General features: G+C 59.5%; 54 protein-coding genes and 4 pseudogenes (2 of these 58 cut by a window edge). 20 read left to right on the forward strand and 38 right to left on the reverse strand.

Annotation, left to right across the window (positions count from 1 at the left end; translation table 11 throughout):
* The 4 genes from OF122_RS13505 to OF122_RS13520 form a co-directional block, all read right to left on the reverse strand.
* Positions 1-1,065 carry the 5' portion of an ABC transporter ATP-binding protein gene (locus OF122_RS13505; protein ID WP_264224733.1) on the reverse strand. 21 nt of this gene lie to the left of the window's left edge, so the window shows 1,065 of its 1,086 coding nt (coding positions 1-1,065); it begins with the start codon at positions 1,063-1,065; its stop codon lies off the left edge, out of view.
* Between the two features lie 8 nt (positions 1,066-1,073).
* Entirely contained in the window at positions 1,074-1,910 is an 837-nt protein-coding gene (locus OF122_RS13510) for a carbohydrate ABC transporter permease (RefSeq protein ID WP_264224734.1), read from the reverse strand.
* Entirely contained in the window at positions 1,907-2,767 is an 861-nt protein-coding gene (locus tag OF122_RS13515) for a carbohydrate ABC transporter permease (RefSeq protein ID WP_264224735.1), read from the reverse strand. The genes OF122_RS13510 and OF122_RS13515 overlap by 4 nt, the downstream gene beginning before the upstream one ends.
* Before the next feature lie 70 nt (positions 2,768-2,837).
* Positions 2,838-4,112 carry an ABC transporter substrate-binding protein gene (locus OF122_RS13520; RefSeq protein WP_264224736.1) on the reverse strand — a complete coding sequence of 425 codons (1,275 nt, stop codon included), beginning with the start codon at positions 4,110-4,112 and terminating at the stop codon, positions 2,838-2,840.
* A gap of 94 nt (positions 4,113-4,206) precedes the next feature.
* Here OF122_RS13520 and OF122_RS13525 point away from each other — a divergent pair, with 94 nt between their 5' ends.
* Positions 4,207-5,103 (forward strand): helix-turn-helix domain-containing protein, encoded by an 897-nt coding sequence (locus OF122_RS13525; protein ID WP_264224737.1) that lies wholly within the window; start codon positions 4,207-4,209, stop codon positions 5,101-5,103.
* Between the two features lie 36 nt (positions 5,104-5,139).
* Here OF122_RS13525 and OF122_RS13530 read toward each other — a convergent pair whose 3' ends face one another.
* Together OF122_RS13530 and OF122_RS13535 are read right to left on the reverse strand one after the other, a co-directional pair.
* Positions 5,140-6,072, reverse strand: coding sequence for a homocysteine S-methyltransferase family protein (locus OF122_RS13530; RefSeq protein ID WP_264224738.1), 933 nt, complete (start codon positions 6,070-6,072; stop codon positions 5,140-5,142).
* 79 nt (positions 6,073-6,151) lie between these two features.
* Positions 6,152-6,933, reverse strand: a pseudogene (locus tag OF122_RS13535) (IS5 family transposase).
* 221 nt (positions 6,934-7,154) lie between these two features.
* Between OF122_RS13535 and OF122_RS13545 the strand changes: the two are divergent.
* A pseudogene (locus OF122_RS13545) lies at positions 7,155-7,808 on the forward strand (TetR/AcrR family transcriptional regulator).
* Positions 7,809-7,853: 45 nt separating this feature from the next.
* Here the strand turns inward: OF122_RS13545 and OF122_RS13550 are convergent.
* The 4 genes from OF122_RS13550 to OF122_RS13565 all read right to left on the reverse strand — a co-directional run bounded on the left by OF122_RS13550 (position 7,854) and on the right by OF122_RS13565 (position 11,130).
* Positions 7,854-8,129, reverse strand: coding sequence for a DUF2277 domain-containing protein (locus OF122_RS13550; RefSeq protein ID WP_264224739.1), 276 nt, complete (start codon positions 8,127-8,129; stop codon positions 7,854-7,856).
* Positions 8,130-8,191: 62 nt separating this feature from the next.
* Positions 8,192-8,959, reverse strand: a complete 768-nt coding sequence (locus OF122_RS13555; protein ID WP_264224740.1) for an ATP-binding cassette domain-containing protein — start codon at positions 8,957-8,959, stop codon at positions 8,192-8,194.
* Positions 8,956-10,029, reverse strand: coding sequence for an ABC transporter permease (locus tag OF122_RS13560; protein WP_264224741.1), 1,074 nt, complete (start codon positions 10,027-10,029; stop codon positions 8,956-8,958). Before OF122_RS13560 ends, OF122_RS13555 begins: the two co-directional genes overlap by 4 nt.
* Positions 10,030-10,101: 72 nt before the next feature.
* On the reverse strand, positions 10,102-11,130 hold the full coding sequence (locus OF122_RS13565) for a sugar ABC transporter substrate-binding protein (protein ID WP_264224742.1): 1,029 nt from the start codon (positions 11,128-11,130) through the stop codon (positions 10,102-10,104).
* 225 nt (positions 11,131-11,355) lie between these two features.
* Between OF122_RS13565 and OF122_RS13570 the strand changes: the two genes are divergently transcribed.
* Positions 11,356-12,594 (forward strand): ROK family transcriptional regulator, encoded by a 1,239-nt coding sequence (locus OF122_RS13570; protein ID WP_264224743.1) that lies wholly within the window; start codon positions 11,356-11,358, stop codon positions 12,592-12,594.
* Positions 12,595-12,604: 10 nt separating this feature from the next.
* Here OF122_RS13570 and OF122_RS13575 read toward each other — a convergent pair whose 3' ends face one another.
* From OF122_RS13575 to OF122_RS13615, 9 genes are all read right to left on the reverse strand, one after another.
* Positions 12,605-13,228 carry a nucleoside triphosphate hydrolase gene (locus tag OF122_RS13575; protein WP_264224744.1) on the reverse strand — a complete coding sequence of 208 codons (624 nt, stop codon included), beginning with the start codon at positions 13,226-13,228 and terminating at the stop codon, positions 12,605-12,607.
* Positions 13,229-13,327: 99 nt separating this feature from the next.
* Positions 13,328-14,869 carry a UxaA family hydrolase gene (locus tag OF122_RS13580; protein WP_264224745.1) on the reverse strand — a complete coding sequence of 514 codons (1,542 nt, stop codon included), beginning with the start codon at positions 14,867-14,869 and terminating at the stop codon, positions 13,328-13,330.
* On the reverse strand, positions 14,869-15,879 hold the full coding sequence (locus OF122_RS13585; protein ID WP_264224746.1) for an aldo/keto reductase: 1,011 nt from the start codon (positions 15,877-15,879) through the stop codon (positions 14,869-14,871). Before OF122_RS13585 ends, OF122_RS13580 begins: the two co-directional genes overlap by 1 nt.
* Positions 15,876-16,718: an amidohydrolase family protein gene (locus OF122_RS13590; RefSeq protein WP_264224747.1), complete on the reverse strand. Its 843-nt coding sequence runs from the start codon at positions 16,716-16,718 to the stop codon at positions 15,876-15,878. The genes OF122_RS13585 and OF122_RS13590 overlap by 4 nt, the downstream gene beginning before the upstream one ends.
* Before the next feature lie 4 nt (positions 16,719-16,722).
* Positions 16,723-17,835, reverse strand: a complete 1,113-nt coding sequence (locus OF122_RS13595; RefSeq protein WP_264224748.1) for a mannitol dehydrogenase family protein — start codon at positions 17,833-17,835, stop codon at positions 16,723-16,725.
* Positions 17,832-18,839: a zinc-binding alcohol dehydrogenase family protein gene (locus OF122_RS13600; RefSeq protein ID WP_264224749.1), complete on the reverse strand. Its 1,008-nt coding sequence runs from the start codon at positions 18,837-18,839 to the stop codon at positions 17,832-17,834. The genes OF122_RS13595 and OF122_RS13600 overlap by 4 nt, the downstream gene beginning before the upstream one ends.
* 22 nt (positions 18,840-18,861) lie before the next feature.
* Positions 18,862-19,647 (reverse strand): ATP-binding cassette domain-containing protein, encoded by a 786-nt coding sequence (locus OF122_RS13605; RefSeq protein ID WP_264224750.1) that lies wholly within the window; start codon positions 19,645-19,647, stop codon positions 18,862-18,864.
* Positions 19,648-19,716: 69 nt separating this feature from the next.
* The gene (locus OF122_RS13610) at positions 19,717-20,664 is read right to left on the reverse strand and encodes an ABC transporter substrate-binding protein (protein ID WP_264224751.1); all 948 of its coding nucleotides are present in this window, start codon (positions 20,662-20,664) and stop codon (positions 19,717-19,719) included.
* A gap of 40 nt (positions 20,665-20,704) precedes the next feature.
* Positions 20,705-21,706 (reverse strand): ABC transporter permease, encoded by a 1,002-nt coding sequence (locus OF122_RS13615; RefSeq protein ID WP_264227667.1) that lies wholly within the window; start codon positions 21,704-21,706, stop codon positions 20,705-20,707.
* Positions 21,707-21,957: 251 nt separating this feature from the next.
* Here OF122_RS13615 and OF122_RS13620 point away from each other — a divergent pair, with 251 nt between their 5' ends.
* Positions 21,958-22,866: a GntR family transcriptional regulator gene (locus OF122_RS13620; RefSeq protein ID WP_264224752.1), complete on the forward strand. Its 909-nt coding sequence runs from the start codon at positions 21,958-21,960 to the stop codon at positions 22,864-22,866.
* Between the two features lie 7 nt (positions 22,867-22,873).
* Here the strand turns inward: OF122_RS13620 and OF122_RS13625 are convergent, their stop codons facing one another.
* Together OF122_RS13625 and OF122_RS13630 are read right to left on the reverse strand one after the other, a co-directional pair.
* Positions 22,874-23,722, reverse strand: a complete 849-nt coding sequence (locus OF122_RS13625) for a fumarylacetoacetate hydrolase family protein (protein WP_264224753.1) — start codon at positions 23,720-23,722, stop codon at positions 22,874-22,876.
* A 30-nt stretch (positions 23,723-23,752) separates the two neighbouring features.
* On the reverse strand, positions 23,753-24,484 hold the full coding sequence (locus OF122_RS13630; RefSeq protein ID WP_408636243.1) for an SDR family oxidoreductase: 732 nt from the start codon (positions 24,482-24,484) through the stop codon (positions 23,753-23,755).
* Between the two features lie 129 nt (positions 24,485-24,613).
* On the opposite strand from OF122_RS13630, the gene OF122_RS13635 reads away from it, so the two are divergent.
* Positions 24,614-25,405: an IclR family transcriptional regulator gene (locus tag OF122_RS13635; protein WP_264224754.1), complete on the forward strand. Its 792-nt coding sequence runs from the start codon at positions 24,614-24,616 to the stop codon at positions 25,403-25,405.
* Positions 25,402-25,731 carry an L-rhamnose mutarotase gene (locus OF122_RS13640; protein ID WP_264224755.1) on the forward strand — a complete coding sequence of 110 codons (330 nt, stop codon included), beginning with the start codon at positions 25,402-25,404 and terminating at the stop codon, positions 25,729-25,731. The genes OF122_RS13635 and OF122_RS13640 overlap by 4 nt, the downstream gene beginning before the upstream one ends.
* 73 nt (positions 25,732-25,804) lie before the next feature.
* On the opposite strand, the gene OF122_RS13645 is transcribed toward OF122_RS13640, so the two are convergent.
* Positions 25,805-26,938, reverse strand: coding sequence for a helix-turn-helix domain-containing protein (locus OF122_RS13645; RefSeq protein ID WP_408636335.1), 1,134 nt, complete (start codon positions 26,936-26,938; stop codon positions 25,805-25,807).
* A 376-nt stretch (positions 26,939-27,314) separates the two neighbouring features.
* On the opposite strand from OF122_RS13645, the gene OF122_RS13650 reads away from it, so the two are divergent.
* The 5 genes from OF122_RS13650 to OF122_RS13670 are packed head-to-tail and all read left to right on the forward strand — an operon-like array spanning position 27,315 to position 33,574.
* Complete coding sequence (locus OF122_RS13650) at positions 27,315-28,298, forward strand: UDP-glucuronic acid decarboxylase family protein (RefSeq protein ID WP_264224757.1); 984 nt, start codon at positions 27,315-27,317, stop codon at positions 28,296-28,298.
* Positions 28,298-29,287, forward strand: a complete 990-nt coding sequence (galE, locus tag OF122_RS13655) for a UDP-glucose 4-epimerase GalE (RefSeq protein WP_264227669.1) — start codon at positions 28,298-28,300, stop codon at positions 29,285-29,287. Before OF122_RS13650 ends, galE begins: the two co-directional genes overlap by 1 nt.
* Positions 29,284-31,137: a glycosyltransferase family 2 protein gene (locus OF122_RS13660; RefSeq protein ID WP_264224758.1), complete on the forward strand. Its 1,854-nt coding sequence runs from the start codon at positions 29,284-29,286 to the stop codon at positions 31,135-31,137. Before galE ends, OF122_RS13660 begins: the two co-directional genes overlap by 4 nt.
* A 26-nt stretch (positions 31,138-31,163) precedes the next feature.
* Complete coding sequence (locus OF122_RS13665) at positions 31,164-32,624, forward strand: UDP-glucose dehydrogenase family protein (RefSeq protein ID WP_264224759.1); 1,461 nt, start codon at positions 31,164-31,166, stop codon at positions 32,622-32,624.
* Positions 32,621-33,574 carry a glycoside hydrolase family 26 protein gene (locus OF122_RS13670; RefSeq protein WP_264224760.1) on the forward strand — a complete coding sequence of 318 codons (954 nt, stop codon included), beginning with the start codon at positions 32,621-32,623 and terminating at the stop codon, positions 33,572-33,574. The genes OF122_RS13665 and OF122_RS13670 overlap by 4 nt, the downstream gene beginning before the upstream one ends.
* 103 nt (positions 33,575-33,677) lie before the next feature.
* Here OF122_RS13670 and OF122_RS13675 read toward each other — a convergent pair whose 3' ends face one another.
* The gene (locus tag OF122_RS13675; protein ID WP_264224761.1) at positions 33,678-33,947 is read right to left on the reverse strand and encodes a hypothetical protein; all 270 of its coding nucleotides are present in this window, start codon (positions 33,945-33,947) and stop codon (positions 33,678-33,680) included.
* 280 nt (positions 33,948-34,227) lie between these two features.
* On the opposite strand from OF122_RS13675, the gene OF122_RS13680 reads away from it, so the two are divergent.
* From OF122_RS13680 to OF122_RS13705, 6 genes are read left to right on the forward strand one after another with little or no spacing between them, the layout of a single operon-like run.
* The gene (locus OF122_RS13680; protein WP_264224762.1) at positions 34,228-35,949 is read left to right on the forward strand and encodes a putative bifunctional diguanylate cyclase/phosphodiesterase; all 1,722 of its coding nucleotides are present in this window, start codon (positions 34,228-34,230) and stop codon (positions 35,947-35,949) included.
* Positions 35,949-36,467: a ubiquinone biosynthesis methyltransferase UbiE gene (locus OF122_RS13685; protein WP_264227670.1), complete on the forward strand. Its 519-nt coding sequence runs from the start codon at positions 35,949-35,951 to the stop codon at positions 36,465-36,467. The genes OF122_RS13680 and OF122_RS13685 overlap by 1 nt, the downstream gene beginning before the upstream one ends.
* Entirely contained in the window at positions 36,464-37,642 is a 1,179-nt protein-coding gene (locus OF122_RS13690; protein WP_264224763.1) for a class I SAM-dependent methyltransferase, read from the forward strand. The genes OF122_RS13685 and OF122_RS13690 overlap by 4 nt, the downstream gene beginning before the upstream one ends.
* The gene (locus tag OF122_RS13695; RefSeq protein ID WP_264224764.1) at positions 37,639-40,002 is read left to right on the forward strand and encodes a SpoIIE family protein phosphatase; all 2,364 of its coding nucleotides are present in this window, start codon (positions 37,639-37,641) and stop codon (positions 40,000-40,002) included. The genes OF122_RS13690 and OF122_RS13695 overlap by 4 nt, the downstream gene beginning before the upstream one ends.
* A 4-nt stretch (positions 40,003-40,006) precedes the next feature.
* The gene (locus OF122_RS13700; RefSeq protein WP_264224765.1) at positions 40,007-40,567 is read left to right on the forward strand and encodes a slr1658 superfamily regulator; all 561 of its coding nucleotides are present in this window, start codon (positions 40,007-40,009) and stop codon (positions 40,565-40,567) included.
* 11 nt (positions 40,568-40,578) lie between these two features.
* Positions 40,579-40,917, forward strand: a complete 339-nt coding sequence (locus tag OF122_RS13705; RefSeq protein ID WP_264224766.1) for a slr1659 superfamily regulator — start codon at positions 40,579-40,581, stop codon at positions 40,915-40,917.
* Between the two features lie 50 nt (positions 40,918-40,967).
* On the opposite strand, the gene guaA is transcribed toward OF122_RS13705, so the two are convergent.
* Positions 40,968-42,530 carry a glutamine-hydrolyzing GMP synthase gene (gene guaA, locus OF122_RS13710; protein ID WP_264224767.1) on the reverse strand — a complete coding sequence of 521 codons (1,563 nt, stop codon included), beginning with the start codon at positions 42,528-42,530 and terminating at the stop codon, positions 40,968-40,970.
* Positions 42,531-43,013: 483 nt separating this feature from the next.
* Between guaA and OF122_RS13715 the strand changes: the two are divergent.
* Positions 43,014-43,795 (forward strand): annotated as a pseudogene (locus OF122_RS13715) (IS5 family transposase).
* Here the strand turns inward: OF122_RS13715 and OF122_RS13720 are convergent.
* Positions 43,792-44,073 carry a hypothetical protein gene (locus OF122_RS13720; protein ID WP_264224768.1) on the reverse strand — a complete coding sequence of 94 codons (282 nt, stop codon included), beginning with the start codon at positions 44,071-44,073 and terminating at the stop codon, positions 43,792-43,794. The pseudogene OF122_RS13715 and the gene OF122_RS13720 overlap by 4 nt on opposite strands.
* A 24-nt stretch (positions 44,074-44,097) precedes the next feature.
* On the opposite strand from OF122_RS13720, the gene OF122_RS13725 reads away from it, so the two are divergent.
* Entirely contained in the window at positions 44,098-44,547 is a 450-nt protein-coding gene (locus OF122_RS13725) for a hypothetical protein (protein WP_264224769.1), read from the forward strand.
* 25 nt (positions 44,548-44,572) lie between these two features.
* On the opposite strand, the pseudogene OF122_RS13730 reads toward OF122_RS13725, so the two are convergent.
* The 9 genes and pseudogenes from OF122_RS13730 to guaB form a co-directional block, all read right to left on the reverse strand.
* Positions 44,573-45,345: pseudogene (locus OF122_RS13730) on the reverse strand (IS5 family transposase).
* 213 nt (positions 45,346-45,558) lie between these two features.
* A complete protein-coding gene (locus OF122_RS13735) occupies positions 45,559-46,398 on the reverse strand; it encodes a helix-turn-helix domain-containing protein (RefSeq protein ID WP_264224770.1) in 840 nt (279 codons plus the stop codon).
* A gap of 87 nt (positions 46,399-46,485) precedes the next feature.
* Positions 46,486-47,325, reverse strand: a complete 840-nt coding sequence (locus tag OF122_RS13740) for a helix-turn-helix domain-containing protein (RefSeq protein WP_264224771.1) — start codon at positions 47,323-47,325, stop codon at positions 46,486-46,488.
* Between the two features lie 112 nt (positions 47,326-47,437).
* The gene (locus OF122_RS13745) at positions 47,438-48,010 is read right to left on the reverse strand and encodes a TspO/MBR family protein (protein WP_319019366.1); all 573 of its coding nucleotides are present in this window, start codon (positions 48,008-48,010) and stop codon (positions 47,438-47,440) included.
* The gene (locus tag OF122_RS13750; protein ID WP_264224772.1) at positions 47,988-48,380 is read right to left on the reverse strand and encodes a hypothetical protein; all 393 of its coding nucleotides are present in this window, start codon (positions 48,378-48,380) and stop codon (positions 47,988-47,990) included. Before OF122_RS13750 ends, OF122_RS13745 begins: the two co-directional genes overlap by 23 nt.
* Before the next feature lie 4 nt (positions 48,381-48,384).
* Positions 48,385-49,674: an RsmB/NOP family class I SAM-dependent RNA methyltransferase gene (locus tag OF122_RS13755; protein ID WP_264224773.1), complete on the reverse strand. Its 1,290-nt coding sequence runs from the start codon at positions 49,672-49,674 to the stop codon at positions 48,385-48,387.
* A complete protein-coding gene (locus OF122_RS13760) occupies positions 49,674-50,039 on the reverse strand; it encodes a hypothetical protein (RefSeq protein ID WP_264224774.1) in 366 nt (121 codons plus the stop codon). The genes OF122_RS13755 and OF122_RS13760 overlap by 1 nt, the downstream gene beginning before the upstream one ends.
* 3 nt (positions 50,040-50,042) lie before the next feature.
* Positions 50,043-50,477, reverse strand: a complete 435-nt coding sequence (locus tag OF122_RS13765) for an MAPEG family protein (RefSeq protein WP_264224775.1) — start codon at positions 50,475-50,477, stop codon at positions 50,043-50,045.
* A gap of 4 nt (positions 50,478-50,481) precedes the next feature.
* Positions 50,482-51,981: an IMP dehydrogenase gene (gene guaB, locus OF122_RS13770; RefSeq protein WP_264224776.1), complete on the reverse strand. Its 1,500-nt coding sequence runs from the start codon at positions 51,979-51,981 to the stop codon at positions 50,482-50,484.
* A gap of 294 nt (positions 51,982-52,275) precedes the next feature.
* Between guaB and OF122_RS13775 the strand changes: the two genes are divergently transcribed.
* Positions 52,276-53,649: an FAD-containing oxidoreductase gene (locus OF122_RS13775; RefSeq protein WP_264224777.1), complete on the forward strand. Its 1,374-nt coding sequence runs from the start codon at positions 52,276-52,278 to the stop codon at positions 53,647-53,649.
* Positions 53,650-53,685: 36 nt separating this feature from the next.
* Here the strand turns inward: OF122_RS13775 and OF122_RS13780 are convergent, their stop codons facing one another.
* The 4 genes from OF122_RS13780 to OF122_RS13795 form a co-directional block, all read right to left on the reverse strand.
* Entirely contained in the window at positions 53,686-54,240 is a 555-nt protein-coding gene (locus OF122_RS13780; RefSeq protein ID WP_264224778.1) for a GFA family protein, read from the reverse strand.
* Between the two features lie 12 nt (positions 54,241-54,252).
* A complete protein-coding gene (locus OF122_RS13785; RefSeq protein WP_264224779.1) occupies positions 54,253-54,666 on the reverse strand; it encodes a VOC family protein in 414 nt (137 codons plus the stop codon).
* Positions 54,667-54,772: 106 nt separating this feature from the next.
* Positions 54,773-55,513 carry a glycosyltransferase family 2 protein gene (locus OF122_RS13790; protein WP_264224780.1) on the reverse strand — a complete coding sequence of 247 codons (741 nt, stop codon included), beginning with the start codon at positions 55,511-55,513 and terminating at the stop codon, positions 54,773-54,775.
* Between the two features lie 187 nt (positions 55,514-55,700).
* Positions 55,701-56,249: the 3' portion of a metallophosphoesterase family protein gene (locus OF122_RS13795; RefSeq protein ID WP_264224781.1), read on the reverse strand. The gene runs 282 nt beyond the window's last position; 549 of the gene's 831 nt are visible here — the last part of the coding sequence; the start codon falls outside the window, past its right edge; its stop codon occupies positions 55,701-55,703.

A 56,249-nucleotide genomic window follows, 5' to 3' on the forward strand; every position in this document is an offset into this window, starting at 1 on the left:
GCTATCGAAAAGATAGGCCCTGGCGGGAGGGATGGTGACGGTCAACTCGGTGCGGCCCATTTCAGATCGCGATTGTTCGCGCTCGATGATCAGCTGCTCACCGGTCTGCATATTGGCGTAAACGAAACTGGTTGCGCCCAGATGTTCGGCGACATCGACCTTGACAGTCAATGGGGTGCCCTCCCCGTCGCTACCACCGAAATGCTCGGGGCGGATACCGAGGGTGACAGCATCACCACTCGCGAGCGCCTGATTGACCGGCAAGGTGAGCCTAGGCGAGCCGTGCTTTACGGTTTCGATGGTTACGCTGCCCGCGGTGGTTTCGACCACTTTGGCGGCCATGAAATTCATGCGCGGGGATCCGACAAATCCCGCTACGAAGCGGTTGGCCGGATCGTCATAGAGATCGAGCGGCGCTCCGACCTGTTCGACACGGCCATCGCGCAGGACAACGATCTTGTCGGCCAGGGTCATGGCCTCTGTCTGGTCGTGGGTGACGTAGATCATCGTCGTGCCCAACTCCTTGTGCAGACGGGCGATCTCCACCCGCATCTGGACGCGCAGTTCGGCGTCGAGATTGGAGAGCGGTTCGTCAAACAAGAAGACATCGGGTTCACGCACAATGGCCCGTCCGATCGCAACGCGCTGGCGCTGGCCGCCCGAGAGTTGCCTGGGGCGCCGGGCAAGGAGCGGTTCGATCTGGAGAATAGAGGCAGCGTTGGAGACGCGGCGGGCGATGTCATCCCTGGGGCGGCCATTCATGCGCAGGCCGAAGGAGAGGTTCTGTTCGACGGTCATGTGAGGATAAAGCGCATAGGACTGGAACACCATGGCGATGCCCCGATCGGCGGGCTCGACGTCGTTGACGGTGGTCCCGCCGATGGCAATTTCCCCGTCGGATATATCCTCAAGCCCGGCGATCATGCGCAAAAGCGTTGACTTCCCACAGCCCGAAGGACCGACGAAGACGACGAACTCGCCATCGTCGACGGTGAGGTCGACGCCATGGATGACTTCGACGGCGCCGAAGCGCTTCTTGACGGAATTGAGTGTCACACCAGCCATGGCTTTTCCTACTTAATTGCGCCGGCGGCAATGCCGGCGACGAAATGGCGTTGAAGCACGACGAAGACGACGAGCATGGGGATGGTCAAAACAACGGCGCCGGTCATGATGCCGCCCCAGGAGACGCGGGTGAGCCCGATCAGCGATCCCAATGCCACCGGCGCGGTCATCATGTCGGGGCGGTTGTTGATGAGCAGCGGCCAGAGGTAGTTGTTCCAACTCGCAAGGAACAGGATGATGCACAGCGCAGCAATGGTCGGGCGGGCCATCGGCAGGGCCACGCGCAGGAAGATCTGCCATTCCTTGACGCCTTCCACGCGGGCGGCATCGAAAAGCTCGGCCGGCATCATGGAAAACGATTGGCGCATGAAGAGAACGCCAAGCGAATTGAACAGCGGCGGCACGATCAGCGCGAACCAGGTGTTGGCCAGACCGAAATCGCGGGCCACCATGATGAACTGGGGGATGACGACGACGAAATATGGCAGGGTCAACGTGCCGAGAATAATGGCCAGAACCAGCCCCTTGCCGGCAAAATTGTAGCGCGCCAGCGCCCAGCCTGCCATGGAGGTCAACATGACCGACAGGACCGTATAGACCAGCGCCACCACAACCGAGACGAAGACCGTGCGCAGGAAGCCGGTATCGGCTTGAAGGCGGGAGAAGTTCTCGGCGAACTGATCTGACGGCAGCATGACGAGATTGGCCGAAAAGATCGCGTTTTCCGGTTGGGTCGAAAACACAACCATCATCCAGATGGGAAACAGCCAGACGAGAGCCAGGGGAACCAGAACGGCGTGAAGCCCCACGGTTCGCAGCAACGTGGTTTGCGATTTCGATCTCATTTGGGGTCCCTCCCCAGCCAGAAATTGAGCGCCGAGATAACAATGGCGATGGCCGCGATGGTGTAGGCTATTGCCGAGGCGTAGCCGAAATTGAGAACCGTAAAGCCCTGCCGATAGAGGAACAGGCCGAGCGTTTCGGTGGCTCCGCCGGGGCCGCCGCGATTGGTGATGAGGAAGGGTTCGGCGAACAGTTGCATGGTGCCGATGACCGAAAGGACCACGCAAACCAGAATGATGGGGCGCAGCAACGGCAGGGTGATGAAGAAGAACTGTTTTGTCTTTGAGACCTTGTCGAGCGTTGCAGCCTCATAGACGTCCTCGGGGATCGATTGCAGGCCCGAGAGGATGATGATGGCGTTGTAGCCGACCCAGCGCCAGGTGACGGCCATGATGATGAGCGCCATGGCGGCAGTGGGGTTCGAGCTCCACGAGATCGGGGCGATGCCGACAAGGCCGAGCAATTTGTTGATGACGCCGAAATCGGCCTGGAACATCAGGCGGAAGACGGCGGCGTAGGCAACCTCGCCAACCACAACTGGCGCGAAAAAGGCAAACCGCATTATGCCGCGCGCCTTGAGCAGTTGGGAATTGAGCAGCACAGAAAGCAGCGTCGCCAGCGCAATCATCACTGGAACCTGGATGACGAGGATAAGCAGAGTGTTCTTGAGCGCGTTGGCGAAAGCGGGGTCGATGATCAACCGTCCCCAGTTGAAGGTGGGGTTGAAGGTCCAGGGCTGAACGCGTGTGGACATGAAGGAGAGGTAGAACGAATAGATGATCGGCCAGACCCAGAAGGCGGCAAAGATCAACAGATAGGGCGTCAGAAATCCGTACGCCGTTCGCGTCGTTGCGCGCATGGCCTTGCTCCTCCTCCTTGATTGGCGCGCGGGCCAAAAGGTCCACGCGCCGATTTGTCCCTTGGGGAGATTATTCCGCGATCGGAAGGCCGGTGACCAGCGCGATCTGGCTGGCCGCATCATCGAGCGCGGCCTGAGCGTTTTCGTAACCGCCGTTGAGGTATTGGGTCTGGACCGCCTGGACGACGCCCTGTGCATCGCCGAAGAAGGGTGTGCCACGGCTGGGAACGACGCGATCGAGCGTTCCGAGAATATCGACCCAGATGGCCTGATCACCCCAGAAGGGCTGGCCCTCCTCGACATAGGGATCGTCGAGTGCTGAAAGCAGCGAGGGCACGAGGCCGTATTCGCGCAGCATGGTCACCTGGCCCTCGTTTGTGCCGAGGGTGTAGTTGACATATGCCCAGGCGGCTTCCTTGTTGTCCGAGGCGTTGGTGATCGCGAGAGCCGAACCGCCAAGATTGGCGGCACGCGGCCCGTCTTCGGTCACCGATGGCATTTCGTAAACGCCCCAGAGGCCTTCCTGTTCGGGCGCGTTGGAGCGGATGGTGCCTTCATACCAACCACCGAAGAGCTGGCTGGCGACGGTTTCGGCGCGGATGGCCTGAATGCGTTCGTCCCAGTTGCCAGCGACGAGGATGCCGGCGTCAGCCATGTCTTTTACAGCTTCGAGGGCGGCGACGCAGCCGGGCTGGTTGACCGCGATGGCATCGCCTTCGCCGGTAAAGAAGCCGCAGCCTTGCTCATTGGCGAGCATGCGGAACCATTCGGTATCGCCGTTGAAATCGGCCTGGCCCATGACCACGCCCGGGTTGGCTTCGGCAACGGCCTGTCCGGCTTCGATGAAATCAGCCCATGTGGTGATCGAGGCAGGATCAACGCCGGCGTTCTCATAAAAATCGCGGCGATAGAACATCGCCACGGGACCGGAATCCCAAGGCATGGCGTAAGCGACGTCGCCGACTTCAAGCTCAGTGCGTTTGAAGTCCGGGAAACCGGCGGCCACTTCCTCGGTGTAGCCCAGGTCGCGCAAATTGGCGAAGCAATCGGGGAACTGGTTCCAGAAGATTTCCGCTTCGCCGTTCTCGATGGAAATGACGTCGGGCAAGCCCGATCCGCCGGCGGCGCAGCCGGCCAGCGTGCGGTCGAACACCTGTTGGTTGCCAAGGTCTTCGACAGTGACCGTCACATCAGGATATTGGGCATTGAAACCCTCGATTGTCGATTGCAGCGACGCGGCCGCAACATCCCAGCTCCAGACGGTAATTTCGCCCGATTGAGCCAGGGCGCCGCCGGTCATGCCGAGGACAAGCGCAAGGGTTGCGCATCCTGTGGTAAGACGCATTGATATTCCTCCCATTTGTGTTGCCCGATGCACGGGCTGGTTTTACACTATCGTGTTCAGAGCCGGCGTCTCACGAAAAGGGAAGAGGGAGTCGTTGGAAAGTAAGATCGGTCAAAAACGCTACTGGAACCCGCTCAAGAGCACCGTCGAGAGCGTGCCCAACCAGCTTGTGATCAGCCATGAGCAGCCCGGCATCATGCCCACTGCCCATTGGCATGCTCAGGTCGAAATTAATTACGTCTTTGCCGGATCGGTCGATTACCAGATGCAAGGCCATAGCGTGCACCTCGAAGCCGGCGATCTGTGCCTGTTCTGGGGCGGCCTGCCCCATCAGGTGTTCGATACGAGCGAGGACGCGATGTTCATCGCCATCCATTTGCCGCTGGTGCACTTTTTCAGGCTCCGGCTGCCGGCCGATATCCAGCAAAGGCTGATGCGCGGGGCGACCTTGCTTGCCGCCGAGCATGACGAGGGCGACGACCGGTCCTTTGCGCGCTGGTCCGATTATCTGCGCTCGGACGACCCGGTGAAGGTCAACCACGCCATCGACGAATTGCTGCTGAGGATCGAGCGCATTCAGTTTGATAGCTATAAGCTGCTCGATGCGGCAACGACCGATACGGCGCCGTCCGAGGCGCCCGACCGGCAGAGTTTCCAGAATATCGGTGAGATCTGCTTTTATATTGCCGAGAATTTCCGGCACGATATCGACTCGAGCGCAATTGCGTCCTCGGTCGATATCCACCCCAAATATGCCATGAGCGTTTTCAAGAAATCGACCGGCATGACACTCAATGAGTATGTGAGCCTTTTGCGTCTCTCCTATGCGCAGGCCCTGTTGTTGCGCGGCGATGTCAACGTGCTCCAGGTCGCCATGGATTCAGGCTTCGGATCGCTCTCGGCCTTCAATACGAGCTTCCGCAAACTCGCAGGCATGAGCCCATCGGACTATCGTCGTTCCATACGGGATCGGCAGGGTACACAATGCTGAGGCCCGTCTCGGACGGGCCCCAGGGCAATCGGCACCTCAGATCGGCACGACGGCTTCGCTGATCGCAGCAAGATGCCGGTGATCGGTTCCGCAACATCCTCCAAGAACGCGCATCGACGGGAAATTGCGCGTCAGCGACTTGTAGTGCCCGCTGAGCCCCGCGATATCGCCGATATCGAGCGTATCGGAATCATCGAGTTCGGCGTGGCTCTTTGCGGACGCGTTGGCGCGGACCCCGCGTATGCGTTTGACCCAATCCTCGTCTCGGGCGAGGGCTTGTTCGAAATGGGTCGGGTGGGCGCAATTGACCATGTAGTAGGCCGGTGAGGCGCCAGTTGCCTCCTCTGTCGCTTCAATGGCCGCGCGAAGCGAGGTGCCGTCGACAAGCTTGCCGTCGGTCTCGACGGTAAAGGACACCACACACGGCATGTCTGCCGCCCTGGCGGCCAAGGCGATGCCAACTGCCTCATTCACCGTGTTCATGGTGATGGCCGAGATCATATCGGCTTGTGTGCCGGCGAATATTTCGACCTGGAAGTCCTGTGCCTCGGCAACATCCATGCGACCGGCTTTGTAGCCGTCGCCGCGCGGGCCGATGGCACCATTGAGCACGATCGGCGTCTCGGGCGTCTCCCACCGGTCGCGCAGTCCGGCGACGAGGTCGATCGCAGCAACGTTGACCGCAGTCAGCCGGTCGGCATCGAACCCAAGTACTTCTCCCCAGTCGAGGCTCGCCCGCCATGTGGCGGTGTCGAGCACGAACCCGACATTCTTGCTGCGCGCGATTGGCAGGAACTTCTCGTAGTATTTGACCAGCTCGGCGCGCCCGCTCTCACTTTCGAGCAGAACAAACGAGGCAAACTGGGGCAAGTCGACCCCCTGCAGGAATATCAGCGCGGTTTCCATTCCACCGTCACTCAGGAAGAGCCGGCCATCGGCTTGTGGCAATGCTTGGCGGTATTTCGACATGGTAATTTCTCCTCGATCAACAATGGGCGGCAACACCGTCCCTCTGAGGGTGGCTTGTCCCAGATCGCATGCGGAAAAACTAGGTCCTGTTGACAAAGTCTTTTAGCCACCTGCGGATGGCTGCAAGGTTGAGGAAGCTTGCGAATGACAGAGCCGTTTTCTCATACCGGGTGCCGATGCGACGCATGTGCTTGAGATACCCGAACATGCGCTCGATGCGGTTGCGGTCTCTGTAACGGGAGAAGTCGCAGGGAATATGAACCTTGCGATTGGCCTTTGGCGGGATGACTGGCAAGATGCCCTGTAGCAGCAGGGCTTCTCGAACAGCATCGCCGTCGTAGCCCTTATCGGCCAGAAGTGCCTTTGGCTTGTTGACCGGCAGGGCCATGAGTTCGCCGACCGCGCCATAGTCCGAGGCTTGCCCGCCTGTCAGGACAAAGCCAAGAGGGCGTCCCTGATTGTCACAGCGGGCGTGGATTTTGCACGTAAAGCCGCCGCGTGATCGACCAAAAGCCTCCTTGTGAGTCCCCCTTTTGCGCCGGCTGCCGATACATGGCCCCGAACTGTGGTGCTGTCGATCATATGCTGCCAGTCATCGGTCAGCCCCATCTGGACCAGCGTTTCAAGGATGGCATCCCAGACGCCCTGTTCGGCCCAGCGCCGGAACCGGACATAGACAGAGTTCCACTTGCCGTAGCGCTCATGCATGTCGCGCCAGGGGCAGCCAACCCGCAGCACATGCAGCATGCCGTTGAGAAAACGCCGATTATCATGAGCAGGGCGGGATTTCCGTCCGCGCTCTGTGGGCAAGAACCCTTCGATTACTGCCCACTCTTCATCGGTCAGATCGCCGCGTGCCATCATCGCTCCCCATAAAGAGGAGTGTTGAATCAGACTTCACCTGATTTGGGAATCCACTTTGTCAACACGACCTAGAAAACGCGTGGTACTGCGCACGACAGGCGCGATATTTCCCCACAACTCCAAGGGGTTACTTATTGTCTGGTGAAGTGCGAGCGAATTCGCCTATAATATTGTCTTCACGTTTCCGTACCGCAAGTACAGTTTTCGGGAGGCCGACCATGCGCAAGGGTGAGGCAACACGCGAACGCATTCTGGAAGTGGCGGAGGCATCGGTGCTGGCCAAGGGGTTCGGCGCGACGTCAATCGAGGAAGTGATTGCCGAAGCCGGCATTACCAAGAGTGGGTTCTTTTATCATTTCAGGGACAAGAACGAACTCGCCCACCACTTGCTGCGTCGCTATGTGGCCGAAGACCAGCGCATCCTCGATGAGGTTTTCGGTCGCGCTGCCTAACTATCCGAAGATCCGCTGCAATCGTTCCTGATCGGTCTCAAGCTGCTGGCTGAGGTGATGTCTGATCTTCCGGGCGGTCATCCCGGCTGCATGATCGCCTCGATCTGCTATCAGGAGCGTCTGTTTGACCGCCGGGTCGTGGCACTCAACCGCGAAGCAATCGAAAGCGTCAATGAGCGTATCCGCGGTCATCTCGAGGCAATTGCCGCCATTTACCAGCCGCGCGAACCCGTCGCCATCGGTGTCATGGCGGAGATGCTTTCGTGCATCATCGATGGGGGTATCATCATGGCAAAGGTTACAGGAGATTCGCAGCGTCTGGTCCAGCAGATCCTGGCCTACAGGGCCTTTAACAAGATGCAGTTCTCAGACTTGAACGGCGCCGTCTCGTCGGGTCAGCATTCAACTGAAGCCGCGTAAGCCATCGGTGACCCGATGGGTAGAGCGGGAATATGTCGTCAGCCTTCAGGAGGCACCCTGATAGCGTTGCTTGGCGCGCTCGCGGGCCCTGGCCGCCACGACCTCCCGGTCCTTGGGCGGAGCCTTGGTTTCCAGAGCATGCAGGAGCTTTCGGACAGATCGCTCGATCTCCTCCACCGCCTCATGAAACGCGGCCTGGTTGGCTTGAGAAGGCCGGGTGGTTCCCGAAATCTTGCGCACAAACTGAAGCGCCGCGTCGTGCATCTCGTTTTTGCTGGCGGGCGGCTCGAAGTTGAACAGCGGTTTGATGTTGCGGCACATGGCATCCTCGCTTGCTGATGGTGCAGGGTTGCATCGCGCCAAGGGGCGATGCAACCCTACATTCAAGCTGCGGCGTCCATGGCTCCCGTCATGATGGCCACGGCATCCGACATCGAATAGTCTGAGGGGTTGATGAGCGCCGCCCGTCTGCCGAGCCGGTGGATATGGATGCGGTCGGCAACCTCGAAGACGTGCGGCATGTTGTGGCTAATCAGAACCACCGGAAGACCGCGTTCGCGCAGCCCGAGGATCAGATCGAGCACCTTGCGCGACTCCTTGACGCCCAGCGCGGCGGTTGGCTCATCGAGTATGACGACGCGCGACCCGAATGCCGCGGCCCGCGCCACGGCAACGCCCTGCCGCTGGCCACCCGATAGCGTTTCGACCGGCTGGCGGATGTTCTGGATCGTCATGAGGCCGAGCTCGCTCAGCTTGTCGCGCGCCCGGGCATCCATCGCCTTTTTGTCGAGCGATCGGAACACCCGGCCCATGAAGCCGGGCTTGCGCACTTCACGGCCCATGAACATGTTGTCGGCGATGGAAAGCGCCGGCGACAACGCGAGGTTCTGATAGACGGTTTCGATACCGGCCGCGCGCGCCGCCATGGGGGATGAAAAGTGGATCCGCTCGCCTTCGAGCAGGATTTCGCCTTCGTCGGGGATCATCGCGCCGGAGAGCGACTTGATGAGGGTCGATTTGCCCGCACCATTGTCCCCGATGACCGCAAGGATTTCCCCGGCCCTCAGTTCGAAATCGGCGTGGTCCAAAGCCACCACGCGGCCAAACCGTTTGACCAACCCCTTGGCCTCGAGAATGATGTCACCACTCATGTGGAAATCCTCCTGATCCACTGGTCAAGCGCTACAGCTGCGATGATGAGGACACCGATCAACAGGTAGGTCCATTGGGGATCTGTCCCCATAAGTCTCAGCCCCAGACCAAATACACCAACGATCAGCGCGCCAAACAGCGTGCCCAGAATAGAGCCCCGCCCGCCAAAAAGCGAAATGCCGCCGATCACAACAGCGGTGATCGATTCAATGTTTGTGAACTGTCCGGCCGTCGGTGATACCGAACCGATCCGCCCGATCAGGACCCAGCCGGCCAGCGCGCAGATCAGGCCGCTGAGCACGTAAACCGAAATCAGGGTTTTCTTGACGCGCACGCCAGCAAGCTGCGCTGCATCGGCGTCATCGCCTACGGCATAAACGTGCCGGCCCCAGGCCGTATTGTTGAGCACGTAGTTGAGCACAAAAACGAGAACCACCATGGCGATAACGCCAAAGGTGAGGACCGCTCCGCCAAACCGGAGGCTTTGGCCGAAAAATTGCAGCAGTGGCGCGGCTGCCTCGATGTCCTGGGAACGAATGGTCTCATTGCGCGAATACAGGAAGTTCGACGCAAGAACGATCTGCCACATCCCCAGAGTGACGATAAAGGGTGGCAATTTGACCAGGGCCACGAGGATGCCATTCATGAGACCGCACAACGCACCGACGGCAAATCCGCACAAAATGGCCAGTTCGACGGGAAAGCCGTAGCGGAAGGTAAACTGGCCCATCACGACCGAGCTGAGCACCATGATCGCCCCGACCGAGAGGTCGATGCCCTTGGTCAGGATGACCAATGTCTGCGCCGTCGCCACCACACCCACAATCGCAACCTGCTGCAGGATAAGCGTCAGCGAGAAGGGCGAGAAAAAGCGGTCGCCCAGGATTATTCCAAATCCCGCTACCGACAGCACCAGAATAAAAAGCGGAATGAGCGCCGGATTGACGTGAAGCGCGTGCTGCACAGACTTCAGAAACGACCGGTGCTCATTAGAAAACGTCGCGACCTCGGCACTACTGCCCTGAAGGCCGCTTTCATAGCTGGTAGATGTATTGTCGGTCTTGCTCATCACAGGATCCTCGACCAGAACCTAAGGTTGGGCCGGGAACCCACGTTCCCGGCCCATTTTGCTAAAGGCGCTTTAGCCCCAGCAAAACTCCAAGCCCTCTTCCGTCCCGATGGAGGGAACGCCGGAGACAGGCGCATCGGTGACCAGCTGCACGCCGGTGTCGAAGAAATCCTTGCCGGGGGTCGGTTCGGGAAGTGTGCCATTTTCCGCGTATTCGGCAATGGCTTCGATGCCAAGCGCGGCCATTTGCAGAGGATATTGCTGCGATGTCGCTCCGATAACGCCGTCGATGACGTTCTGGACACCCGGGCACCCGCCATCGACCGAAACGACAAGCACGTCGTTTTCCCGGCCGAGCGCCCTGAGGGCTTCATAGGCACCAGCGGCCGCCGGCTCGTTGATGGTGTGAACAACGTTGATGGTAGGATCCTGCTGAAGCAGGTTCTCCATCGCCGTGCGTCCGCCTTCCTCATTGCCGTTGGTGATGTCGTGACCAACGATGCGCGGATCGGATTCATCGCCGATGACGTTGGGGTCGGCAAGGTCGATCCCGAACCCGCTCATGAAGCCCTGATTGCGCAAGACGTCGACGGTCGGCTGCGCTGGCGTGAGATTGAGGAAGGCTATACGGGCATCTCCCGCCTCTTCACCCAGAGTTGCCAGGGCCCACTGGCCGATCAACTCGCCCGCCCGGAAGTTATCGGTCGCGAAGGTGGCGTCGGCTGCATCGACGGGATCGAGCGGCGTATCGAGGGCGATGACCAGAATTCCGGCGTCCCGCGCCTGCTGAACCGAGGAAACGATGCTGGACGTGTCCGATGCGGTGATCAGGATACCATCGGCATTGTCGGCGATGCACGATTCTATGGCTTGCACCTGGCTTTCGTGGTCTCCATCAATGCGCCCGGCATAGGAGCGAAGCTCAACGCCAAGTTCCTGGGCCTTGGCTTCGGCGCCTTCTTTCATCTTTACGAAGAACGGGTTCGTATCGGTCTTGGTAATCAGGCAGGCAAGAACGTTTTCCTGGGCCTGAACGCCTTCCACAGAAAGCATGCCGACAAGTGCCGCGCCGCAAGCGGACGCCATAAGTTTGGTCTTCATATCAATTCCTCCCAAGGCGCTCCGATGGCGCCCCTCTCCAGATGTTCGGGCCGCTCTCTCCCGATAGGCCCTGCCCCAAATCAAACACCAAGCTCGGCGGCTGTCAATAAATTAATCCAATGGATTTATTTATTGACGACAGACCGGAAATTCGTTCAGTTGATGAACGGCGCAACCTGGGATAGGAGCGCCGGGCCGGATCAAATCCGGCAAGGGAGCGAGACAATGAGCGACGCCGAAACACGGCCGGACCGAACTGGCCGGACCGCAGGCGAATTCACCGACCTCAGCCGCGGCACCAATCAGGCTGGCCTGCGCCTATATAATGAGCGACTTGTACTGTCGCTCATCCGGCGCAACGTGTCGCTGTCCAAAGCAGCCATAGCAAGGCAGACGGGCCTGTCCCCGCAAACCATTTCAACAATCACCAATGGCCTTGAACGCGATGGACTGCTCGTACGGCAGGCGCCATTGCGCGGCCGGGTCGGGCAACCCTCAGTGCCCTATTCCCTGGCGCCCGACGGCGCTCTCGCCTTTGGCCTCAAGATCGGCCGCCGCAGTGTGGATCTGCTCGTCATGGATTTGCTGGGCACCGTGCGCGGCAAGCTTCACCACCCCTACCCTTATCCCGATCCCGCGCAATTGTTCACTTTTCTCGAGGACGGCATCGGCAAGCTTTCGCGCGAGCTCACGCCCGAGCAGCGCCAGCGAATTGTCGGGATCGGTATTGCCTCCCCGTTTGAACTCTGGAACTGGGAACATCAGGTCGGCGCACCCAAGGAGGTGCTGGCCGCATGGGAGACTTTGGATATTCGCGCCGAGGTTGAAAATATCAGCCCCTGGCCCGTCTATTTTTACAATGATGCCACCGCCGCCTGCGCAGCCGAGCTGTTGCTTGGCAATCCCCGCCAGCATCTCGATTTCCTTTACATCTTTATCGGGTCGTTCATCGGCGGTGGCGTGGTGCTCAACGGATCGCTTTTCCCCGGACGTAGCGGTTATGCCGGTGCCATCGCCCCGCTTCCCGTCCGGCGAGAAGATGGCCAGGGATATGAGCAGGTACTTAGGCGCACGTCCCTTTATGCTTTGGCGGAAAAAATGCGCGAGGCGGGACTGGATCCCGAAATGCTCTGGCGTGAGGACGGCGACTGGAAAACGATAGGCCCGATCCTGGACGATTGGCTCGAGGTTCTGTGCGAAAGCCTCGCGGTGATCATCCTTTCGGCGACCGCCATAATCGATTTCGAGGCCATTGTCATCGACGGCGGCTTCCCCCCCGAGATGCGGGAGGTCGTCGTTGCGCGAGTCATGGAAGATCTCGAAAAATTCGACCGGCAGGGCCTCACCGCACCCGCCATCGTTCAGGGCCAGTTCGGCGCCGATGCGCGCGCGATGGGTGGGGCGTGCCTGCCCCTGATCTCCAACTTCACGCTCGATCGCGAAGTTCTGTTCAAAGACGCCTAAAGCGTTTGCGCTAGTCTTCGATGGTCAAATCGGCCGCCAGGCTGCGGGTGACCACAAGCTCGGCATTGAGAAGATCGTTGCCGGCGACCTTTTCCTGGGCCTCATCGGCACTATAGTCGTGGTTGAGCCACCTCTGGACCAGCCGGCGCTGGAGTTCCGCCAAAGGCGCCGTCACCATTATCGTGTGGTCGAACAGAGCGGCGATGTCGCGCCAGACCGGCTCGTCCAGCAGCAGGTAATTGCCTTCAACGATTACCACGCGATGCTCAGGGCCAACCTTATCGGCGGCCGCACGCGAACTCTCCGTCGCGCGGTCGAAAACCGGATAGAACACATCCGAGGCGGTTTCAGAGCGGAGCCGTTCGAGCAGAACCTTCAAGCCCGCGACATCATAGGTTTTCGGAGCGCCCTTGCGGGGCCGCAAGCCACGCTCGACAAGTATTGCATCGTCGAGATGGAAACCGTCCATCGGAACGACCTGGGTCTGTATATTCTCGGCGCTCAATGCCTTTTTCAGCGAATCGGCCAATGTCGACTTGCCGGCCCCCGGCGGACCGGCAAGGGCTACCAGTATCCGCCGCTCACGCGCATGATGTTTAATGAGTTCGGACAATCTCTGGATTGAGGCGTCCATCTCCCCGGTCCCCCGATATGTACTGGCATCGCTCATGCCCCTGTTTGGCATGTTCGGCGCGTGGCGCACAGTCCTGTTTTTTCCGACATAGGCTGCCGGCTACATAACCGCGCCAACTTGCCAGGGGGCAAACTCGTTGTCGCCGTAACCCAGATCTTCAGATTTTGTGGTCCTGCCCGACGCGACATCGAGAATGTGCTGGAAAATCTCGGCGCCCTTTTGTTCGAGCGTCACGCCTTCGAGAATGTCCCCGCAATTGATGTCCATATCCTCGGTCATCCGGGCGTAGAGATCGGAGTTGGTCGCCAGCTTGATTGATGGGACGGGCTTGCAGCCGAACGCCGAGCCCCGGCCGGTGGTGAAACACAAGACATTTGCGCCGCCGGCGACCTGGCCGGTGGCTGATACCGGGTCGAAGCCTGGCGTATCCATGAAGACAAAGCCGCGCTCGGTTACCGGTTCGGCATATTCATAAACCGCCATGAGCGGGGTGGTGCCCCCCTTGGCCGCAGCACCCAGGGATTTCTCAAGGATCGTGGTCAGTCCACCCGCCTTGTTGCCCGGCGAGGGATTGTTGTTCATCTCGCCGCCATTGCGATCGCAGTAGTCTTCCCACCAATGGATGCGCTCGATGAGCTTTTCGCCTATTGCACGATCGGCGGCGCGGCGGGTGAGCAGATGCTCGGCGCCATAGATTTCCGAGGTTTCCGAAAGTATGGCCGTTCCGCCCTGCCGCACCAGCATATCGACGGCCACGCCGAGGGCCGGGTTGGCTGTGATGCCCGAATAGCCATCCGACCCGCCGCATTGGAGGGCCAGGATCAATTCGGAGGCCGGGATCGTTTCGCGCTCTGCGCGGGCGGCAATCGGGAGCATGGCGCGCACGCGCTCGACCCCCTGCTCTATCGCCTTGCGGGTACCCCCCTCCCCCTGGATCGTCAGCGTCTGGAAGGTCTCGTCCTCGGCGATGCCGTACTTCTGCTTCATGCGCCCGATCTGGAAGACTTCGCAACCCAGGCCAACCATCAGGGCAGCGCCGAGGTTGGGATTGGCTGCATAACCCCATTGGGTGCGCGAAAGAATATCGAAACCCTCGCCCTTGCCCGACATGCCGCAGCCTGTGGAGTGCACGAAGGAGACGATGCCGTCGATGGTGGGATAGTCGTCGAGCATGCCCGAACGCTCCACCGCTTCGGCTATGTAGCGGGCGACGGTCGCCGAGCAGTTCACCGAGGTGAGGATGCCGATATAGTTGCGGGTGCCGACCTTGCCGTTCGAGCGACGGAAACCCTGGAAGGTCGCGCGCTCGGGTTCGGGCACGAATTCGACCGGCTCGACACCGGCGCCGAATTGGTAGTCGCGGGCGAACGCTCCCCCTTCCGCTCCCATTCCACAATTGTGCTCGTGCACCCATTCGCCGCCCGAAATCGGCTTGCTTGCAAAGCCGATGATCTGGCCGAATTTGCGAACCGGTTCGCCCTCGGCCATTGGCGCAATTGCGATCTTGTGCCCGCGCGAGATTCGCTGGGTGGAAAAGAGGCCCGGTTGCACCTCGGCCCTGGCCGGCACGTTCTCGAGCAGCACCGCGACGTTGTCGGTGGGGTTGAGGACAAGGGCGGGAAATGTGTTGGAGCTGTTCATTATCGATCGCGATCGGTTGCGGATGCCGCGGGCACGGGAACATCCGCGCCGATGATACCTTCATCGGCCAGGGCCTGCCAGAACGCTGCGGGAATGGGTTCTTTGAGATAGGCCAGCGTCTGCTCGACATTCTGCGGACGAGTCATGCCAAACACCACCGAAGCGATGGCCGGATGGCCGAGTGAAAACTGAGCTGCGGCGGCCGGCATGGTGATGCCGAATGAGCCGCAGACCCGTTCGACCGACCTGACCTTTTCGATCACCGCTTGCGGTACGGCGCCATAATCATAGGTAGCGCTCGATACGCCCTTGGCAAGAACGCCGGAATTGAAAACCCCGACATTAACGATCCCGACGCCCTTTTTCTCTGCCATCGGCAGGCAATCCGCCAGCGCGGGCTGTTCGATCAGCGTGTAGCGGCCAGCCAGCATGACCAGATCGAGATCGGTTTCGGCCATGAAGTCCGCGGCCACATCGGATTCATTGATCCCGATGCCGATCGCCTTGACGAAACCCTGGCTGCGAAGCTCGTCGAGCGCACGATAAGCACCCTCGATCGCGGCGCGGTAATGGCGGTCGAAATCGGCTCCGAGATTGCGGCGGTCGACGTCGTGGATATAGACGATATCGATGTCGGCCAGACCGAGCCGGGCGTGGGACTGTTCGAGCGAGCGCATGGTCGCATCGTAGGAATAATCGTGAACCGGCATCAGATCGAGAGGGGCCGTCCACATGCCGCGGTCATAGGAACGTCCGCGCGGCGGGACCATGTACCGTCCCACTTTCGTGGAAAGCACGTACTCGGCACGCGGTTGGCGACGCAGAAAACTGCCGACGCGCAATTCGCTCAGGCCAAAGCCATAGAGCGGGGAGGTATCGAAATAGCGCAGGCCGCCGTCCCATGCCGCCTGGAGCGTCCGATGAGCTTCGTCGTCGCTGACCTCCCGCGAAAGATTGCCCAGACCGGCACCACCGAATCCGAAGCGCGGGATATCGATTGGCTTATTCATGGATGATCGATCCTATAGAAACTCTGGCAGGTGCGCCCGAGTATGAAGTCTGCTTCCTGGGGCGAAAGCGTATTGGCCCATTCGATGACGATACCCATGGCGGCGGTATAGTCGGTAGCGCAGAGCGCTACCGGCCAGTCCGAGCCGATCATCAGGCGCCTGGCGCCAAAGTGTTCAAGAACGAAATCGAGATAGCGGGTATAGGGAGCATCCCGCCAATGCGTCCAATCGGCCTCGGTGACCATGCCCGAGAGTTTGCACCAGACGTTCTGGCGCTGGGCGATGGCCGCCATGCCTTGGGCCCATTCCTCGTCCCAGCCGTCAGCAAGCCGCGGCTTGGCGATGTGATCGATGACAAAGCGCGTTTCGGGCAACGCATCGACCAGTGCCGTCGCCGAAGGCAGATGCGGCGGCTTGAGCAAAAGGTCATAGCTCAGCCCGTATTTCTCGAGGAGCGCGACGCCGCGCCGATGAGGATCGGAATTGGCGAAATCGGGGTCGGTGTGATCGTGGATGAGCATGCGCACGCCCTTGAAAACGTCCCGGCCGGCATAGTGCGCGATGCGTGTTTCGACGGCCGGATCGCAAAGATCGAGCCACCCGACCACGGCCTTGACGAGATCGCTCCGATCCGCGTGAGCCAAAAGAGCGTCGTTTTCGGCCTCGCTTTCACGAGCCTGAACAGCCACCGAGCCTGAAAAGCCGATCTCGGCGAGCAGTGGCGCGAGTTCTGCGGGCCCGAAATCGCGATGCAGGACATCCATCTCCTGGCCCATCCAGCCGTAATCGGCAGCATCCTTCGAATAGGTCCAGAAGTGCTGATGGGCATCAATCCGCATAGCGCTACTCCATTCCGGCATTTATGGCCGAGCCAAACGCCGCCCGCAGGTGGGGGCAGCTAGCGCGGCCATTACTTACTCCGACCCAGTCGAGGAAGCCCTTCGCCCGCCGCTCGATCTTTGCGCCGTGGTTGCTGGCAATATCGGCTAGTCGGTGATTGAGAAAGGGATTATCGAACCGGTCCCGGCACTGGGCCCAATAGCCGGGTGCGTCGTCACCGCTCGGAAAGGTGGGGAGAATATCGGCGGTGACTATGGTGTCCAGCCACGTTCGCGTTTCCTGATCGGCCATCGCCTCGCGGACCGTAAGGCCGTCCGGAGCGCCATTGTCGAGCCAGTGTTGTGCCAGCAAGGTGTGGCTGAGATTGAGAATAAAAAGCTTCTTGCGCTCGACGGGTCCGAGATCGGGCACTACCACCATTTGCTCATGGGTGCATGGCGGCTCGAATCCGGGCTGGGCCTCAAGCGCCCAGAGCGCATAGGGCTCGGCAACGGCGCCAATGGGGTCCAGCGGCTCGGATACGATACGATCGACAAGAGCATTGACGAAAATGCATCTCTCTTCGATCCAGCGCACGAAGGCTTCGCTCCCCTGCCCTTCTCGCGCCAGTTCGATAACGATGGCACGCAAGGTGTCGCCGTTGCGCGAGATGAGTTCACACGGCAAGAGCGTCAAGGCAGCGCCGGTCGCTTCGAAGCGCTCCCGCAGCAGCGCCGTCAGCAGTTCGGGAAAACCGGTCCAATCGTCGAGCGTCGGCATGGGGCGTTCGGGCACGGCGTAGCCGCTATCACCGGTATTGCTCAACACATAGCGCGCCTTGATGACAGCATCGCGCAGCGCCTCGGCGTTTTCGCGCGCCGACAATCCACCAGCAATCCCGCTCACTTCATGGCGCTCATCGCGCATCTGCCCGTTGTGCAGGCCGCGGATGTGGACCGGAAACGACTTTGCTTGCGCAAAAGCGGCCACGCGCGCGCGGCTGGCGGGGGAGCCCGTCGTTTCGACCACCGTGATGGGGCCGACACTCTGGCCTGCGTCACGCGCCTGGGACAGCATCAGGTCGGCGTGGGCCTGAAGGAAACGGCTGGTCCCGAACTGGACGATTTCGCCCGTCATAGAACCTCCACGATGGCCTTGATTACCGTATCGCGGTTTTTAAGCAGGTCGTTGAACTGATCGGGCAAGGTTTCGAGCCGCGCGCTGTGGGTGCGGATGGCGCGGGTATCGATATCGCCCTTCTTGATGGCCGCGACCACTGTTTCAAAATCCTCGCGCGTCGCATTGCGGCTGCCGACCAGCTTCATCTCACGTTTGTGGAATTCGGGATCGGCAAAGGAGATGGTGTCGGTTACGACGCTGACGAGAACGTAAGTGCCGCCATGGGCGACATAGGCAAAACCAGCTCCTATGGCGCCTGCATTGCCGGTAGCGTCGAACACGGCGTCGTAGCCTTCTCCGTCCGTGGGCGCCATGATCGCGTCGGCACCGCCTTCGATATCAATGGTGCTTTCAAAGCCGAACTTGTTGGCGATCATTTCCAGCCGCCTGGGGCTGGCGTCGAGCAAGTGCACCTCGGCACCACGCAAGCGCGCAAAAAGCGCAACGCCCAGCCCGATGGGACCAACACCAACGACCAGCACCCTGTCATTGGCTGCAAGCTCGGAGCGCCGGACGGCATGCGCGCCTATGGCGAGAAACTCGACCATCGCCGCCTCGAACGGCTCGAGCCCTTCGGCGGGGTAGAGATTTTCGGCCGGGACATAGATGCGTTCGCACATTCCACCGTCGCGATGCACTCCCAGGACACCGATATTGTAGCAGCAGTTGGGCTTGCCCTTGCGGCAGGCCCGGCATGTTCCGCAGGCGATGTAGGGATTGACGATAACCAGGTCGCCTTTGACGAAGGAATCGCCGGTTTCGGCCACGCGCCCTGACAGCTCATGGCCCATGACCCGAGGATATTGAAGGTAGGGATGTTTGCCTTCGAAGATGTGGTAATCGGTGCCGCAGATGCCGACATGGCCGATATCGATGGGCACCCAGCCTGCTCCGGGGTTTTGGGGCAAGTCACGGTCTTCGATGCGCAATGTTCCGGGCTGCTCGCAGACGAGAGCTTTCATAACGTATTCCTAGGTGTCCGGTTCAGGCCGTGGCGCCGCGCGGACGCCAGCCTTCGGGAAGCGATCCCTTGATGATGAGACTGAGGATGTCGTCCTGGGTGACATCGGAAACAGAGTAAGAGCCGACGTTGCGGCCATTGTTCATGACCATCACCCGGTCGCAGAGCCGGAAGACGTCGTGCATGTCATGGCTGACGAGAAAGATGCCGATTCCTTCATCGCGCAACTTCTGAACCAGTTCAGCCACCATCTCGGTCTCGGAAGGGCCAAGCGCGGCAGTGGGTTCGTCCATGATCAGTGCGCGGACGTTGAAGTGAATGGCGCGCGCGATGGCGATCACCTGGCGCTGTCCACCCGACATCTGCACCACCGGGTCGCTCAGATTCTTAAAATTGGGGTTGAGCCGCTGAAGCACGTCCTTGGCTTCGCGGTACATGCGCTTGTCATCGAGATTGCCAAAGCGCGTCTTGATCTCGCGGCCGAGGAAGAGATTGGCCGGCGCATCGAGATGATTGGCGAGAGCGAGGTTCTGATAGATGGTTTCAATGCCGTGCTCGCGCGCCGCAGTCGGGGTCGCGATCTGGATCTTTTCGCCATCGAGAAAAATCTCGCCCGAGCTGGGCGTCATGGCTCCCGACAGCATGCGCATCAGGCACGATTTGCCCGCGCCGTTGTGTCCCAGAATGCCCACGACTTCGCCTGGAAACAGATTGATGGAGACATCGCGAACAGCCTCTATCCCTCCGAAGTGCTTGCAGATGTTGCGCATCTCGACGAGAGGTGTTGCGCCGGAGGTGGGGTCTTTCATCTCATGCCTTCCCGATCAGATGGCGAGACAGGGGGCAGGCTATTTGCCCACCCCCTGAACTCCGATTTGCTAGTAGAGAACGTTCTGGGCTTCGTCGGAGTCGATGTTATCGGCGGTAACGACCACAACACCTGTGTTGATGAACTCCTCGACCTCTTCGCCGGCCAAAAGGTCGACAACGGTCTGGACGCCCATTTCACCCATCTGGAACGAGCCCTGGACGGCGATCGCTTCAAGGACACCGTCGCGGACGAACTGCTGGAGGTCCTCGTTGCCATCAAAGCCCAACGCGGTCAGCGAGCCTTGGCGCCCCGCCTGAACGATGGCGCGCCCCATACCGACGGCAGTCGGCTCGTTAGCACCGAAGATGCCGTCGAGCTCGGGATACGCGGACAGCATATCGGTGGTCTGGTTGAGGGCCGTTGCCATCTGCGATTGCGAATAGAGCGTGTTGACGATCTCGATATCGGAATTGGCTTCGATATAGTCGGTGAACCCGCCGACACGACCGATTTCCGAGCCCACGCCGGGCACATAGGACATGATGGCAATCTGGCCTTCGGTGCCGATGGCGTCGATCATGGTTTGAGCCATCAACTCGCCGGCGGCCTGATTATCGGTCGAAAGGAATGCCTGATAATACTCTTCGGCGCCTTCAGCGAGCATCGAGTCGATGATCACCACGGGAATGCCGCTTTCGTAAGCGCGCTGGACCGAAGGCACCAGGGCCTCGGGATCGGACGGAGCGAGGACGATGCCGGCGACGCCCCGGTTGATGGCGTTGTCGACCATGTTGACCTGAGCGGCGATGTCGGATTCGGATGCCGGACCGTCAAAGCTCATGGTGTATCCATCGAGCCCCTCCATGCCAGCCTGGGCACCGCGATTGACGTTCTGCCAGAAATTGGAGCTGGTCGTCTTAACTATAACCGCAATCTCCTGGGCCACGACCGCGGCAGGCATTGCAGCCAACGTTACAGCGCCGACGAGCGCCATTGAGCGAAATAGGGACTTCATTGTTTCCTCCTGATTAAAGTCCAAGGCGAAGTGGCGCGCCTCAGCGCCTGTTGCGCAACTGATCGATATAGACGGCGCCGATCACCACGCAGCCGATAACGATCTGCTGGATGAAGGCCGACACGCCCGCCATGTTGAGTCCGTTGCGCAAAATTCCGATAATGAAGGCGCCGATCATGGTGCCTGAAATCGAGCCCACTCCACCCATGAGCGAAGCGCCGCCAATGACCGCCGCTGCGATGGCGTCAAGCTCGTACATCACGCCTTCATTGGGCTGGGCAGTGACGAGGCGGGACATCAACACGATGCCGGCAAGCCCCGCCAGAAAGCCTGACACAGCATAGGCAGCCATTTTGGTGTGCTCGACATTGACGCCCGAAAGACGTGCCGCCTCCTCGTTGGAGCCAACGGCATAGACGTGACGCCCGAACTGGCGCCGCTTGAGCACATAGGCGGCAATGAGGGCGACAACCAGCAGCAGGATTGCCGGGAACGGGATGCCCGGAAACACCATGCGCGGCAATCCATTGGTCTGGGTTTCAACGATCCTGAACAGGGCACCGTTGCCCAGAACGCCGAACGCTTGTCCCAGTTGAGAGACGGGCGAGGCACCGGTCAGTTGAAGAGCGACGCCGCGCGCAATCATCATCATGCCAAGCGTGGCGATAAAGGGCGCAATCCGCAGCCGGGTAATCACGAACCCGTTGAACATGCCGCACAGCGTACCGACCAACAGCCCGCCGCCCATGCCGATCGGCACAGGGAGCCCCGCCTTGACCAACAGGCCCGCCACCGTGCCCGACAACGCTAGAACAGAACCAACGCTGAGGTCGATGCCGCCGGTGAGAATAACGACAGTCAAACCGATCCCGAGAAGGCCGATAACCGCTGTCTGGAGAAGCACCGTCATGGCGTTGTTGACGCTCAGAAAGGCACCGTTGAGAAACGCAAAGGCGATGATGAGGCCAAAGAGCGTGATCAGAGCGGAAATGCGGTGCAGCATGTCTGCCCGGATCGGCAAGCCAAAGCCGCCGCCAAGCATTGCTCCAGTCGCGTCGTTGCCCGCACCAAATACTCGCATCAAGTGTGTCCTCTCCATCCTCCGAGCGGATCGACAGCAATTTGCATGCCGTCCCCACCCACCTGGCCCGGCGCGGTTCTCCGCGCTCGTCCTTGGTTGGCGTGATCAAGCCATGTGCAAACACGTCCGGTCAACTGTTTTTAATTTTTTATGTACATAACTTCGATTTTCTGTTTATGTACATATACTTGTGACAAGAACGGTATCTTAAGATGGCCCGCACCAACGACCGCTACAAGTCTGCATACAATCAGATGCTTGCGCGTCTTAAGACCTTGGAAGCCAATTTCGAGTTGCCGTCGGAAACCGTTCTCGCGTCCGAACTCGGTGTCAGCCGGACGATAATCCGCTCGATACTCGGACAATTGCATGCGGCGCGCATCATCTCCTGGCGCGGTCGCCGGAAGCGCTTGCTGCGGCAGCCAGTAGCCGCCGACCGCTTCCCCGATAGCGAGGCCGAAAGCATAGCCGAGCGGCTTGAAGACAAGTTCCTGGAGTGGATTTTGCGTACCGACGTCGCCCCTGAGACACGGCTCAATATCTCGCTGTTGTCTCGGCAATTCGGCACGACCACTCACGCGCTGCAGGAGTTTCTCGTGCGCTTCTCGCGGTTTGGCATCGTGGAACGATTACAGACCGGGGGGTGGGTGTTGCGCGGATTTACAGCGCAATATGCGATCGAGTTGTCAGAGTTTCGCGAAATGATCGAACTGGCGTCGGTGCGAAAACTGGTCGCGCTGGATCCCGGTCATCCCATCTGGGGCCAACTCGATGAGTTGGAGCGCGACCATCGCGCCCTGCTGGAACAGGTCGAGACCCGCTACCGCGACTTCTCGGCGCTCGACGACAGGCTGCACACCACGATCAACAGCGTTCAGAACAACCGTTTCGCGCGTGAGTTCCAGGCGCTGATCTCGATGATCTTCCACTACCATTATCAGTGGAACAAGCGCTGGGAAAAGCAGCGCAATACCGTCGCGATCAGCGAGCACCTGGCCTATATCGGCGCGCTGCGCAAGCGAGACTGGAACCAGGCTCGCGCAGCGGCACTCGCGCATTTGGCGACTGCGCGCCAGACGCTTCTGGCCTCGACGGGGGACAATGACGCCCCCATCGAATGACCGGCACTCAGGCCCAGGCTTTGGCCTTTTGCGTTTGCTCGCCCAGCCCTTCGATGCCGAGCCGCATGGTCTGGCCGGGTTTGAGATAAACGGGCTCTGGCTTGATCCCCATGCCAACGCCCGGCGGGGTGCCGGTGGAGATGATGTCGCCCGGCTGCAGGCTCATGAACTGGGAGATATAGCTCACCACATGCGCTACGCCGAACACCATCGTTTTGGTTGACCCGTTCTGGTAGCGGTGCCCGTCGACCTCGAGCCACATGGCAAGATCCTGGGGATCGTCCACCTCGTCGCGGGTCACCAGCCACGGCCCGATGGGGCCGAAGGTATCGGCCGACTTGCCCTTGACCCACTGTCCCGAGCGCTCGATCTGGAATTCGCGTTCAGAGAGATCGTTGGCCACGCAATAGCCGGCGACATGATCGAGGGCGTCGGCCTCGTCCACATAGCGCGCCTCTTTTCCGATCACCACGCCCAGTTCAACCTCCCAGTCGGTTTTCTTCGAATTGCGCGGAATGATGACATCGTCATTGGGTCCGCAAATGGCGCTGGTCGCCTTCATGAAGATGACCGGCTCCTTGGGCACGTTCAGCCCGCTTTCGGCAGCATGGTCGGCATAGTTGAGCCCCACGCAGATGAACTTGCCGACCCGTCCGACACACGGCCCGATGCGCTGGCTTTTGTCCAGCTGAGGCAATTCTGCCAGGTCGGCCTTGCCGATCGCCGCCAGCCCGTCGGGGGTCAGAACCTCGCCGGCGATATCGTCAACGACCCCACTGAGATCACGTATCGTTCCGTCCGAATGCAGAACAGCGGGCTTTTCGGCGCCCTTGTTGCCAATGCGCATGAGTTTCATGGGTAAAATCCTCGACCTAGAAAAGAGAAATCAGGTGGTCCAGCCGCCATCTATCGTGTGAATCTGACCCGTCGTATAGGTCGCGCCGGCCAGATAAACGGCAAGGTCAGCCACCTCCTGGGGCGTACCGATCCGCCCGATGGGCTGACGGGCGATGAAGGCTGCCCGCGCAGCCTCATAGTCGCCGGTAGCGCGCAGCCGGTCCTGCAGCGAGGGGCTGTCGACGGTGCCGGGGCAAATGGCGTTGCAGCGAATACCCTTTGCAACATAATCGGCGGCAACCGATTTGGTCAGACCGATCACAGCGGCCTTGCTGGCCGAATAGGCGAAGCGATTGGGCACGCCGGTTACCGAAGAGGCCACGGAAGACATGTTGATGATCGTGCCATCGCCGCGATCGAGCATGCCCGGCAACACAGCCTTGATGGTTCGGACCTGCGCCTTGAAATTGAGATTGAGCGCCAAATCGATATCTTCGTCGCTGGCTTCGAGAATGGTGCCGTTGTGAACGATGCCGGCGCAGTTGAACAGAATGTCGATCGGCCCGGCTTCGGCAACCACGGCACCTACGGCGGAGTCGGAAAGGACATCGAGCACGCGCGTTTCGATCCCCTTTATTCCTTTGAGCGCTTCGAGCTTTTCGCCATTTATGTCTGTCGCGATCACCCTTGCTCCGGCAAGGGCAAAGGCCAGCGCCGAAGCATGGCCAATCCCCTGAGCCGCAGCCGTCAGGAGGCAGGTCTTCCCGCTGATGTCGGCCATAATTTTTTCTCTCCCCGATGCCGTTGATCACGGCTTGAATGCGTATATAAATAGATTATTCTTATGTAAACACAAGTGGCGCGCGCGGATCAACGTTTCGTTCGCGCGCCCGACAGGCAGGTTCAGCTCATGGCAGAGGAAATCGATCGCTATCGCGCCCCTGCGCTTGACAAGGGCCTCGACATACTCGAAGTGCTTGCCGCCGCCGAGGACAGTCTGAGCCAGGCCGAAATCTGCCGGGCACTCGGGCGGAGTCCCAATGAGATCTACCGCATGCTCGATCGTCTGGTTCGGCGCAACTATGTGCGTCGCACCCCCGAGGATAGGTACGCGCTGACCCTCAAGCTGTTCGAGTTGGCGCATGCACGCGAGCCGCTCAAGCGGCTCATCAATCAGGCCCTGCCCCTTATGCGTCAGTTCGCCATGACGTCCGAGCAGGCCTGCCACATCGTTGTTTACGATCGGAACGCCCTGGTGGTCGTGGCTCAGGTGGATTCTCCGAGTTACTGGAATGTGTCGCTGCGGGTCGGATCGCGCATGGACTTGGTCAATACCGGATCAGGCCACGTTTTTCTTGCTTATGCCGAACCCGGTGAGCGCGCGTTGATGCTCGCCAAACGAGACTCTGTATCCGAAAGTGACGTTCCTGCAGATTTCGATGCGCGGCTTGATCGCGTACGCAAGCAAGGATTTGAGAACATGGAGAGCGCCCAGGTGGTCGCGGTCTCCAATCTCTCCGCGCCAATTTTCGGGCCGCTCGGCAGCGTAATCGCCGTGATGACCTGCCCCTACGCCGCAAGGCTCGATCGGCCTGACGCCCCCTCTCCCGATCAGACGCTTGAGTTGCTTCTTGAAACCGCGCGTACGTTGTCGGCCAACTTGTCCGCCTCGCCAACGTCCCCAAGAAAGGATTCCGAATGAAACGCTATGGTTCGGTTCTCGGGCTCAAGCCCGACCAGATCGCCCAGTACAAGCGCATCCATGCCGATGTTTGGCCCGAGGTGCTCGAACAGATCAAGAAGAGCAACATCACCAATTACTCGATCTTCCTCAAAGAGCCCGAAAACCTTCTGTTTTCCTACTACGAGTATGTCGGGGACGATCATGAGGCAGATATGGCGGCCATGGCCGCCGACCCGCGCACGCAAGACTGGTGGGCCATTTGCGAGCCCATGCAGGCGCCCCTGGATACCCGCAGGGAGGGCGAGTGGTGGGCAGGGATGGAAGAGGTCTTTCACACGCCCTGAAAGATTTTCCGGCGCCAAAAGCAACAGGACCTGCCCACCGGCCGCTCGAAGTCGGACTGAGGGTTCAACGTCCTCAGCGCCCGAGCGCGGCGAGCCAGTCGCTGAAATTCTTCGTGTCTTCTGAAGTGTTCGTGCCAAGATAGGCGGCGTGTTCAGCGGCGGCGTGCTCGCGTGCTTCGCGTGGGCTGTAGCCGAATTCCAGCTTGAATGCGCGGCTGAAGTTGGCCGGGGAATCAAAGCCGGTCGCTTCTGCGATTTCCGAAATAAGCTTCTGGTTGGCCGGATCGCAGAGTGCGGCATGGGAGGCCAATAGCCGCTTTCGCCTAATATAGTGCAGGACACCACCGCTGGACTCAAACAGTTGGTATAGCCGCGTACGGGAGGTGGCGAGCTCCTGGCACAGGCTCTCGGGCGTGAGATCGGGTGAGTCCAGGTTCTGTCTGATATAGCGGCGCGCCCGCTCCATCAGACCCACGCCATGGTGCTCCGCAGTATGCTTGTGCTCGACCGAGGACAGGCTTGTGATCACCATGTCGCGCAGCATGCCGACAATTCCGGGGAGATCTTCCGCAACAAGGCTGGGCAATGAGGCTTCCAGGCTGCTGACATAGTCGATCAACAGACGGGACAGATTGTCTGACAGGACTACATTATTGGCATCGTCGAGAACCGTTGCCGAGTCCCCGAAGAGATCGCGGGGAAGATAAATCAAAACAGCTTCCGCATCGGTCATGCGCCCCCGGGACGGATGCCCCAGTGTCCTGAACTCCACCTTTCCGGGTTCGTTCTGCGCAACATGTCCATCGACCTCGGTCCAACTCCGTCCGCTACGCAGTATGGCCATGCGCCAATGGTCTATCGGACTGGCCCGCAGTTTCGCTGTCGACCGCCAGTAGCTGTGCGCGGCGACGCGGAGTTGCACAATGAGCGCCCCGCCCAAATTCCATGCGACGTGTTCGGCTGGAAATCCGTCCGCTGGTGCCTTGCCGTCCGGCAGCCGGTATTCGGCGACCGCCTCCATATAGGATTGCCATGCGCCGAATTGCTGCTCGTTGGGCATGTCCCGCGTGGAAAACTCGAGCGGCTTGAGAACCGGGGGGCCGCGCATCGCGACTGCGTCGCCGTCGGAGTTTTCTTTTCGTTCCCAGCGCCGCCGCTCCAGCCTCGGCTTTGCCGTGGCCGATCCGCCTTCATCGGTTTTCGACATGAGGCCTGGATGGTTCGGCCGGCCGTTCATCTGCTGTCTCCCTCCCCCTCTTGGCTGTCGTCTCGGGATACCGAATATAGCTTACCACAGTGATCGACGGTGGAGTTGTTCCAGATCAAAGGACGTCCGAACGAGACATCGAACGCCATTCTCAGCTGCGAGAAAAAATGTACGGCGAGATAAGTTCGTGGATTCTGTGGTAATGACAGACCTCCCCAAAAGACCCTATCTTGCATGAACGGCATAACTGCGTACGGGTCCAATAGACATTAGACCCAGAATTGTTACCGCCGAGATAACTTCAAACACGACCAGTATCTTCATTCTGGATGGCGCCATTGTTACGCTGTTCACGGGACTTTTATTGGGTAAAGACATGACCGTAAAAACAGTACCGCAGCGAATTCTTGTTACTGGCGGCGCGGGTTTCCTCGGCTCACATTTGTGTGAAGCACTACTGCGCTCCGGCCATCACGTGACCTGCCTCGACAATTTTTCCACTGGCCTGCGCCGGAACGTGCGGCATCTGGAACATACCGATCGCTTCAACCTCATCGAGCACGACATCGTCACGCCGCTCAACCTGGAAGTCGATCAGATCTTCAACCTTGCCTGCCCGGCCTCACCTCCGCACTACCAGGCAGACCCGGTGCATACGACGTTAACCTGCGTTCTGGGTTCGATGAATCTTCTTGAACTCGCGCAGCGCCACGGCGCCCGCATTTTCCAGGCCTCCACCTCCGAAGTCTATGGCGACCCTTCGGTGCATCCCCAGGTCGAGAGCTATTGGGGCAATGTCAATTCGTTCGGCCCCCGGGCCTGTTATGATGAAGGCAAGCGGTGCGCCGAGACATTGTTCTTTGATTATCACAAGAGCCATGGCGTCTCGATAAAGATCGCGCGCATTTTCAACACTTATGGGCCGCGCATGCGGCCCGACGACGGTCGTGTCGTTTCCAACTTCATCGTTCAGGCGCTCAAGGGCGACGACATCACCATCTACGGCGACGGCAGCCAGACGCGCTCCTTCTGTTTCGTGGACGACCTGATTGACGGCTTCCTGCGCCTCATGGCCTCTCCGGACACGCTTACCGGACCGGTCAACCTCGGCAATCCTTGCGAATTCACCGTTGGCGAGTTGGCCAGACACGTGATCGAGCTCACCGGATCATCCTCGAAGATGGTGCATTGCCCACTGCCAACCGACGATCCCAGGCAGCGCCGCCCGAACATATCGCTCGCAATGCGCGAACTCGATTGGCAGCCGCGCACGACGCTCCTGGCCGGCCTCAAGAGAACCATCCGCCATTTCGATCGCCTTCTGGCGAACCCTGACCACGAATTCGCCGAGGTCGCATGATGTCGCCTGAGCGGATCCTTGTTACCGGCGGCGCCGGCTTCATCGGAAGCCATACCGCAAAGCTGCTGAATGCCAGCGGTATCGAGCCCATTGTCTTCGACAACCTGTCGACCGGCAACCGCTCGTCGGTGCGCTGGGGTCCGTTCGTCCAGGGCGACATCCTGGACACCCCCCTGCTCGCCCACACAATCGCGCGCTACAAGCCAGCGGCCGTCATCCATTTCGCCGCCAGTGCCTATGTCGGCGAATCCGTCACGGATCCGGCGAAATACTACCGCAACAACCTTTCTGGCACGTACTCGCTGCTCGACGCCTGCCTCCAGAACCGGCTCACCAACATCATCTTCTCTTCAAGCTGTGCGACCTACGGCGTGCCGACGCAGCTTCCGATCGGCGAAGACACGCCGCAGATGCCGATCAACCCCTATGGGCGCACAAAGCTGATTGCCGAGTACATGCTGCGCGATTATGCGGCCGCCTACGGCCTGCGATACGTAGCGCTGCGCTATTTCAACGCCTGCGGCGCCGACCCCGAAGGCGAAATCGGGGAATGGCACACGCCTGAAACACACCTGATCCCCCGCGCGCTGATGGCCACGGCCGGTATCATCCCGTTCCTTGAGGTCTTTGGAGACGACTACGAAACCGCTGACGGAACCTGCGTTCGCGACTATGTCCATGTCGCGGACCTAGCACGAGCCCACGTCCTTGCCTACAAACACCTGGCGGCAGGAGGCGCCGATCTGGCGATCAATGTGGGCACCGGTCGCGGCACCTCGATTCGCGAGATTCTTACAGCAATCCATAGCGTTACCGGGATCGAAGTGCCGGTTCGCATGCATCCGAGGCGTGCCGGCGATCCGCCTGCGCTCTATGCCGACCCCAGTCTGGCGCGCGAAACAATCGGCTTTTCAGCCAAACATTCCGACCTGGGAACCATCCTGCGCACGGCCGCTCCCTTCTTTGGGCTGGAGGTGTCGCCACAATGAAAACCGTCGTCAAAAAGCACATCGAGCCGGCAAAAACAGGCAGCGAGCCGCTCCTGGTTTCCGTTTTCACCGAGTCCCAGAAGATCGAATATGTGGTCGGCAGCGCAATATGGTTTGCGGCCCTCGTCTATTTCTGGTCATGGTGGCTGAAGCCCGAGCACCACATCAGCGTGACCGGCTCGATCCTGGTTACCGCGACGCTTGCCTGGGTAACGCTTCTACCAGCCTATTTTCTGGTGGTCTTTTATCGCGGCCGGAAGCCGAACGGCCCGTTGCGGCTCCCTGAGGGCAGCCGGATCGCTATGGTCGTCACCAAGGCTCCGGCCGAACCATTCCCTGTGGTAGCCGAGACCCTCAAGGCGATGCTCGCCCAGGATCTGCCGCACGACACATGGCTGGCGGATGAAGATCCCTCCCCCGAGACGCTCGCCTGGTGCCGCGCGCATGGCGTATTCGTGAGCACCCGCAAGGGACGCGCCGATTACCATCGCACCACCTGGCCGCGGCGCACGCGCTGCAAGGAGGGCAATCTCGCCTTCTTTTACGATCATTACGGCTACGAGCGCTACGACTTCGTTGCGCAGCTCGACGCCGACCATGTTCCAGAACCCGGCTATCTCTTCGAAATGCTGCGGCCCTTTGCCGACCCCGCCATAGGCTATGTCTCGGCGCCCAGCATATGCGACCGCAATGCACATGAAAGCTGGTCGGCGCGCGGCAGGCTCTATGCGGAAGCAAGCATGCATGGCTCGCTCCAGGCCGGGTACAATGGCGGGCTCGCACCACTGTGTATCGGCTCACACTATGCCGTGCGCACCGAGGCGCTGAAGCAGATCGGCGGGCTGGGCCCCGAGCTTGCCGAAGATCATTCGACGACCCTGATGATGAACGCCCATGGCTGGCGCGGTGTGCACGCGCTGGACGCGATCGCCCATGGCGACGGGCCGCGCACCTTTGCCGACCTCGTGACCCAGGAATTCCAATGGTCGCGCAGCCTTGTCACGCTGTTGCTGCAGTATTCGCCTTCGCTGATCGGCAAGCTGCCGCCGCGCCTGAAGTTTCAGTTCCTGTTTTCACAGCTCTGGTATCCGCTGTTCGCTCTTTTTGCGGCGCTGATGTTCGCGATGCCGATCATCGCTCTGCTGCGCGGCGAAAATTTTGTCGCTGTCACTTATCCCGTTTTCCTCGCCCATTCCGCGCCTTTGTCCATCATCCTGATTGTGCTGGCCTATCGCTGGCGCGCCGGCGGCACCTTCCGCCCGGTTGACGCCAAGGTGCTGAGCTGGGAGGCAGCTCTGTTTCTGCTGGCACGGTGGCCCTGGGCGCTTGCGGGTTGCGCGGCTGCCGTCCGCGACTGGCTCACGGGGTCTTTCGTCGATTTCCGCGTCACGCCCAAAGGAACCTCCGAGGTCGATGCCCTGCCTATGCGCGTACTGGCGCCCTATGGCGTGCTCTCACTGGCCTCGATATTGCCCGTTCTGGCTGTGGCGGATGCCGGTGAAACGCGCGGCTTTTATCTTTTTGCCATCATAAACGCCACGCTCTACGCGGTCCTCCTGCTTGTGATCGTCGCCCAGCACGCTCGCGAAAATCTGGTCCGCGTGTGGGGCCGCCTCTATCGGCCCACCTTAACGGCAACCCTTTTGGCGCTCGTGGTACTGCCGGGCTTCGCCACCGTCGAGCGCGGAAAAGACGGGCTCGAGGCGCTCTCCTGGGGCGCGGGAAATTTCCGCATGTTCGAAGAAAGCTATTCGGTCGCCGGCGCCGGTATGGGCAGCCCGGGGCTCGTCAGAACCACCTTCAACCCGAGCTGGCGGCCAGACAATCCGTCGCACAATGGCTTGCAATAACGAAAGGGCGCTTTGCGTACAAACCCATGAAAATAGCAGTTATCGGAACCGGATATGTCGGCCTTGTCAGCGGCTGCTGCTTTGCCGAATGGGGACATGAGGTGGTCTGCGTCGACAAGAATGCAGAAAAGATTTCGGGTCTGCGACAAGGCAGACTGCCCATCTATGAGCCGGGTCTGGACGAGCTGCTGGAGCGGAACGCCGCCGCCGGCCGGCTGTCCTTTACCTGCGACGTCGCCGAAGCGGTGAAGGACGCCGCGGCCGTGTTCATTGCGGTGGGCACGCCCCCGCGACCCGGTCACGGGGACGCAGATCTTTCCTTCGTCTATATGGCGGCCAAGGAAATCGCGCCGCTCCTTGCGGACAATGCTGTGGTCGTCGTGAAATCCACTGTCCCTGTCGGGACCGGCGATGCCGTCGAGAAAATCATCGTTACAGAGCGGGGTCGCGGCACCTTCTCAGTGGCATCCAATCCGGAATTTCTCAGGGAAGGCGTCGCCATTCGCGACTTCCTCGAACCCGACCGTGTCGTCATCGGGGTTGTTGACGAGCGTGCCCGCGAGGTTCTCACGACAATCTACGGCGAGCCGCTGGCAAAGACCAATTCGCCTATTGTCGTAACAGAGCGGCGCACGTCCGAACTCATCAAGTATGCCGCCAATGCTTTCCTGGCAACCAAGATCACCTTCATCAACGAGTTGGCGGATCTTTGCGAGCAGGTCGGCTCTGACGTGGAAGAGCTTGCGTTGGGCGTGGGGCTCGACAAGCGTATCGGTGCGAGCTTTCTCAATGCCGGTCCGGGTTACGGCGGCTCCTGCTTTCCCAAGGATACGCTGGCACTCTTGAGGACCGCACAGGATCACGGGGTGGCACTGCGCATCGTCGAGGAAGCGGTAAGTGTCAACGATGCACGCAAGCGCAAGATGGCGCTCAAGGTAATGGATGCCGTTGGCGGTGACATCGACGGACTCACCGTCGCCGTCTTTGGCCTGACCTTCAAGCCGGACACCGACGATATGCGCGAAGCCCCCTCGGTGCCGCTGATCGAAACGTTGCAGCGCTTCGGCGCCGTCATGCGCGCCCATGATCCGATCGGCATGAAGAATGCCGCGCAGATGCTGGAAAATGTGGAATTTTTTGAAGATCCCTATGAGTGCGCGCGCGACGCCGATGCCATTGTCATCGTTACAGAGTGGGACAGCATCCAGCGCCTCGATCTTGTGCGCCTGCGCCGGATGATGCGCTCCCCCAACCTGGTCGATCTGCGCGGCGTGTTCAAAGCCGGCCGAGCGGAAGCCGCGGGTTTCCACTTCAGCGCTGTCGGCCGTCCCACAACGCGTCCAGCCGAACCCGTACCGAACCTTTCGGGCACCAGATTCCATCCGCCCAGAGCGGGAGCGGCAAGCGGGGAGCTCGTTCTTGGGGAGCGACATGATCGCCGGGCAAACCATCACCAACGTCGAGAGACAAATGGAGAATTGATATGAACAGGAAAACCAAATCCGCAGCCCTGGTGACTGCGATCACACTGGCGTCGGGAGCCGTGCTTGCGGATAACCTTCCCCGCGGCATTCCCGATCCAAGCTCGACCACGGCCGGCACCCTGTCCGACAAGCGGCCGGACATGGCTCCGCCTTCGATCATCTTCGGGGCCTACGATCCTCATGGGGATTTTGGCGACGATCCCAATTCGTCCATCGAGCATCTCTTCCTGCCTTGGGAGGACGTGGATCTTTCCACGCTTTCCCTGGCCGACGACTATGCTCTGCAGCGTGGCCGCTCGCTGCTCATCAGCGTGGAACCGTGGTCGTGGGACCGCGACTGGCGCGTATCCTCCCAAGAACTCCTTAACGGCATCCTGAGTGGCAGCTACGATGCCAACGTGGCGGCGGTGTGCTCAGAGGTGGCCGGGCTCACCAGTCCTGTTACCATCCGGTTCGCACAGGAAATGGACGAGGAGGACAACCAGTTCTCCTGGGCGCAGTGGTCCGGCCCCGAATACATCGAGGTTTATCGACGCTTCGTAACCGAGTGCCGCAACTACCTGCCGAACGCCCAGTTCATGTGGTCGCCGAAGGGCAATGCGAACCTGCAGGACTATTATCCCGGTGATGATGTCGTGGATGTCATCGGCCTGTCGGTCTTCGGCTATCAGCCATATGATCAGGCGATAGCCGGGAGCGACCAGACTTTTGCCGAGCGTCTGATGCCCGGCTACACGCTGGTCGACGACTACGGGAAACCGATCATGGTCGCAGAGCTCGGCTATGAAGGTGACCAGACCTATGTCCGTCAATGGGCGCAGTCCGTAACCAGGCGTCACGCAGAGTTCCCTGACCTCACAGCCGTTGTCTATTTCAATGATGGCGAGGTCTATCCGTGGCCGGACAATTTCGGATTTCCCAACTGGCGCGTTGTCCAGGAAACGACGAACTGACGGGCAAAGTAGCGCGTGGCGGCCATGTCACCACGCGCACACCATCAATCGCGGAAAGACCTGACGACGGGAACGACGCTTCGCAGCGCCCTTTTTTATCGCTTTATCGCCGGGCAGAGCGCTCGAAACACGTGGATGTCCGTCCAAAGCCGCTCGGCGAGCAGATATAGTCCGCCTTGCCGAGGTACTGACTGCTTGCCACCGTTACCACGGGCTTCTCGACTGTCGCCGGGTCCATATATGCACTGACGGCATTGAGCGATGAAACCGTCGCGTTGCTGCCCGTCTGGAAGCACCCCGCTATTGGGACGAGCAGGAAAGCCGCCCCGGCAATAGCGAGTATGCGCTGGGAAATGGCAGTGAAACTCTGCATTGCGTGTTCCATCAAAAATCCGTGCCCTCTTTCGACGCCATCCCGAATCGTTACCCCCTAGCCGTTAACTTGCGGTGTAAGAAACCGTCGAAAATGCGGCATTTCCTCCGAAAGGAGTCGTTAACCACATCAACACCGGTCGTCCCCCGACGCCTGCACGGCTCGTTTGCCTGACCATCGGGCATCGTGCTATGCTCATCGAGCTGCTGGTTTCAGCGTGTTGTGAGTAATCCAGCCTTTTCGACAGGCCGCTTTACTCTGCGGCAGTGGGAGAGGCGGAATGTCATCGCGTTCGTTGAGTGAATCCCGGCTCAAAGACCTTCTAGCGAATACACTTGACATTGCTTCGCTCTACGATCGACGTCTTCGGCTCACCCATTTCGGGGCCCAATTCAAGAAACAATATGGTGGCGTTGCTGAAATCGGCTCACCGATCTGGGATATCTACCCGATCTTTCGAGATCCGGTATTGCTCCAGGAGCTTGAGCGGATAAGCGGAGGCGGAGCGGCAATTGAATTGACGTTGCCGCCGTCTTCAACCTCTTCGGCAAGTTCGGCGAGAATATTTGCTGCGGCCGACGGGATTGGCGTAATTGAAGTTGCGGAGTCGGTGGCACTTGGCTCGATGGACGCCAAAACGGATGTGGACCATCATACACTCCTCCATCAGGCCACCCACGACATACTGACCGGGCTGCAGAACCGTCGGCAGTTTGGCGACCGGTTGCAGGCGGCCCTTTCCGATGCCCGCGGCAGCGACGACAAGGTGGCCCTGCTGCAGATCGACCTTGATGGCTTCAAGGCCGTCAACGACACGCTTGGTCACGACGTCGGCGACGCCCTGCTCCAGCTTGTGGCAAACCGCATTCAGATTGCACTGGGCGATGGAGAGACCGCCTTTAGAAATGCGGGCGACGAGTTCACGGTCATTCAGACTGGGCGAGAGCAGCCAGCCGCCGCCGATCGTCTTGCAAAGGCAATCCTCGATCTTGTGAAGGCCAGGTATATCATCAGCGATGTTCCGGTCTTCGTTGGCGCGAGTATTGGAATATCAGTGGCACCCGATCACGGCGCCAGCACGGACGAGATGATAAAGGCCGCCGACGTCGCCCTCTACGCCGCCAAAAAAGACGGAAGAGGCTGCTCGCGGGTTTACGACCGATCGATGATGCTCCTGCTCGAGGAACGCGAAAATCTCCGGCGCGACCTCGCAATGGCCCTCCAGAGAGGGCAATTCCATCTCCAGTATCAGCCTATCGTACACCCATCGCTTGCGTTGACCGGGTTTGAAGCGTTGCTGAGCTGGCGGCATCCCAAACTCGGTCTCATTCCGCCCCGCGTGTTTATTCCCGTCGCAGAGGCTGACGGCCACATGGATCAGATCGGGAAATGGGTCCTTGAAGAAGCCTGCAAACAAGCGCTGACCTGGCCCCCGAACCTCTCGGTGGCCGTCAATCTGTCACCGGCGCAGTTTCTCAGCGGCACCATCACTGACACGGTTGCGCAAATACTGGACAGAACCGGCATTCAGGCCGAACGGTTGGACCTCGAGATAACCGAGACGATCCTGCTCGAAACAACAGTCGACAACATCGATACACTTAACACCCTGAACGTATTGGGCGTGAAAGTATCACTCGACGATTTCGGAACGTACTATTCTTCTTTGAGTTATCTGAAGACATTCCCTTTCGATATCATGAAAATAGACAAGTATTTCATAGAGGATGTCGAGACCAGCTCAAAATCCAAGGCGATCGTTCGCAACATTATCAATCTGGCGCATAGCCTGGGGATAAGCGTAACAGCCGAAGGCGTGGAAACCGCGGGGCAAGCCGAGTGGTTGCGGGAACAAGGGTGCGATCGTCTTCAGGGCTACTTTATCGCAAGACCAATGGCACCAAGGGCTGCGCACGCCTTTATTGAGCGCGCTACGAGGAACCGCACTTCCAATACAGAAGAAGTCAATCTGGACGTCCGGACACAAGGGGCGCAAATGTGATGCAGGGCGAAAGCGGCAAGCCACATTTACCGGATGCCTACGAACCCATGGTCGAGATCGCGCTGCCCCGAGGCGATTTCTATTCGTTCTGGCAGAACTGCGATCTCATATCAACGTACCTCGCACGGATGATCAGCCACAATCGGTCGGATCTGGTTCGTTACACCAATCTGTTCTCATCGGCCGTCAATGAGCTTTTGGAGATGGTGTTTCGTACGCATCAATCTGAAGGAAAGTTCACCTGCCGTGTATCCCGGCGGGGCGACCTTGAGAGAGTTTACATAGAATTTCCGTGCTCGCATGGAGAGCGCCTCTACTACGAAGAAGCCTTAAGTCAGGCAACGGAAAGCAGCAGGCTCGAGCGATACCTGGCTTCTATGTCCGGCAAGGAGGGACCTGGCGGAGAAACCGCGCTGCTCGAACTTGCCCTTGACTATGGCGCCACCCTCCAGCTCGAGCATCCGGACGACAATACGCTGGCGATCATTGTGGATCTTCCCCTGGAGACCTTGCCATGAACCGCCACGACGCTTCGACGCGTTATGGAACGCAGTACGATCCCAACAATCAGCAGTTCCTGATCTCGGGCGTGATGCGACCGCAGATTGCCGACGAACTCGCTCCCAGCCTCGCTCTGCTCAATGAAGCAATTGAGCATGTTCGCGGGGTTCTCTATCTCGATGTCAAACGCCTCGTGCAGATGAACAACACTGCCTTTCATGCCTTTGCGCGCGTGATCCTCGAGGCCTGCCGTTCGCGACCCGACCTGCGGTTTGTGATTGTTACCTCAAGCGTTGTCGGCTGGACGACGCGGAAGTTCGGCCATCTGGCCCGTATTGAACCCAGCGTCGACGTCCAGGAATACGACAGTGATTTCTATCCGGGGCAAGGCTTTCTGGAAGGCGGCGGGTTCATTCCCATCCTGCGCACGCAAACGAAGCTGACCTGGCATCATGAGCGGACGATCCTGCCAAGGCACGGGATGGCGCATGGCATCGCCATAGCAGATATCTGTTGTGGCATCGGCGATTTCGCCGTGCTCGTTCAAAAGGAATTCAAGCCGTCACGGATTGTCGCGCTCGATCACTCTCGGCCAAGTCTCGCCTACGCGCGCAAAGTGGCCGCCGAATTTGACATTCGCGGGATTGAGTACACCTACGGCGATGCTTCAGAAATGCTGCTCGAGGCGGATCAGTTCGATCTCGTTACCTGCCGCCACTCTCTTCAGATATTCAATCGGCCGGAGCTCATACTCAAAGAGCTCTATCGCATCTGCAAACCCGGTGGACGGGTCTATGTCACCAACGAAAAAAACTCGCACTGCCTCGGCGAGCCGCGTGCCGAAAGCATTCAGTGGACCTACAACGAGGTTGCGAGACTTTTCAGCTTTTTCGACATGGATGTGGAGCTCGGCCCCAAGAGCCGACGGTATCTGATCGACGCGGGCTTCGACGACGTTCGCGTCGAATCGTTCATGGTTACCAACCTCGATGGGGACCCGCAGGCATTCGCCGACATCATCGCCGCCTGGGAGGAGGTCTATGCGGGGGAGATGGCCGAAAAGCGCGGCGACTCCGCAGAATTTATCGAACGCTTTCGTCAGGGTTTCCAGGACCACATCTTCGCAGCACTCCATCCCAAGGGTTACGCCGGCTGGCCCATCTGGGTGGCATCGGGGCAAAAACCGCAATGAACGTAGAAAAGAAGACCTCGCGCTTCGGGCTGCGATCGTTCCGGGCCAAGTTCCTGCTCGTGGTCGGCGGTGCCGTGCTTTTTGACCTTACGGTGATCGGGGGCCTGGCGTTGTGGAACGTGACGAACCTGTCACGAAACGCAACCGCGGAGGTCGGCGAAGGGCTTACTGCCGCAACCGAGGAATACATTCTCTCTTACGCGGAGACGACGGCGGCGCAGGCCAACCTTCTGATCAGCCGGGTACACGCTGATGTGGTCGCCCTGGCCGGCGTGCTGCAAGACCAGATCGATAATCCCAACGAGCAAAATGCGATTGGGTCTACCGTCTCCGTCGTATCTCCGCAATCGACGACCGTATCTTATAATCCTGAGGGAGACTGGGCGCAAAACGAGCCCGGAGCACCCTCGGTTGTAAGCGTTTGGGGATATCTGCTGGACGAGCAAAATCAGCCATTCCCGAGCGTCCGGGACGAAATCCGCGACAGCGCAATACTAGACCTTGTCGCCCCCAGCATTCTGCGCAGCGGTGCAGACAAGCTGCAGATGTATTATATCGGGCCCACGGAACGGCCGATTTTCAGAACCGTTCCCTATACCGACCAGGCCCAGACCTTTGATCGGCTCTATCCGGGGCACAACGAGGCTGAATTCTGGGAGTTTTTCTTCCCGGGCATCTACCCCTCCTGGCAGCAATGGATCGAGACCCCCTCCGCTCGTCCGGTCGCCACCGATATAACGCAAACGGCGCCATACACCGACGCCATTACCGGCGAACTCATCGTCAGCTTTTTTCATCCGTTGTGGACGCGTGATCGAACCGGAATTGCCGGCGTCGCCGGGGCCGATATCACGCTCGATCAACTGGCCGAAATCGTTGAAAGCATCGAAATCGCCGATGTGGGATTCGGCTTTCTGGCCATGTCGAATGGAAACGTTGTGGCCATCAATCCCGAAGGCGAGTCGATCATTGGCCTGCGTTCCTCGAGTGGCGAGCAGGCCCAGGGGGTCACCGGCCTGGAGCGGTCCCTGCGCGGTAGCGTCCAGCCGGCAATTGCCTCAATGTCACTCGATCAAGACGCCGAGGGGGAAATCGAGCACATCACGCTCAATCAGAATGGCGAGGCCGTCCCCTATATGACTGTTCTTACAAGATTGGCCCCGACAAATCTCTGGAGCGCCGGGCCGATCACGCGCGAGGCAATGCTGATCGGCGTCGTGGTTCCCGAACAGGCGATATATGCCTCACTCTATAGCGCGCAGGCCAGCATCGCGCGCGCGACCAACCAGACGCTCATCTATCAGCTCGGAGCCATCGGTCTGGCTCTTATGGTTGTGTTTGCGGCGGTTTTCGGCATTTCCAAGAGGATAACAGCCGGTCTGAGCGAACTTGCAAGCGCGGCCCAGCGCATCCAGTCGAAAGATTACAGTATTCGGGTATCCATTCCCACGCGCGACGAAGTCGGTGAAGCCGGAGTTGCCTTCAACCGGATGGCCGAGGAAATCAGCTTTCACACCGAAAACCTTGAGCAAATCGTTGACGATCGGACAAAGGAGCTCGGCAAGGCCCACCAGGAGATCCTGGCGCTCAACACCAAGCTGAAAAGCGAAAATATCCGGCTGGGGGCCGAACTTGAGGTTGCACGCCAAATCCAGATGATGGTCTTGCCCAGGGCCCTGGAACTGCAGGCAATCCCCGACGTCGATATCGCAGCCTACATGCAGCCTGCCGACGAGGTTGGTGGCGACTACTATGATGTCCTGCAAGATGGACCCCGCGTAAAGATCGGGATCGGCGACGTGACCGGGCACGGCCTGGAAAGCGGCGTGCTCATGATGATGGTACAATCTGTGACGCGCGCCCTGCAGGAGACAGGAAAGTCCGATCCACGCCAATTCCTGAGCTGGCTCAACCGGGCGATCTACAAGAACCTAGAGCGCACCGACTGGGACAAGCACCTGTCGCTGGCGTTTATCGACTACGAGGACGAGCGCCTCACCTTGTATGGCCAACATGAAGACGTGATTGTCATGCGAGCCGGCGGAGAGATTGAAACCATCGATACAATGGATCTTGGCTTTCCCATCGGCCTGGAACTGGACATCGCGCCGTTTATCACTACACGCGACATCCCCTTCGGCGCGGGCGATGCCATCATCCTCCACACCGATGGGGTAACCGAGGCCGAGGATACAAATGGCCGCATGTTCGGACTGGAACGCCTCCGCCAAAGCGCCTTCCAACATCACAAATGCAGTGCCGAAGAAATCAAATCCAAGGTTCTTGAAGATCTTATGGCCTTCATCGGAACGCAGAAGATATACGACGACATAACTCTTATAGTTATGAAGCACAGGTGAAGCAATGAAGGTACAGTTTGGAATACCGGAAATCGCTTTTCATTCCAGTGATAGCAGAATTACGGTCAAAATTCTTGATGGCCCGCTGGATATCGGCTGGCATCATTGCGCCATAACATCAGGCTTCATAGCCGATTTTTACGCACAGCAATTCCAATCCCTTCACAATGAATACAAATACATAAAACATAACATTGAATATCTCGCGAACGAGCTTATCGAGAACGCGATAAAGTTTCGCTTCCGCGGCGACATTACTATCGAATCGATAATTGACTCGGACAGTTTCATAATAAAAGTATCGAATGAAATCGATGAACGAACATCCAGCGACTTCGAGACCTATCTCGCAGGCATAACCTCTGGCGATCCGGAAGATCTTCTTATCCAGAAGATCGAGCACAATGCCGAAAACCCCAACTCGAACGCGTCGGGACTTGGGCTGCTGACCTTGATGAGCGATTACGGCTCCCGCCTGGCCTGGCGATTTGATCGTCCCGAAGAAAGGATGCGGATGCGCGTGGAAACTTTCGGGTCGATACCCATCTTCACCAACCAACTGTAAGGCTACATATCATGCAGATCAAAGCAGAAACTTACAGCGTATGGACGGAAGGAAGCGACGTCTATTTTGACGGCACAATGAGGCTGTCGGGGACCCAGGCCTATCAGCCGATACTCGAGCTCTTGCAGGAAGTGCTTGCCGAAAAGCCTCCATCAATGACCCTGGATCTGACGAACCTTGAGTTTCTCAACTCTTCGGGAATCAACCTGCTAGCGAAGTTCACCATCGAGTTGCGAAAGCACTCCGATACAAGGCTCGTTGTGCGGGCGACATCCGAAATTCCGTGGCAAGCCAAGTCCATACGGAATCTGCAGAAGCTGCATCCGGGCCTGACGCTGATCATGACCTGACGACGCACCCCGTAAAGTGCCCCGTGCAACCACAGCCTAATGAGTTTCCCCTACTCCCACTCGATGGTTCCGGGAGGCTTGGAGGTCACATCATAAACGACGCGGTTGATGCCCTTGACCTCGTTGATGATCCGGGTCGCGGCGCGGCCGAGGAAATTCATGTCGAAAGGGTAGAAATCGGCGGTCATGCCGTCGACCGAAGTGACGGCGCGCAAGGCGCAGACGCTTTCATAGGTGCGGCCATCGCCCATCACGCCCACGGTCTGCACCGGGAGCAGCACGGCGAAAGCCTGCCAGATGGTATCGTAAAGCCCCGCCTTGCGGATCTCGTCGAGATAGATCGCATCGGCCTGACGCAGGATATCGAGCTTTTCGCGTGTCACGCCGCCCGGCAGGCGGATGGCAAGACCGGGTCCTGGGAACGGATGGCGGCCCACGAAATGTTCGGGCAGGCCCAGTTCGCGGCCCAGTTTGCGCACTTCGTCCTTGAAAAGCTCGCGAAGGGGTTCGACGAGCTTCATGTTCATGCGCTCGGGCAACCCGCCAACATTGTGATGGCTCTTGATGGTGACCGAGGGGCCGCCGGTAAACGAAACGGATTCAATGACATCCGGATAGAGCGTGCCCTGGGCGAGAAACTCTACGCCGCCGATCTTGTGGGCTTCCTTTTCGAACGTCTCGATGAACAGCCGACCGATGATCTTGCGCTTGGCCTCGGGCTCAACGACGCCTTCGAGCTCCCCGATGAATTCTTTCGAGGCATCAACGTGGACGAGCGGGATATTGTACTGATGCCTGAACATCGAGACCACTTCATCGGCCTCGTTCTTGCGCAACAGACCGTGGTCGACGAAAATGCAGGTCAACTGGTCGCCAATAGCCTCATGGATCAGGATGGCGGCTACCGAGGAGTCCACGCCGCCTGAAAGGCCGCAGATGACCTTCTTGTCGCCCACCTGCTCGCGGATGGCGGCAACGGCCTGTTCGCGATAGGCCGCCATGGTCCAATTGGCGTCGCAGCCGCAAATGTGATGCACGAAATTGGCGTAGAGCCTGGCGCCGTCGGGGGTGTGATAGACCTCGGGATGAAACTGGACGCCGAAGAATTTGCGCTCCTCATTGGCGATCATCGCAAAAGGCGCGCCGGGAGAGGTGCCGACGACCTCGAAGCCCTCGGGGATTTCGGAAACCTTGTCGCCGTGGCTCATCCAAACCTGATAGGAGTGATCGAGCTCCCAAACGCCGTCATAGAGCGAGCAATCCTTTTCGATGCGCACTTCGGCGCGGCCGAACTCTCGCACATAGCCGGGTTCCACGACACCGCCAAGCGCCACGCACATGGCCTGCTGGCCATAGCAGATGCCAAGCACCGGCACGCCATAATCGAGGAGCTTGTGATCGACCTGGGGCGAACCGTCCTCGATGACGCTGGCCGGGCCGCCCGAAAGGATTATGCCCTTGGGCTGGAGCGCGTCGAGCCTGTCGGCCGCCGTACTGAACGGGTGGATTTCGCAATAGACCCCGGTTTCACGGACCCGGCGCGCGATGAGCTGGGTGACCTGTGAACCGAAATCGACAATGAGGATGGTATCTGTGGGCGCGTCGTTCTGCATGGCGAGCCTTTAATTGGAATCGAGCGGTCAGGCAATGGGGAGAACGGCCTGAAACGCGACAATCCCGATGGACGCAAATAATGCAACCCCTTTTGCAACCCAGCGCGCGCTTTGGCGTTGTTAGGGCAAGTGGCAGGCACGCGAGCATTCCAATGTGCCTCGTCGAGAAAACGGGCTGAGCGCGGTCCCCCAAAGCGTCCCACTCCGCGCAATCCCGGTCAAAAGGCCAGTTGCGGTCCCATGCCCTCAGGCCTTTTGCAGCCACCCCGGATGTCCCTCGCATCCGGGGTGGTTCATTTTTGGGCTGTTCGGCTGCTTAATCGAATTCCAGACAACGAAAATCCGCGCATTTGGGGGAAATGCGCGGATTCTTTCGTCAACGAGTGGCCTCTTGATCGTTAGAGCCGCCTAGGTCGTGTTGACAAAGTGGATTCCCAAATCAGGTGAAGTCTGATTCAACACTCCTCTTTATGGGGAGCGATGATGGCACGCGGCGATCTGACCGATGAAGAGTGGGCAGTAATCGAAGGGTTCTTGCCCACAGAGCGCGGACGGAAATCCCGCCCTGCTCATGATAATCGGCGTTTTCTCAACGGCATGCTGCATGTGCTGCGGGTTGGCTGCCCCTGGCGCGACATGCATGAGCGCTACGGCAAGTGGAACTCTGTCTATGTCCGGTTCCGGCGCTGGGCCGAACAGGGCGTCTGGGATGCCATCCTTGAAACGCTGGTCCAGATGGGGCTGACCGATGACTGGCAGCATATGATCGACAGCACCACAGTTCGGGGCCATGTATCGGCAGCCGGCGCAAAAGGGGGACTCACAAGGAGGCTTTTGGTCGATCACGCGGCGGCTTTACGTGCAAAATCCACGCCCGCTGTGACAATCAGGGACGCCCTCTTGGCTTTGTCCTGACAGGCGGGCAAGCCTCGGACTATGGCGCGGTCGGCGAACTCATGGCCCTGCCGGTCAACAAGCCAAAGGCACTTCTGGCCGATAAGGGCTACGACGGCGATGCTGTTCGAGAAGCCCTGCTGCTACAGGGCATCTTGCCAGTCATCCCGCCAAAGGCCAATCGCAAGGTTCATATTCCCTGCGACTTCTCCCGTTACAGAGACCGCAACCGCATCGAGCGCATGTTCGGGTATCTCAAGCACATGCGTCGCATCGGCACCCGGTATGAGAAAACGGCTCTGTCATTCGCAAGCTTCCTCAACCTTGCAGCCATCCGCAGGTGGCTAAAAGACTTTGTCAACAGGACCTAGAAGACGAAGACCGTCAGGCTGGACGACTGCCGGGTCACGCCAAGCACCCGACCCGCATCGTAGTTCGAGCGGCTCAGAGAGGCTGCAACCAGCGGATCGGACCGCACGAGGCCCTGCAGCTGACTGTATTTGCCGCTGGCCGCAAAGTAGTTGGCCATATACTCGCGGATATCGGGGCAGACGCGCAGCGCCTGTATCTGGATATTGCTTGCGTTTTCCCAGCCCGACAGTGTCGACTGTTCGAACATCTGGATCAGGGTGTTGGGATCGACGCCCATGCAGGAAGGGTCCGAACTGGCGAATTGTGTGCCACCGGAACCACCGCCGCCGTTGACACCGCCATTGCCGCCGCCGTTCACGCCGCCATTGCCGCCGTTCCCACCATTGCCGCCGTTGCCACCATTACCGCCGTTGCCACCGTTTCCGCCGTTGCCGATACCAACATCTACATCGAGGATGTCGTCGCCGCCGACGTTCACATCGGCAGTCACGGTGTCATCAAGCAGGCCGACGTCCGCATCGAGAAGCCTGTCGCCACCGGCGCCGACATTGGCATTGGCAAGCGAGCCGCCATCACCGTCGTCGAGCACCTTGACGTCCAGAACGTCGTTATCTCCGCCGCCAAGCCTTACTTTGGCCGTATCGTCGAGAAGATTGATCTCGAGTCCGTCGTCAGTGTCGATATCAAGGAGACCACCAAGCTGGGCCTGAGCCCCTTGCGTCACACCGAAAGACAGGAGAACGGCGATTGACGCCGTCGCTAGGGTCGAGACTCGTTCATAGCCAGTATGCGACTGCCGCTGCGAGCATGACGGCAGATAGATAGTTTCGGGCAAGCTTGTCGTATCGGGTGGCAACGCGGCGGAAATCCTTGAGCCGGCAGAACATGGCCTCGACACGCCAGCGGTCTTTGTAGCGTTTCTCGTCGTATTTGATTTTGCGCTTCCGGTTCTTGCGGCCAGGGATGACCGGGATTGTCTTCTGGTTGCGCAGAGTGGAACGAAGGCGGTTGGCATCATAGCCGCGGTCAGCAATAACTCTCTTCATGCCCATCGTGTGGGCGATGAGCAGATCGGCCCCCTTCATGTCCGAGGCATTGCCGGGCGTCAGGATGAGGCGGATCGGTCTGCCGATAACGTCGACGAGCGCATGGATCTTGGTGGTCCGGCCACCACGCGAGATGCCAATGGCATTGGTTCGCGCCCCCCTTTTCCCCCGCCTGCACAGCGATGGGCTTTGATATAGCTGCTGTCGATCTGGGCGGTTTCCGCAATCCAGCCTTGTTCGGTCAGAGCCGCGAGAATGCGTGCCCATACGCCGCGGCGACTCCAGCGGTTCCAGCGATTGTAGACTGTTGTCGAGGGGCCATACTCGGCAGGGCAATCAGCCCAGCGTCCGCCGCACTTGAGCATATGAACGATCCCCGAAATTACCCGCCGGTCATCCACTCGACGTGCTCCAGGCTGGTTCTTGGGGAGATGTGGCTCAATGGCCGCCCAAGCTGCATCACTCAACCAAAATAGTCTGCTCATCGATACCTCCGAACTCATCTAAAGCCAGAGAATCTGATTTGCAGCGTCTATTCAACAAACTGATTGGGTATGGACCCTAGAAACTTTTTCATAGTCGCCTCCAAATTGCCCCCAAACCAAAAAGGGGGAGAAGTAATTGCGCGAGTCGACTATGGCGCAGGATCAAACTTGACGTTTGCTCGCAGTTGATATGGGCGGCAATTTTTACCTGATTTTAATATGGGTTTAACCCTACTCAACTGCATATAGCAGCGTCGTTTCTCCGCTTCCCACTTCATCATACAATTCCATTGCCGGATCTTCGGTCACCGCGAGCGAACGGCGGAAAAACAGACTGTCCCCCACATCGACATAGGCCTGCCGGCGTTCATAGGATTGGGCTGGAAAACGGTATCCGGCATATTGGCGCTCCCGACTGAGCACCAGATGCAGGCCTTCGGGCGGATTGTTTATGTCCACGGCATCGGTGTTGCCGACGACGACGCAGCAATCATAGCGCACAAGGTTATCGGGATCGGCCCGCCAGTCATTATAGATCAGGCCAACGCGCCTCAATGGCGTCGAATAGCGATCTATGGCACTTCCAAATCGGGTGAAAAAATCTCGCCAGAAATCGTCGATATCTTCGGTGTACCCGCGATACCGCTTGGCGAGCAGCAACAACGGCCTGCCATCATCCACCTGAATGAACTGAGCGCGTTCAATGGGAGGCACCGACAGGCGCGCCTGTCCGTATCGTGTTCGGTAACGCCCCGGCAGAATCCCGAAAAAGCGGTCGAAAACTCGTGTGAAGGCAGCCTGACTGGCATAGCCCACAGCGTACCCGATGCGGCCGATCGGTTCATGGGACCATTGCAGCCGCAGGGCCGCCGCATGCATGCTCACCCGTCGGCGGTATGCTCCGGGGGGCTCGCCGACAGCGACGGCAAATGTGCGATGAAGGTGGTGATGGGAAATGTCGAGTTGGCGCGCGATGGCGCGAATATATTCGACAGCGCCGTCGTCGATGCCAGATTCTATCGATCTGACAGCCCTTTCGACCAGAACTTGGGTTTCGAATCCAGGTAGCATCCGCCCAAGATGCTCAACCTTGAAGAGGGCGTTTGCTCAAGGTTGATATGGGACCGATATTTTTAACTGACGTTAGTGTGATGCCCGTTACTCAACGGCATAGAGCAGCGTTGTTTCCCCAGGCCGGGCCTCGTCGTGGAGTTCCATTACGGGATCTTCGGTGACTGCCAGGGAGCGCCGGAAAAACAAGCTGTCTCCAATCTCGGCATAGGCCCTTTGGCGGTCAAAGGTCCCAGACGGAAAGCAATACCCGGCATATTCGCGCTCGCGACTTAGCACCGCGTGCAAACCTGGGGGCGGGTTGCGCAAATCAACCGAATCTCTGGGCTCAACCACGACGCAGCAATCATAGCGCACGAGATTGTCCGGATCGGCGCGCCAGTCGTTATAGATCAATCCAACCCGCCGCAACGGCCGCGAATACTGGCCGATCACGGCGCGATAGCGTTGCAGGAAATCGTCCCAGAAGCCATCGATGTCTGTGGGGTGCCCCCGATAGCGCTTGGCCAGCAACAACAGCGGGATGCCGTCATGCACCCTGACGAAGGTCGCACTTTCTACGGGCGGGACGGTCGTTCGCGCCCGCCCATAGGCCGTTCTGTAGCGTCCCGGCAGGGTGCCGAAAAATCGATCAAAGACGCGTGTGAACGCCGCCTGGCTGGCATAGCCCACCGCATACCCGATACGACCGATCGGTTCATGGGACCATTGCAGCCGCAGGGCCGCCGCATGCATGCTCACCAACCGGCGATAGGCCCCCGGCGGCGCCCCGACCGCTGCAGCGAAGGTCCGATGAAGGTGATGATGGGAGATGTTGAGCTGATTTGCGATCCCGCGAACGTACTCAACCGCTCCATCGTCGACGCCAGATTCAATAGATCTGACCGCCTTCTCAACCAGAAATAATGTTTGGCTTTCATGTAGCATCCTTTGAGGATGCCGATATCAAATTTGAGTATTCATAAGCTCGGAGGGCGCTTTTGAATCAAATTTTAGGCAATACTCTACCTTCTATACACTTTACTCGAAGGAAAAGTACTTACGTATTAAGCACCAGCAGGGACAAGTTCAAAACAGTAGCGAAGCTCACCCACGCCGCATAAGGCACAAACAGCACGGCCGACACCCTGTCCCGGGGCCATACGTTAACAATAAAGGCAAGGATGGCGGCCAGCATCGGAACGATGATAATCATTGCAAGCCACAGATTTTCGGCGGCAAAAAACGCTGGTGACCAGACCCAATTGAGCACCATCTGGCCCGCCCATAGTGCCATGGCGACACTGGCCGGTGCTGCAATGAAAGTTCGCCAGCCGGCAATGGCAATCATTACGTAAAGGATGAACCAGACCGGTCCGAAGACCCAGTTGGGTGGATTGAAGGGGGGCTTTTCAAGCCCGGCATACCAGGCGCCGGGAGCGGTCTGCGTCCCGATCAAGGCGCCAGTGCCGATGACTGCGATCAAGAATACCGCAAGCCAAACAAGTGTGCGTGGCTGCCTGATGTCGATATTGTAAGATGCTTGGGTCATGCCCGTTTTAACGCGATCCATCCGATTTTGGTTCACCCAGCCCTTAAACTTTGGACGTTCATGCGTTGCAGTCGCGGTCAAAGTCGATGGAAATCGAGCGTTCCGCGCCGCCGGCGCCGGCAAAGGCGATGAGCACACCACTCTCGTCGGATACCCATTGGATATCGAGGGACACGAAAACAGGGTCCAACGCCTCGATATCCAGGCCGCAGCGAACCTGTATCGGTTCGCCTTCGAGCCCCGGCCTTTCGATCACGGCCTGATGGGTGCACCCTTCTCGCTCGCATGTCTCGATCAGATACAGATCGACGCGGCCAGACGGCGAAACGAAATCGTAGCGGATGTCATTGCCGGGCCCGGCAATCGTGAAAAGGGCCGCAATTCCGATTATGGCGGCAACGGCGAGCAGCAGCGCGGATCCGAAGACAATCGCGATCCAACGGCTTGCCATGGCCCTATCCCCTCGTCAGCACCGCGCAGAAAAAGCCGTCGGTATCGGTTGCGGCAGGCGTGAGTGTAATCGTATTTCCGTTCGTGCTCAAAGGTTTCGGGGCGCCGGGGAAAAGCGCATCCCAACGCTCGGGCAGCGAAACCAGCGTAAAGCCTTCGTGGCGCTCAAGAAACGCCTTGATCTGGTCGTCATTCTCCTCGGGCAGGATCGAGCAGGTGATATAGACCAATTGGCCGCCCGGCTTTAAAAACCGGACCGCTTCATCGAGCACCTGAACCTGATCGGCCAAACGCGCTTCGAGCTGGGCGGGGGTGAGTTTCCATTTGGTGTCCGGACGGCGGCGCCACGTGCCCGTGCCGGTACATGGTGCGTCGATCACCACACGGTCCATCTTGCCGACAAGGTCGTCCAGCGCTCCGTCATCGGGGTTGCGAACCTGTGCGTTGCGCACGCCATTGCGCTTCAAGCGCTCATGGATCGGGGCGAGTCGCGTCCGCTGCGTGTCATAAGCGAAAATCTGCCCGGTATTGCCCATGGCGGCAGCCAGAGCCAGGGTCTTGCCCCCTGCCCCGGCGCACAGATCAAGCACCTGCTCGCCCATTTGCGCGCCGGCCAGCAGCGCCACAATCTGGCTGCCCTCGTCCTGAATCTCGAACCAGCCCTTCTGATAGCCCTCGTCGGCCTGCACATTGGCGGTGCGGGCATCGTTGGGGCCGGACGGCAGGCGCAGCCCATCAGGGGCGATAGCTGTTGGTTGCGGCGCGAAGCGGGAAAGGGATTTTTCCACACGGGCCCGGTCGGCTTTGAGGCGGTTGACGCGCATGTCGAGCGGCGGGCGCGTCGTCATCCCCCTGCCCTGTTCGATCCAATCGGCACCAAAATTGCGCTCGAGCGGCCCGGCCAGCCATTCAGGCACATCGGCCTTCACATGGTCGGGCGCATCGTCAAAAGCTGAATCGGAAGAAAGCTTTAGCGCCTCGGCCTCGGAAATTGATTCCGGCGCGAACCTGTCGGTGCTGAAGTCCTGATTGAGGGCGTTAATGTCTTGATTCCAGTCGTTGACCGCAACAGAGAGGACCAGGGCGCGGGGCGTATCCTCACCCATGCGCCAGGCATGGCTGGCCCGCTTGCGCAGCGCGTCGTAAACCAGATTGCCGATGGCGGCACGATCGCCCGCCCCGGCGAAACGGTGGTCGAGCGCCCAGCCCTTGAGGGCTTCGGACGCCGGGCGCTTGCGCGCTTCCATATCGGCCAGCACTTCGATGGCCGCTGCCATTCGTCCGGGAAGGCGCATCAGTTTGCCTCGCCAAACGAACAGACATTGACGCGAACGCCGGAGATATCGACAAAATCGAACCAGCGCATGGACGGGACGTCATGGATTTCGGTCACCTCCCGGCCATCGGCAATGAGCGCGTTTCGGAGCGCCTCCGGATCGGGGCTGAACAGATTGAAAGCGACATAAGTGTTGCTGATCGTATCGGCCGGAATCAGCGTCAAAGCTGTTGCCTTTGCTTCACTCTCATCGAACCGCAGGCCGATATAGCCGCCCGAGCGAAATATCTCGGTCATTGAAAACATGCGGGCGTACCATTTGGCGGCACTGTCGGTATCCAGGGCGGGAACGAAAATGGTGTCGATACGCGTTGCCAGAGCCATAGGTCAGACCGTTTGAAATACGAGGACGAGACGCACAAGGATCGCAATCCAGAGTGCAGTGAGAACACCAAAGCCCACGACATAAGCGGAAAAGCGCCTATAGACGTGATTGGTGGTGACGTGGATTGCCGCGTGAACGATGCGCGACAACACAAACACCCAGGCCAACACCGCTTCCGGCCAGCCCGCGCCGAGATAGATCGCAATCGCGATGCCGATAGCAAACAGCACCGGAAGCTGGAACTGGTTGTCAAAGGCATTCGACGCCTTCTGGGCGTCTTCGGGCCAGGGCCCGGTGTCGAGCGCGATATCGCGCACCGCGATCTTTTTCTCCATGACCAGCGGCAGGCGTCGCCGGCCCAGGATGACAAGCAGTGCCAGGGTCAGCGCACCCTGCGTCCAAAGCGCAAGCAGGATCAGCAGGGTAGCGAGACTCATGGAGTTACTTTCCGCGATAGTTGGGGCTCTCGCGGGTGATGGTCACGTCATGGACGTGGCTTTCGCCCAATGCCGCGGAGCTTATCTTGACGAACGTGGCCTCGCGCCGGAAAGTTTCGAGATCCTTGGCGCCGGTATAGCCCATCGCCGCCCGCAGCCCGCCGGCCAGCTGGTGCAGCACCGCACCGGCCTGGCCTTTGTAGGGCACAGCGCCTTCGATCCCCTCGGGCACCAGCTTCATCTGATCGCTGACTTCCTGCTGGAAATAACGATCCGCCGAGCCGCGCGCCATGGCGCCGACCGAGCCCATGCCGCGATAGGATTTATAAGAACGCCCCTGATAGAGATAGACTTCGCCGGGGCTTTCATCGGTTCCGGCAAGCAGCGAGCCGACCATGGCGACCGATGCGCCACCGGCCAGTGCCTTGGCCAGATCGCCCGAGAACTTGATGCCGCCATCGGCAATCACCGGGATGCCCTGCTTGTCGGCCTCTTCGGCACACCCCATGACCGCGGCAAGCTGGGGCACGCCAACGCCGGCGACAATGCGGGTTGTACAGATCGAGCCCGGCCCGATACCGACCTTGATCGAATCCGCACCGGCGTCGATCAGGGCCTTGGTCGCCTCCGCCGTCGCGACATTGCCGGCGACGATGCGGGTGGAATTGGATTCGCGCTTGACGCGCTCGACAGCCTCGGCGACGCGCACCGAATGGCCGTGAGCGGTATCGATGACCAGCAGATCGACCCCCGCTTCGATCAGCGCCATGGAGCGCTCGAAACCCTGATCGCCGGTCGTGGACGCAGCGGCGACCCGCAGGCGGCCCTGCGCATCCTTGATGGCCGAAGGGTGAAGCTGGGCCTTTTCCATATCCTTGACGGTAATGAGCCCGATGCAGTTGTTGTGCTCATCGACCACCAGCAGCTTTTCAATCCGGTGCTGATGGAGCAGCCGCTTGGCCTCCTCCTGGCTGACGCCTTCGCGCACCGTGATGAGCTGATCGCGGGTCATCAGGTCGGAAATCTTGTGGCGGTCGTTGGAGGCGAAGCGCACGTCGCGGTTGGTGAGGATGCCCACCAGCTTGCCATTGTTGCGCCCCCCGGTGCCGCCATTGGCGACCACGGGGATACCCGAAATCTTGTAACGGTCCATCAGCGCATAGGCGTCGGCCAGCGTAGCGTCCGGGCCTATGGTGATGGGGTTGACCACCATGCCGGATTCAAAGTGTTTGACCTGCTTGACCTGTTCGGCCTGCTGCTCGGGGGTGAGGTTGCGGTGAATGACGCCCATCCCACCGGCCTGCGCCATGGCAATGGCCATGTTGGCTTCGGTCACCGTGTCCATGGCCGAGGACAGGATCGGCAGGTTGAGCGCGATATCCTTTGTGACATAGCTCTTGATGTCGACGTCGGTCGGCAGCACGTCCGAACGGGCGGGCTGGAGCAGCACGTCGTCAAATGTCAGTGCGGAATCACCGGTGATAGAGGAAATAATCTTCGCCAAGGCCAGCCCCTTTCGTGCCCTTCATCATGGAACAGATGAATGTCGATGGTTTAGCGTGCCACGCCGTCGGCTTTATGACCGATCCGCCGTGCCCGCATTGTCCGCTTGGCCGGTGCAGGAGTCAGACTCACACCGGCTTTGGGTTGGCGAGGGTCATTAACACCGAGTCAGGAGTTTGGGAAGTGGTGATGCAAGCTGATCTCGATTCCTGCCCCCAACAGGTGTTAGAGTGCCGGTCGAACCAAAGGACCACCATGATTTGTTGTCCTCCACGCGAGCCGGTCGGCTGGCGGCATGACTGAACAGTTCGACGCAATCGTTGTCGGCGCGGGCCAGGCCGGCCCCTCGCTTGCCGCCCGGCTGGCGGGACAAGGCAACAAGGTCGCGCTGATCGAGCGCAAGCTCCTGGGCGGCACGTGCGTCAACACTGGCTGCACACCGACCAAGACCATGGTCGCGAGCGCTTACGTCGCCCATATGGCCGGCAGGGCGGCAGACTATGGCGTCACGCTTGGCGGCCCCGTAGGCGTTGATATGGCGGCCGTAAAAAGCCGCAAGGACGGGATTGTCGAAGCCTCCCGTTCGGGCCTGCACGACTGGCTGACCGGAACCGATAATCTTACGCTGATTGAAGGCCATGCGCGCTTTATTGCCGACCATACAATCACGGTCGACGGCCGCACGCTCGAGGCGCCGCGTATTTTCCTCAATGTCGGCGGGCGAGCCGTTATTCCCGATTATCCGGGGATCGACGAGATCGAGATTCTCACCAACAGCAGCATCCTGGAATTGACGGACGTCCCACGCCATCTCGTTGTTGTCGGCGGAGGCTATATCGGGCTGGAATTTGCCCAGATGTTTGCCCGGTTCGGCAGCAAGGTCACAATCGTCGAGCGTGGCGATCGGTTGCTCAAACGCGAGGATGAAGACGCCTCGCAGACTGCCACCGAGATTCTGGCCGGTGAAGGGATCGACATAAGACTCAATGCCGATTGCATAGCCTTTTCGCGATCCGAGCACGGGCCGGTGGTCAAAGTCGATTGTTCGGAAGGCGCTCCGGCGATCACCGGCTCGCACGTGCTTGTTGCCATCGGGCGCCAACCCAATACCGACGATCTCGGCCTCGAAGCAACGGGCATTGCCACAGATGACCGCGGCCACATTCTCACCAACGAACGCCTTGAAACATCGGTGAAAGGCGTCTGGGCCGTGGGCGATTGCAACGGACGGGGCGCCTTCACGCACACGGCCTATAATGATTACGAGATCGTCTCGGATAATCTCGAGGGCGCGGATCGCTCGGTCGAGGCGCGGACCGATGCTTATGCGCTATATACCGACCCGCCTCTGGGACGCGCAGGGATGACAGTGACCGAGGCCAAAAAGCGCGACCACCGGGTGCTGGTCGGCAAGCGCCCCATGACGCGGGTATCGCGCGCCAAGGAAAAGGGAGAAAGCGCCGGCTATATGAAGGTGGTCGTCGATGCCGACACCAGCAGGATAATCGGGGGCGCGATTTTCGGCGTTGGCGGCGATGAGGCCATTCATGTGCTCATCGATGCCATTCAGTCTGGCATGGCCTATACCGATCTGAAGAACACCATGCACATTCACCCCACCGTCAGCGAACTGATCCCGACAATCCTGGGGGAACTGAAGGAGGCGTAGCGGCTTTGCCACTCGCCGCCTCCCGATTGGCGAGCGCTATGCGGCGGCGCCCATAATCGTTTCCTCGGGCCGCGAGAGCGCAATTTCGGGCGTTTTGAATCCCATGGCGATCCAAGCGCCGAGAAGCCGCGCGTAAAATCCCGCTGTGTGACGCCAACTTGCCGGGACGTTTCCGTCCAGCTCGGGCAATCCCTGGCGATCGGAAACCACAGTCCGAATCTCGGGCGGCGGCAGGGTCCCCTCAAGCCAAAGACTGCTGTAAAGGCTTAGCCAATGCCCGTGCTGAAATTCGAGGAACACCGGGGTGTTGCAGCACGAAGCAATGACTCGGCGTGTCGGGGAATCAGGTTTGAGCCGGTAGGCGGTCAGCAGATCGAGCCCCCTGCTGAAGGCGACCCGATCCTTGCGATAGATAACGAAATGTGTCCCTCCGCTCGGGTTCAGCATCGGCCGGGCGAGTGGCAGCGCTTGAAGGGCGTCGCCCGCTGTGCGGCAACTGGTGCAGTGGCATTCGGTGCTGATGATCGGGGCACGCTCAAGGGCCAGGCCTACCTGGCCGCAAGTGCAGCTTATTTCAACGGCGTCGGTCACGATGGCTGCTCCTCATCCCGCGTTTGCTGCGCCTTCCATGTTCATCCAGACCGGCTCGAAGATGTTGCCATCGGGGTCTTCGAACGCACGACCGTACATGAAGCCCAGGTCCTGTGGTTCGCGGACATCGGGTTTGCCGCCCGCCTTTCCGGCCGCCTCGGTGATCGCATCCACCGCTTCACGACTGTCGCAGGACAGCGCGATCAATGCGCCGGCCGCCGCATGGGCATCGGCGATCGGCTTGGTGGTGAATGTGGAGAAATACTCGTGCGTGAGCAACATGAAGGTGATCGCATCCGACCACATCATCGAGGAGGCGTCGTCGCTGGAAAAATCGGCGTTCTTTGTGCAGCCGATCGCCTCGTAAAAGCGGGTGGCGGCAGCAAGATCGCGCACGGGCAGGTTCACGAAAATCATCTTGGTCATTGTGTCGTCCTCAAATGTACCGGCGGGGCATTTTTCGCCCCCACAGCATTAAGACGGATCAGCATCGCCGATCCCGACACACGGGTACAGATTTTTCTGGTGCGCCCTATTCGCGAATATCGCGATAGTCGACGGTTGCCGGCTTGCCACGGAAGGTCATGGAGAAGAAGTTCTTGGCATAGACCAGACCGGTGTGGATGATGCCTTCCTTCTCGATCCGGCGGCCCGAGGTGTTCATGCGCAGCTTGTGGGTCCATTTGACCGGACCGATCTTGGACAGCCGCACGGCGACGTCGGTATCCTCGCCGTAAAAGGCAATCGAGCGGTCATAGCCGCCGGTCTGCTCCCACGCCTCGCGGCGGAAGACAAAATTGCCACCGTGGATCACCGAGCCGACGCGCAGGATGAACCGGCTCAGGATATAGGTGAAATAGGTAAAGGCGTAGAACACCTCAACCAGCGCCAATTGCCGGCGATTGAGGTCGTAGTAGTGATAGGGACCGGACACGCAGACGAGTTCAGGATGTTTGTCGAATTCGTCAAAAACCGTGGTCAGCCAGCCTTCGGGCACCATGGTATCGGCATCGATATTGGCGACAAGATCATAGCCCTCGGACGCCACGAAGCCGGCGTGGCGGGCATGAACCAGGCCTTTGTTGGTTTCCTTGACCACCCGCACACCGGGATAGCTCGCTGCGATTTCGCCGGTCCTATCGGTCGAGGCATTGTCGACCACAATCACGTCTGCAGGGTGCCCGCTGCGCTTGATTTCAGCCATCACCGCTTCAAGGCACTGACCGATCATTGCCTCTTCATTGTAGGCGGGGATTACAAAAACGAGCCGCATGCAGCCTCTCGGAATGATTGTGAATGCTGCCCGATAAACGGGGAACACCGGCAGTTGTCAACGCGATAAAAGCTCTTTTAAGGCGTTTCCCCCGACCGGACGGACCGCATTTGAACAAAAAGTGCCGCGGTGTGGCGCTCCGGCCATGCCGGCGACAGCCTCGATCCTTGATGATCGGCCATCCGCATCAGGCCGCTTCCTGCGCCTTCTCACGTGTTGTCCAGCCTTCGCCCAGCCATTCGCGGACGTTGATGGTGATCTCGTGTCCCTCGATATCGATGAGATTATAGGCATTGGGTTCGCCCCGCAGCCGGGTCGAGGTGGTGGACGCCGCCTGTGCAACAAGGATATGGCCCTCGCTGCTCTCGCGCGGCCCTGTGGGCACTGCCTTGCGCACCTCTCCCGCATGGGCGTGGCGGCGGACATAGGACATGTGGAAATGCCCCGAGAGCACCAGCCGCACCCCTATCCGCGAGAAAACCTTGAGCGCCTTGTCGGCGCGGCGCACGCGGTTCTGGTGCCGGGCCATGGGCTGTTCGGGATGAAGCAGCGGGTGGTGGGCGATCACGACCTTGACCGTGTCGGACGGCACTTGCGCAAACCGGCTCTCCAGTCGCTCGAGCTGATCCTTGCTGATCGCGCCGTCAGACCAGTTGAGAGAATGCAGATTGGCGCGCCGGGACGTCTTCAGCCCAGCCAGCGCAACCCCGTCATCATGCAGAAACGGTTCAAGCTC

Origin of the sequence: Pelagibacterium flavum, assembly GCF_025854335.1 — a bacterium.
Taxonomy (GTDB): Bacteria; Pseudomonadota; Alphaproteobacteria; order Rhizobiales; family Devosiaceae; genus Pelagibacterium; species Pelagibacterium flavum.

Excerpts from the sequence above, each read along its gene's own strand:
- OF122_RS13625 (WP_264224753.1), bottom strand. The coding sequence starts at position 23,722 with ATGAAACTCATGCGCATTGGCAACAAGGGCGCCGAAAAGCCCGCTGTT.
- OF122_RS13775 (WP_264224777.1), top strand. The coding sequence starts at position 52,276 with ATGACTGAACAGTTCGACGCAATCGTTGTCGGCGCGGGCCAGGCCGGC.
- OF122_RS13675 (WP_264224761.1), bottom strand. The coding sequence starts at position 33,947 with ATGCAGAGTTTCACTGCCATTTCCCAGCGCATACTCGCTATTGCCGGG.
- OF122_RS13645 (WP_408636335.1), bottom strand. The coding sequence starts at position 26,938 with ATGTCGAAAACCGATGAAGGCGGATCGGCCACGGCAAAGCCGAGGCTG.
- OF122_RS13760 (WP_264224774.1), bottom strand. The coding sequence starts at position 50,039 with ATGGCTCTGGCAACGCGTATCGACACCATTTTCGTTCCCGCCCTGGAT.
- OF122_RS13785 (WP_264224779.1), bottom strand. The coding sequence starts at position 54,666 with ATGACCAAGATGATTTTCGTGAACCTGCCCGTGCGCGATCTTGCTGCC.
- OF122_RS13695 (WP_264224764.1), top strand. The coding sequence starts at position 37,639 with ATGAACGTAGAAAAGAAGACCTCGCGCTTCGGGCTGCGATCGTTCCGG.
- OF122_RS13550 (WP_264224739.1), bottom strand. The coding sequence starts at position 8,129 with ATGTGCCGCAACATCAAACCGCTGTTCAACTTCGAGCCGCCCGCCAGC.
- guaA (WP_264224767.1), bottom strand. The coding sequence starts at position 42,530 with ATGCAGAACGACGCGCCCACAGATACCATCCTCATTGTCGATTTCGGT.
- OF122_RS13680 (WP_264224762.1), top strand. The coding sequence starts at position 34,228 with ATGTCATCGCGTTCGTTGAGTGAATCCCGGCTCAAAGACCTTCTAGCG.
- OF122_RS13740 (WP_264224771.1), bottom strand. The coding sequence starts at position 47,325 with ATGCTACATGAAAGCCAAACATTATTTCTGGTTGAGAAGGCGGTCAGA.
- OF122_RS13580 (WP_264224745.1), bottom strand. The coding sequence starts at position 14,869 with ATGAACAGCTCCAACACATTTCCCGCCCTTGTCCTCAACCCCACCGAC.
- OF122_RS13585 (WP_264224746.1), bottom strand. The coding sequence starts at position 15,879 with ATGAATAAGCCAATCGATATCCCGCGCTTCGGATTCGGTGGTGCCGGT.
- OF122_RS13635 (WP_264224754.1), top strand. The coding sequence starts at position 24,614 with ATGGCAGAGGAAATCGATCGCTATCGCGCCCCTGCGCTTGACAAGGGC.
- OF122_RS13685 (WP_264227670.1), top strand. The coding sequence starts at position 35,949 with ATGCAGGGCGAAAGCGGCAAGCCACATTTACCGGATGCCTACGAACCC.
- galE (WP_264227669.1), top strand. The coding sequence starts at position 28,298 with ATGTCGCCTGAGCGGATCCTTGTTACCGGCGGCGCCGGCTTCATCGGA.
- OF122_RS13510 (WP_264224734.1), bottom strand. The coding sequence starts at position 1,910 with ATGAGATCGAAATCGCAAACCACGTTGCTGCGAACCGTGGGGCTTCAC.
- OF122_RS13630 (WP_408636243.1), bottom strand. The coding sequence starts at position 24,484 with ATGGCCGACATCAGCGGGAAGACCTGCCTCCTGACGGCTGCGGCTCAG.
- OF122_RS13530 (WP_264224738.1), bottom strand. The coding sequence starts at position 6,072 with ATGTCGAAATACCGCCAAGCATTGCCACAAGCCGATGGCCGGCTCTTC.
- OF122_RS13565 (WP_264224742.1), bottom strand. The coding sequence starts at position 11,130 with ATGAAGACCAAACTTATGGCGTCCGCTTGCGGCGCGGCACTTGTCGGC.
- OF122_RS13570 (WP_264224743.1), top strand. The coding sequence starts at position 11,356 with ATGAGCGACGCCGAAACACGGCCGGACCGAACTGGCCGGACCGCAGGC.
- OF122_RS13590 (WP_264224747.1), bottom strand. The coding sequence starts at position 16,718 with ATGCGGATTGATGCCCATCAGCACTTCTGGACCTATTCGAAGGATGCT.
- OF122_RS13575 (WP_264224744.1), bottom strand. The coding sequence starts at position 13,228 with ATGGACGCCTCAATCCAGAGATTGTCCGAACTCATTAAACATCATGCG.
- OF122_RS13790 (WP_264224780.1), bottom strand. The coding sequence starts at position 55,513 with ATGCGGCTCGTTTTTGTAATCCCCGCCTACAATGAAGAGGCAATGATC.
- OF122_RS13690 (WP_264224763.1), top strand. The coding sequence starts at position 36,464 with ATGAACCGCCACGACGCTTCGACGCGTTATGGAACGCAGTACGATCCC.
- OF122_RS13670 (WP_264224760.1), top strand. The coding sequence starts at position 32,621 with ATGAACAGGAAAACCAAATCCGCAGCCCTGGTGACTGCGATCACACTG.
- OF122_RS13615 (WP_264227667.1), bottom strand. The coding sequence starts at position 21,706 with ATGCTTGGCGGCGGCTTTGGCTTGCCGATCCGGGCAGACATGCTGCAC.
- OF122_RS13620 (WP_264224752.1), top strand. The coding sequence starts at position 21,958 with ATGGCCCGCACCAACGACCGCTACAAGTCTGCATACAATCAGATGCTT.
- OF122_RS13700 (WP_264224765.1), top strand. The coding sequence starts at position 40,007 with ATGAAGGTACAGTTTGGAATACCGGAAATCGCTTTTCATTCCAGTGAT.
- OF122_RS13560 (WP_264224741.1), bottom strand. The coding sequence starts at position 10,029 with ATGAGCAAGACCGACAATACATCTACCAGCTATGAAAGCGGCCTTCAG.
- OF122_RS13640 (WP_264224755.1), top strand. The coding sequence starts at position 25,402 with ATGAAACGCTATGGTTCGGTTCTCGGGCTCAAGCCCGACCAGATCGCC.
- OF122_RS13595 (WP_264224748.1), bottom strand. The coding sequence starts at position 17,835 with ATGACGGGCGAAATCGTCCAGTTCGGGACCAGCCGTTTCCTTCAGGCC.
- OF122_RS13600 (WP_264224749.1), bottom strand. The coding sequence starts at position 18,839 with ATGAAAGCTCTCGTCTGCGAGCAGCCCGGAACATTGCGCATCGAAGAC.
- OF122_RS13555 (WP_264224740.1), bottom strand. The coding sequence starts at position 8,959 with ATGAGTGGTGACATCATTCTCGAGGCCAAGGGGTTGGTCAAACGGTTT.
- OF122_RS13515 (WP_264224735.1), bottom strand. The coding sequence starts at position 2,767 with ATGCGCGCAACGACGCGAACGGCGTACGGATTTCTGACGCCCTATCTG.
- OF122_RS13660 (WP_264224758.1), top strand. The coding sequence starts at position 29,284 with ATGAAAACCGTCGTCAAAAAGCACATCGAGCCGGCAAAAACAGGCAGC.
- OF122_RS13610 (WP_264224751.1), bottom strand. The coding sequence starts at position 20,664 with ATGAAGTCCCTATTTCGCTCAATGGCGCTCGTCGGCGCTGTAACGTTG.
- OF122_RS13720 (WP_264224768.1), bottom strand. The coding sequence starts at position 44,073 with ATGGGCGTCGATCCCAACACCCTGATCCAGATGTTCGAACAGTCGACA.
- OF122_RS13665 (WP_264224759.1), top strand. The coding sequence starts at position 31,164 with ATGAAAATAGCAGTTATCGGAACCGGATATGTCGGCCTTGTCAGCGGC.
- OF122_RS13520 (WP_264224736.1), bottom strand. The coding sequence starts at position 4,112 with ATGCGTCTTACCACAGGATGCGCAACCCTTGCGCTTGTCCTCGGCATG.
- OF122_RS13705 (WP_264224766.1), top strand. The coding sequence starts at position 40,579 with ATGCAGATCAAAGCAGAAACTTACAGCGTATGGACGGAAGGAAGCGAC.
- OF122_RS13735 (WP_264224770.1), bottom strand. The coding sequence starts at position 46,398 with ATGCTACCTGGATTCGAAACCCAAGTTCTGGTCGAAAGGGCTGTCAGA.
- OF122_RS13650 (WP_264224757.1), top strand. The coding sequence starts at position 27,315 with ATGACCGTAAAAACAGTACCGCAGCGAATTCTTGTTACTGGCGGCGCG.
- OF122_RS13765 (WP_264224775.1), bottom strand. The coding sequence starts at position 50,477 with ATGAGTCTCGCTACCCTGCTGATCCTGCTTGCGCTTTGGACGCAGGGT.
- OF122_RS13755 (WP_264224773.1), bottom strand. The coding sequence starts at position 49,674 with ATGCGCCTTCCCGGACGAATGGCAGCGGCCATCGAAGTGCTGGCCGAT.
- OF122_RS13605 (WP_264224750.1), bottom strand. The coding sequence starts at position 19,647 with ATGAAAGACCCCACCTCCGGCGCAACACCTCTCGTCGAGATGCGCAAC.
- OF122_RS13750 (WP_264224772.1), bottom strand. The coding sequence starts at position 48,380 with ATGGCAAGCCGTTGGATCGCGATTGTCTTCGGATCCGCGCTGCTGCTC.